Annotated in this window: 42 protein-coding genes, 6 tRNA genes, 1 pseudogene and 1 riboswitch (1 of these 50 running past the window's edge); of the genes and pseudogenes, 39 read left to right on the top strand and 10 right to left on the bottom strand. The window is 45.2% G+C overall.

What is annotated here, in order from left to right; translation table 11 throughout:
• Position 1: 1 nt before the first annotated feature.
• From ABCM67_RS08270 to ABCM67_RS08295, 6 genes are all read left to right on the top strand, one after another.
• Positions 2-77 (top strand) — tRNA-Tyr (locus ABCM67_RS08270).
• Positions 78-84: 7 nt separating this feature from the next.
• Positions 85-157, top strand: a tRNA-Thr gene (locus tag ABCM67_RS08275).
• A 15-nt stretch (positions 158-172) separates the two neighbouring features.
• Positions 173-246 (top strand) — tRNA-Met (locus tag ABCM67_RS08280).
• 5 nt (positions 247-251) lie between these two features.
• Positions 252-324, top strand: a tRNA-Phe gene (locus ABCM67_RS08285).
• A gap of 64 nt (positions 325-388) precedes the next feature.
• Positions 389-461 (top strand) — tRNA-Lys (locus ABCM67_RS08290).
• 866 nt (positions 462-1,327) lie between these two features.
• Positions 1,328-5,341: a carboxypeptidase regulatory-like domain-containing protein gene (locus ABCM67_RS08295; protein ID WP_342992734.1), complete on the top strand. Its 4,014-nt coding sequence runs from the start codon at positions 1,328-1,330 to the stop codon at positions 5,339-5,341.
• Here ABCM67_RS08295 and ABCM67_RS08300 read toward each other — a convergent pair.
• Positions 5,305-6,450, bottom strand: a complete 1,146-nt coding sequence (locus tag ABCM67_RS08300; RefSeq protein WP_342992735.1) for a metallophosphoesterase — start codon at positions 6,448-6,450, stop codon at positions 5,305-5,307. The two genes, ABCM67_RS08295 and ABCM67_RS08300, sit on opposite strands and share 37 nt — an antisense overlap.
• Before the next feature lie 246 nt (positions 6,451-6,696).
• Between ABCM67_RS08300 and ABCM67_RS08305 the strand changes: the two genes are divergently transcribed.
• The 8 genes from ABCM67_RS08305 (at position 6,697) to ABCM67_RS08340 (ending at position 23,375) form a co-directional block, all read left to right on the top strand.
• Entirely contained in the window at positions 6,697-7,566 is an 870-nt protein-coding gene (locus tag ABCM67_RS08305) for a SpoIID/LytB domain-containing protein (RefSeq protein WP_342992736.1), read from the top strand.
• Between the two features lie 165 nt (positions 7,567-7,731).
• Positions 7,732-8,700: a M23 family metallopeptidase gene (locus ABCM67_RS08310; RefSeq protein WP_342992738.1), complete on the top strand. Its 969-nt coding sequence runs from the start codon at positions 7,732-7,734 to the stop codon at positions 8,698-8,700.
• Between the two features lie 256 nt (positions 8,701-8,956).
• A complete protein-coding gene (locus ABCM67_RS08315; RefSeq protein ID WP_021652887.1) occupies positions 8,957-9,937 on the top strand; it encodes a LacI family DNA-binding transcriptional regulator in 981 nt (326 codons plus the stop codon).
• A 543-nt stretch (positions 9,938-10,480) separates the two neighbouring features.
• Entirely contained in the window at positions 10,481-12,400 is a 1,920-nt protein-coding gene (locus tag ABCM67_RS08320; protein WP_342992739.1) for a glucose PTS transporter subunit IIA, read from the top strand.
• Position 12,401: 1 nt separating this feature from the next.
• Positions 12,402-13,829, top strand: coding sequence for a glycoside hydrolase family 32 protein (locus ABCM67_RS08325; RefSeq protein WP_342992740.1), 1,428 nt, complete (start codon positions 12,402-12,404; stop codon positions 13,827-13,829).
• Positions 13,830-14,261: 432 nt separating this feature from the next.
• The gene (locus tag ABCM67_RS08330; protein WP_118626573.1) at positions 14,262-14,504 is read left to right on the top strand and encodes a GIY-YIG nuclease family protein; all 243 of its coding nucleotides are present in this window, start codon (positions 14,262-14,264) and stop codon (positions 14,502-14,504) included.
• 296 nt (positions 14,505-14,800) lie between these two features.
• Positions 14,801-22,603, top strand: coding sequence for a leucine-rich repeat protein (locus tag ABCM67_RS08335; protein ID WP_147603697.1), 7,803 nt, complete (start codon positions 14,801-14,803; stop codon positions 22,601-22,603).
• Positions 22,604-22,613: 10 nt separating this feature from the next.
• On the top strand, positions 22,614-23,375 hold the full coding sequence (locus ABCM67_RS08340; RefSeq protein WP_178015889.1) for a leucine-rich repeat domain-containing protein: 762 nt from the start codon (positions 22,614-22,616) through the stop codon (positions 23,373-23,375).
• 168 nt (positions 23,376-23,543) lie between these two features.
• On the opposite strand, the gene ABCM67_RS08345 is transcribed toward ABCM67_RS08340, so the two are convergent.
• Positions 23,544-24,209, bottom strand: coding sequence for a hemolysin III family protein (locus ABCM67_RS08345; protein WP_110103161.1), 666 nt, complete (start codon positions 24,207-24,209; stop codon positions 23,544-23,546).
• A gap of 398 nt (positions 24,210-24,607) precedes the next feature.
• On the opposite strand from ABCM67_RS08345, the gene ppk1 reads away from it, so the two are divergent.
• Positions 24,608-26,671, top strand: coding sequence for a polyphosphate kinase 1 (gene ppk1 / locus ABCM67_RS08350; RefSeq protein WP_147603695.1), 2,064 nt, complete (start codon positions 24,608-24,610; stop codon positions 26,669-26,671).
• Between the two features lie 113 nt (positions 26,672-26,784).
• Positions 26,785-27,333, top strand: a complete 549-nt coding sequence (locus tag ABCM67_RS08355) for a stage V sporulation T C-terminal domain-containing protein (protein WP_147603694.1) — start codon at positions 26,785-26,787, stop codon at positions 27,331-27,333.
• A 76-nt stretch (positions 27,334-27,409) separates the two neighbouring features.
• Here ABCM67_RS08355 and ABCM67_RS08360 read toward each other — a convergent pair whose 3' ends face one another.
• Positions 27,410-27,973: a M15 family metallopeptidase gene (locus ABCM67_RS08360; protein WP_147603693.1), complete on the bottom strand. Its 564-nt coding sequence runs from the start codon at positions 27,971-27,973 to the stop codon at positions 27,410-27,412.
• 72 nt (positions 27,974-28,045) lie between these two features.
• Positions 28,046-29,506, bottom strand: a complete 1,461-nt coding sequence (locus tag ABCM67_RS08365) for a nicotinate phosphoribosyltransferase (protein ID WP_015526739.1) — start codon at positions 29,504-29,506, stop codon at positions 28,046-28,048.
• A gap of 275 nt (positions 29,507-29,781) precedes the next feature.
• Between ABCM67_RS08365 and ABCM67_RS08370 the strand changes: the two genes are divergently transcribed.
• The 22 genes and pseudogenes from ABCM67_RS08370 to ABCM67_RS08475 all read left to right on the top strand — a co-directional run bounded on the left by ABCM67_RS08370 (position 29,782) and on the right by ABCM67_RS08475 (position 53,146).
• Positions 29,782-29,853 (top strand) — tRNA-Gln (locus tag ABCM67_RS08370).
• Between the two features lie 146 nt (positions 29,854-29,999).
• The gene (locus ABCM67_RS08375) at positions 30,000-30,707 is read left to right on the top strand and encodes an acyl-ACP thioesterase domain-containing protein (protein WP_147603692.1); all 708 of its coding nucleotides are present in this window, start codon (positions 30,000-30,002) and stop codon (positions 30,705-30,707) included.
• Positions 30,708-30,771: 64 nt separating this feature from the next.
• Positions 30,772-31,473 (top strand): L-ribulose-5-phosphate 4-epimerase, encoded by a 702-nt coding sequence (locus tag ABCM67_RS08380; RefSeq protein ID WP_059086456.1) that lies wholly within the window; start codon positions 30,772-30,774, stop codon positions 31,471-31,473.
• A gap of 204 nt (positions 31,474-31,677) precedes the next feature.
• Complete coding sequence (locus ABCM67_RS08385) at positions 31,678-31,920, top strand: helix-turn-helix transcriptional regulator (protein ID WP_015526736.1); 243 nt, start codon at positions 31,678-31,680, stop codon at positions 31,918-31,920.
• 193 nt (positions 31,921-32,113) lie between these two features.
• Positions 32,114-32,284, top strand: a riboswitch (Lysine riboswitch).
• 137 nt (positions 32,285-32,421) lie between these two features.
• Entirely contained in the window at positions 32,422-34,056 is a 1,635-nt protein-coding gene (locus ABCM67_RS08390) for a Na+/H+ antiporter NhaC family protein (RefSeq protein ID WP_118753302.1), read from the top strand.
• Between the two features lie 178 nt (positions 34,057-34,234).
• A complete protein-coding gene (locus tag ABCM67_RS08395) occupies positions 34,235-35,077 on the top strand; it encodes a S1-like domain-containing RNA-binding protein (RefSeq protein WP_021652585.1) in 843 nt (280 codons plus the stop codon).
• Positions 35,078-35,182: 105 nt separating this feature from the next.
• On the top strand, positions 35,183-38,650 hold the full coding sequence (locus ABCM67_RS08400; protein WP_021652587.1) for a DNA polymerase III subunit alpha: 3,468 nt from the start codon (positions 35,183-35,185) through the stop codon (positions 38,648-38,650).
• Between the two features lie 68 nt (positions 38,651-38,718).
• A complete protein-coding gene (pfkA, locus tag ABCM67_RS08405; protein ID WP_059086454.1) occupies positions 38,719-39,708 on the top strand; it encodes a 6-phosphofructokinase in 990 nt (329 codons plus the stop codon).
• A gap of 8 nt (positions 39,709-39,716) precedes the next feature.
• Complete coding sequence (locus ABCM67_RS08410; RefSeq protein ID WP_021652589.1) at positions 39,717-41,111, top strand: potassium transporter TrkG; 1,395 nt, start codon at positions 39,717-39,719, stop codon at positions 41,109-41,111.
• A gap of 13 nt (positions 41,112-41,124) precedes the next feature.
• The gene (locus tag ABCM67_RS08415) at positions 41,125-41,784 is read left to right on the top strand and encodes a TrkA family potassium uptake protein (RefSeq protein WP_147603691.1); all 660 of its coding nucleotides are present in this window, start codon (positions 41,125-41,127) and stop codon (positions 41,782-41,784) included.
• A gap of 36 nt (positions 41,785-41,820) precedes the next feature.
• On the top strand, positions 41,821-42,597 hold the full coding sequence (locus tag ABCM67_RS08420; RefSeq protein ID WP_021652590.1) for an RNA methyltransferase: 777 nt from the start codon (positions 41,821-41,823) through the stop codon (positions 42,595-42,597).
• A 15-nt stretch (positions 42,598-42,612) separates the two neighbouring features.
• Entirely contained in the window at positions 42,613-43,053 is a 441-nt protein-coding gene (locus ABCM67_RS08425) for an NfeD family protein (RefSeq protein WP_021652591.1), read from the top strand.
• Between the two features lie 3 nt (positions 43,054-43,056).
• Entirely contained in the window at positions 43,057-43,998 is a 942-nt protein-coding gene (locus ABCM67_RS08430; protein ID WP_015526727.1) for an SPFH domain-containing protein, read from the top strand.
• Positions 43,999-44,024: 26 nt separating this feature from the next.
• Positions 44,025-45,023 carry an ornithine carbamoyltransferase gene (gene argF, locus ABCM67_RS08435; RefSeq protein ID WP_015526726.1) on the top strand — a complete coding sequence of 333 codons (999 nt, stop codon included), beginning with the start codon at positions 44,025-44,027 and terminating at the stop codon, positions 45,021-45,023.
• Positions 45,023-45,829 carry a biotin--[acetyl-CoA-carboxylase] ligase gene (locus ABCM67_RS08440; protein WP_059086451.1) on the top strand — a complete coding sequence of 269 codons (807 nt, stop codon included), beginning with the start codon at positions 45,023-45,025 and terminating at the stop codon, positions 45,827-45,829. Before argF ends, ABCM67_RS08440 begins: the two co-directional genes overlap by 1 nt.
• A 131-nt stretch (positions 45,830-45,960) precedes the next feature.
• Positions 45,961-46,329: a DUF6145 family protein gene (locus tag ABCM67_RS08445; RefSeq protein ID WP_015526724.1), complete on the top strand. Its 369-nt coding sequence runs from the start codon at positions 45,961-45,963 to the stop codon at positions 46,327-46,329.
• A 3-nt stretch (positions 46,330-46,332) separates the two neighbouring features.
• On the top strand, positions 46,333-47,307 hold the full coding sequence (gene dusB, locus ABCM67_RS08450; RefSeq protein WP_192925840.1) for a tRNA dihydrouridine synthase DusB: 975 nt from the start codon (positions 46,333-46,335) through the stop codon (positions 47,305-47,307).
• Between the two features lie 114 nt (positions 47,308-47,421).
• Complete coding sequence (locus tag ABCM67_RS08455) at positions 47,422-48,372, top strand: glycosyltransferase family 2 protein (RefSeq protein ID WP_015526721.1); 951 nt, start codon at positions 47,422-47,424, stop codon at positions 48,370-48,372.
• A gap of 269 nt (positions 48,373-48,641) precedes the next feature.
• Entirely contained in the window at positions 48,642-49,127 is a 486-nt protein-coding gene (gene greA, locus ABCM67_RS08460) for a transcription elongation factor GreA (RefSeq protein WP_015526720.1), read from the top strand.
• Positions 49,128-49,191: 64 nt separating this feature from the next.
• Positions 49,192-51,231 (top strand): lysine--tRNA ligase, encoded by a 2,040-nt coding sequence (gene lysS, locus ABCM67_RS08465; protein ID WP_118609127.1) that lies wholly within the window; start codon positions 49,192-49,194, stop codon positions 51,229-51,231.
• 224 nt (positions 51,232-51,455) lie between these two features.
• Positions 51,456-51,908 carry a VOC family protein gene (locus ABCM67_RS08470; RefSeq protein ID WP_015517515.1) on the top strand — a complete coding sequence of 151 codons (453 nt, stop codon included), beginning with the start codon at positions 51,456-51,458 and terminating at the stop codon, positions 51,906-51,908.
• Positions 51,909-52,156: 248 nt separating this feature from the next.
• A pseudogene (locus tag ABCM67_RS08475) lies at positions 52,157-53,146 on the top strand (site-specific integrase).
• Between the two features lie 124 nt (positions 53,147-53,270).
• On the opposite strand, the gene ABCM67_RS08480 reads toward ABCM67_RS08475, so the two are convergent.
• From ABCM67_RS08480 to ABCM67_RS08495, 4 genes are all read right to left on the bottom strand, one after another.
• The gene (locus tag ABCM67_RS08480; protein WP_147603690.1) at positions 53,271-53,909 is read right to left on the bottom strand and encodes a DUF1847 domain-containing protein; all 639 of its coding nucleotides are present in this window, start codon (positions 53,907-53,909) and stop codon (positions 53,271-53,273) included.
• A gap of 542 nt (positions 53,910-54,451) precedes the next feature.
• The gene (locus tag ABCM67_RS08485; protein WP_147603689.1) at positions 54,452-55,297 is read right to left on the bottom strand and encodes a MerR family transcriptional regulator; all 846 of its coding nucleotides are present in this window, start codon (positions 55,295-55,297) and stop codon (positions 54,452-54,454) included.
• A 149-nt stretch (positions 55,298-55,446) separates the two neighbouring features.
• Complete coding sequence (locus tag ABCM67_RS08490) at positions 55,447-55,647, bottom strand: helix-turn-helix transcriptional regulator (protein ID WP_004611564.1); 201 nt, start codon at positions 55,645-55,647, stop codon at positions 55,447-55,449.
• 98 nt (positions 55,648-55,745) lie between these two features.
• Positions 55,746-56,348 carry a S24 family peptidase gene (locus ABCM67_RS08495; protein ID WP_342992744.1) on the bottom strand — a complete coding sequence of 201 codons (603 nt, stop codon included), beginning with the start codon at positions 56,346-56,348 and terminating at the stop codon, positions 55,746-55,748.
• 255 nt (positions 56,349-56,603) lie between these two features.
• Between ABCM67_RS08495 and ABCM67_RS08500 the strand changes: the two genes are divergently transcribed.
• Positions 56,604-56,873 carry a DUF6462 family protein gene (locus ABCM67_RS08500; RefSeq protein WP_147603687.1) on the top strand — a complete coding sequence of 90 codons (270 nt, stop codon included), beginning with the start codon at positions 56,604-56,606 and terminating at the stop codon, positions 56,871-56,873.
• An 88-nt stretch (positions 56,874-56,961) separates the two neighbouring features.
• Here the strand turns inward: ABCM67_RS08500 and ABCM67_RS08505 are convergent, their stop codons facing one another.
• Complete coding sequence (locus tag ABCM67_RS08505) at positions 56,962-57,543, bottom strand: TetR/AcrR family transcriptional regulator (protein ID WP_021650919.1); 582 nt, start codon at positions 57,541-57,543, stop codon at positions 56,962-56,964.
• A protein-coding gene (locus ABCM67_RS08510; protein ID WP_147603686.1) for a DUF3786 domain-containing protein crosses the window boundary here: on the bottom strand, positions 57,530-57,671 show its final stretch. The gene runs 509 nt beyond the window's last position; 142 of the gene's 651 nt are visible here — the last part of the coding sequence; its start codon lies off the right edge, out of view; it ends in the stop codon at positions 57,530-57,532. The genes ABCM67_RS08505 and ABCM67_RS08510 overlap by 14 nt, the downstream gene beginning before the upstream one ends.

Consider the following 57,671-nt stretch of genomic DNA (forward strand, 5'->3'; position numbering starts at 1 on the left):
GATTCCCGAGTGGCCAAAGGGGGCAGACTGTAAATCTGTTGGCACCGCCTTCGAAGGTTCGAATCCTTCTCCATCCACTTAAATGCCGATGTGGCTCAATTGGCAGAGCAGCTGATTTGTAATCAGCAGGTTATCGGTTCGAGTCCGATCATCGGCTTTTAACATTTAATAACGCGGGGTGGAGCAGTCTGGAAGCTCGTCGGGCTCATAACCCGAAGGTCATAGGTTCAAATCCTGTCCCCGCTACTTATGCCCAGATAGCTCAGTTGGTAGAGCAGAGGACTGAAAATCCTCGTGTCGCTGGTTCGATTCCGGCTCTGGGCATGTTTTAATGTAAAACATACAAACGGCTGGTTAGAAAAAGCCTGAGTATTAATTAATTTAATATGGGGTATTAGCTCAGTCGGTAGAGCACTTGACTTTTAATCAAGTTGTCCGGGGTTCGAATCCCCGATGCCTCACTTTTTAAGTGGATCAGATAAATTCCCATTTATTGCTCAAGGCAGTAGGTGGGAATTTTGTTTTATATCTGTGCGAGTATAGTATAAAGGAAGACGGTTACGTTGTGATTCAGCGTAACCGTTTTTTTTATATCATAGAAAATTACGTACTGACGAACGAATCAGCAGAGCCATCGAGTAGGATTTCAATGGTAGGAGTATGTCAATGCGATAAAAAATATTATGGACATTTTTGACAAAAAATGTCCATTTTGCGACAAATTTGACAAAGTTCAAGAGATAAAAATGTTATATAATTAGAGCATAGCTGTACAGTATTAAGACTTTATCATAAGAATGAGCAGGAAATCTGTTATGATCAGGATTACCAGGAAGACAATACAGATGGTCATAGAATAGATATTCTGGATCTGGTTTGGATTCTGCGGATCACATTTAATCTGAACATGCTTTCCGGGGGCTTTGCCGAGGCGTAAAAACTCGATTCGGTCAGCTGTGTAGTTTTGTTCCTTGTAGGTGTAAGAGTACTTCACATAGTTATGATAATTGGAACTATGAGGCTTGTTAGGATTATTTGAGCGGCTGACAGATGATATAACAGCATCTACAGGTACGTAATCATGATATTTTATGGCGGAACAGATAGTTATTGCCAGAAAAAAAACAGTTCCGATTACGCAGCAGCCCAGAATAACCGGTAAAATTTGGCGTGCTTTTGGATTTACGGTGACACTCATGATTTTTCTCCTTTCTTGGTTGATAGTCTGATAATTTACGGGGGATTAATTATAAATGATTTCGAATGATCTCGAAAATTTATAATTGATGAACATTATAGCATAGTACAGCAGAAGGGAAAAGTGCTTATGAAGAGAAAAAGTGCATCAAAAAAATTGCTGCCGCTGATGCTGATCCTGATGTTGATCTTAGGAATCAGCATGCCAGCAAATGCAGCTGCAAATCCCAGACTGAACAGTACAAAAAAGGTTTTGTACGTGGGAAAAACATCACAGTTAAAGGTTGTAAACTGGAAGAAAGCCGTGAAATGGTCTTCTTCCAATAATAAAGTTGTAAAGGTTTCGTCAAAGGGAAAGATAACGGCTGTGAAGACCGGAACCGCAACAGTAAAGGCCAGAATTGCCAAAAAGACATTAACCTGTAAGGTTACAGTAAAAAGCCCGGGAATGTCAGTGAAAAAAGCCGTATTGTATGTAAAGGGAAAAAGTCTGCAGTTAAAAGTAAACGGTGTTTCGGGAAAGACAGTATGGAGTTCTGCCAATAAAAAAATCGTTAAAGTCAGCTCTAAGGGAAAAATAACAGCAGTAAAAACCGGAACAACAGTGGTTAAGGCTAAAATAGGAAAAAAAGTGTATACCTGTAAGGTTACGGTAAAAAATCCTTATCTGTCTGCAAAGAGCTTAAAATTTGTATGGGGAACAGTGAATACGTCCAGGAAGCTTTCGATAAAGGGTGATGTGATCAAAGCTGCCTCAAGTTCAAATACAAAGGTTGCCAAGGTAAAAAAAGATGGTACGGTTTCTGTAACAGGAACAGGAAAATGTACAGTAACCTTTAAAGATTCCAAGAAGAGAACATATCGATGTAAGATAACAGTTGTGAAACCAACACTGAAAAATCAAAAAGCTACTCTGGAAGAAGGGGAAAGTATCCAGCTTGGTTTTAAGGAAAAAGGTGTTAAAGTAAGCTGGTTATCTGCTGATCAGAAAATTGCAACAGTAACAAAAACAGGTGTTGTCCAGGCGGTCGGAGAGGGAAATACATCGATTGTTGCCAAAGTAAAAGGAATAAAAATCTTTGCAAGGATTTTTGTTACGAAAAAATACGTGCAGGATTCCGGACATGAATACACCAGAGGTGAATGGGTAAAACTTCTTCTGGATAAAGTTGGCTGCAAGTATGAAGAGCAGTTTGACAGCAAAAATTATTATTATGCTGATACCAGAGAAAATGAAAATGGAATCGCAGCAGAAATTGCAAAAACTATGGGAATCATTCCCGATGAAACCGATGAGCAGGATGTTCCATATTTTTATCCTGACGAATATGCAACAAGAGAGTTTGCCGCATATACAGCAGTAATGCTTATGGGATATGAAACTACGGATGAAGAACCGACATGTGCAGATGCGGCTCAGATCAGGTATAAAAATGTTGTAGCTATTGCACTGAAAAAGAATATGCTGTCTCTGAATGGAGATACCTTTGAACCGGAGAAGGCAATTAACGGAAATGATGCAGCTCAGATCTTAAAAGCTATCGACCAGATCACTGAGGACTCAGTAATCGATGAGAATTATGACAGCAAGGTTACCTATGCAACAAATGTAGTTGAAGTCAAAGATACTTCCAAAAATATATACAATGTTGTCCAGAACAGTGACGGAACTTATACGATCACAGTAAAAGATGGAAATGCTTATAAAAATCTGGAAACCGGAAAGGTTGTACTGTTTTCTGCAAAGGAAATGGGAACAGATACAGATATTGCATTAAAAGTCCAGAATATCACAAAGGACGGACAGGGACGTCTGATCATTAAGGCCGGCAAACCGGATGATATTTCAGAGGTTTACAAATCAATTGATTTTGAAGGTGCAGGAATTGCAGATCCGGAAAATATGCAGGTAACTGCAGAGGGCGTTCAATATGAGTATATTCCGGAAAATTCAAGTGAGGTGCCGGCAGGAGGACTTACTCTCGGCGGAAGTATTCCGGTTCCAGGTAAATTGAAATTTGATCTTAATCATAAATTTAATGATAAGGTGAAGTTGTCCGGTTCTGTTGCTGTTACGATTCCGGATGTAAGCTGTAAGCTGGATGCCGGATTCAGCTGGGGAAAGATAGAGGTAAGGCATTTTATTGCGTCAGTTACAGGAAAAGCTGATTTCGAAGGTGGACTTTATATAAGTGGCGTGAATTCAGAGCAGCAGATCAAACATGCAAGTGGAACTATGGAAACAGTCAGCGATGTACTTGAACTGGGACGAGTTCCTATAAAGCTTGGTACAACTGGTCTTTCTGCAGATCTGGTGGTTTCTCTGTTTTATGATGTGTCCGGGCAGTTTGTTGTGAAATATTCCGTTGAAGCAACTGGCGGATATGAATTCAAAGATGGAAATGGAAGATTTATCCATGATTTCAGTCAGACTTTGACACCGGTCACAATAGAAGGATCTGCGAAATGCGGTCTTCAGTTTGGATTAAATCTGACTGCATTGGAGACATGGGATCTGGCGGGAATTGATATTAAGGTAGGACCTGCGGCAAAGGCAAGCGTATCCTATACAGTTCGTGATGCCGGAAATGTGCTTTGTTCTGATGTAAGAACCTATATTTACGCAGCGGGTGAGTTGAATCCGGATACGGTGGTCGGAAAGTTCCTGAAAACGGTATGGCATTATACGTTGTCCAAGGATTTTCTGTCTGATGATGACGATAATCCACTAAAATTGAAGGTTCATTTTGAAAATGGAACACTGGTAGATAAATGTACAGTCGGAGCCGGAAGCATTGAGGGAAGCGTTTTGGATTCAAACAGTAAAGCTCCTGTAAAAAATGCCAGCGTGGAAGCATATTCCGGAACAGTCAAGGTTGAAAAAACTTTCACGAAAGAAGATGGAACTTATTCATTTAATGATCTTGATGAAGGAATCTACAAAATTGTTGTCACAGCAACCGGTTACCAGAAATATGAAAGCAGTTCCATGGGAGTATCAGCGAACCAGATCACATACGCAGAATCTTTCCTGATGGTATCCAGAGCAGAAGCCGGAGATGGTGAGCTGAGTGGAAGATTTATTCATTCCATGACCGGTGGAAATATAGAAAATGTAACTTATGAATTACGTAAGGGCTGGGATAATGTGATCGGAGAGACTGTGAAAGAAGGCGTATCAGCAGATGGAACCTATACGTTGACCGTGCCAGCCGGAAACTATACGCTGAATGCAAGCAATGAAGATTTTGTTTCTGCTCATATCAATGTTGTAGTTCAGGCAAATGCATGCAGTGAACGTGATGTAACAATGTCACCGACCAATATCAGTGCAGGAGATGAGGGACTTCTTCAGATCGTGCTTACATGGGGAGAAACTCCGCGAGACCTGGATTCTCATCTGCTGGGACCTGCTGATGAAAACGGAGATGACTACTTCCATGTATACTACAGGGATAAAAATGCATATTCAGAGGATGGAGATGTAATAGCAAATCTGGATCTGGATGATACAAGCAGCTATGGACCGGAAACAACAACCATATACAAAGGCTTCACCGGAAGAAAATATAGCTTTTATGTATACGATTATACAAACGGTGAAGATGATGCGAGTACAGAATTATCTGCTTCGTCAGCCAAAGTAACCGTTTACCGGGGTGGAAAACAGATCTACCAGGCAAATGTACCGGTTAACAGGGAAGGATACCTGTGGCATGTATTTGACTATGATGTGCAGTCAAACAAGCTTATGCCAGTCAATACCTTTGTATATGATTATGAAGTGCCGGAAGCAAATGCAATGGAAGATAATTCAGGCATTATTTCAGAAACAGAAGCCCTTGAGATCATCCGAAACAGTGAAAAGAAAGCTGAAGAAGAGAGCAGCGAGGAACTCAATATGAGTTCTGAAGAAGGAAAGACGGACGATAATACTGAGGAAGAGATATTTGATGATTCCAGTGAAGAGCCGGAGATATCAGAAAGTGGTGATACGGCTGAAGTAATTGAGTTTCCGAAGGACTCTGAAACGGAAGAAGAAAATGACGGAACAGAAATAACAGAAGAGGATAGTGAGAGTGGGGAGGAGCTGCCGGTGGAAGATATTTATGAGGGATCAGAGGAGTTAGGTCTGGCAGGATAAAAATGTACTGTGATCGAACAGATCTCGCTGTTTGTGGCAGTACGCATATTCGGGCCCCATATGCCGGCACCGGAGGTAACGATGTTGTGCATAGTCCCCTTTTTCAGGTAGCCGCAGGAATTTTCCCAGACCAGGCCGGTGATGATGTTCAGAGGGAACAGCTGGCCGTCATGAGTATGGCCGCAGAGATCAAGGTCTGCGCCTGCGGCTGCCACTTCATCCAGCTGACCGGGCTGATGATCCATAAAAATAATCGGGAGTGTTTTGTCAAGGTAGGCTGTAAGCTGGTCAGGATCCTTACGGGTGTCGGACATTTTTCGGCAGCGTGAAGGATCCTTACGGCCTGTCAGATAAAATCGTTTATCTATGAGGACGGTTTCGTCATCGAGAAGCCGGATGTTGGTAGATTCCAGAAAATTTCGCATTCTGGGATCATCATAATCTTTTTTTGCATTGCGGAAGGTAAAACCGGCCAGAATCGGTTCGCTGAGATCATGGTTGCCCCAACAGGCATAAACGCCGTATCTGGATTTCAGCGAACGGAGAATGGCCGCTGTTTTTTTCGGGTTTTTGATCCCTTCATATTCGTTATCAAAAATATCGCCGGCAATACAGATCAGATCCGGATCTTCGGCGTTGATCTTTTTTACAAGAAGCCCGGCATGTTTTTCTCCGATACTGTAACCGAAATGAATGTCTGCGAGCAGGACAATCTTCAGGGAGTCCATTCCCTTCACCTGCTTGTCTATTTTCACATCATAAGTTTTTGTCTTAATATTCCACTGATTAAAAATCCCATAGAGACTGACACCAATGATCAGAAGGGTGCAGACAGCGCCTGTGACTACGAAGGCTTTCCGGGAATACATCCAGGCCGGATGAAGCGTATGCTTCAGGATCAGTCTGCAGAGATCTGTAGTTACGATTACGATCAGGATGTAAAGAAATGTTCCCTGAAAATAATTTGCCGTATTTTTCAGGAAGCGATGGAGCGCAGGGGGCTTCCGGATAAGAAAACAGGTCAGAAGAGAAGTGGCCAAAAAAATATAAACACCTGCAAAGCATGCCCGGAACGCAAAGGTCTGGAAAAAATGAGTGCAGGCACCCATCCACAAAATCATCCAACGGACGATATAAATATTAATGAGAATATATAATGGTGCGAGAAAGATGGCAAGCATGGTGTGTGATACCTCCATTCGTGGCAAGCAATAAGCGGTGAGCAGGACTGATCGCTGCAGATACTTTTTGGATTGATACATAGCATTTCCATAAATTACTGCAGCATGTTCGGAATAACTTTTTTTGATGCATTGATTCATAGAACTGCTATAGTATACAGCAAATAATAATTTTTGGCAAAAGAACATATATTAGGAAAAAGAACGCTTATGGTGCTTTTTATGAAAAAATATGCGCTTCTTCGATATTGTCTGGTGTTTTTAGCAATTGTTCTTCCTTATTTTTCGGCGGCAACCATTAATGGACCGGAGAGGGTCCTGGCAGAGAGAGTGCCGGATATGGAAGAATATCTCCCGGTCATTGTTTTTTCGCAGATTTCCCCGAATATGAAAAAAGAAACCATAAAAGCGCAGACTGTGATTGCACGGTCGAATATTCAAAGGTGGCTGGGCGAGGGGAAAAATCTGGCAGAGATCCTGAGGGAAAACGGAAGTACAGAGGAAGTCTGGAGATATTTTTTTGCAGAAAAAAGGCAGATCTATGAACAGGCAGCAAAAGAGACGGATGGACAGGTACTTATATATGAAGGAAAAGTGAGGCTGACTCCCTGGCATAAGAGAAGCGCAGGGAAAACCCGCAGCGGGGAAGAAGCTTTTCATGATGAGGCGTATACATATCTGAAATCGGCAGATAGCAGTGAGGATAAAAAATCTCCGGATCATATAAAAATCGTGGAAATTCCTGCGGGGCAGCTTTCCGGGGAGCTGAAGATCAAAAAACGGGACAGTGCCGGTTATGTGACAGAGCTTACGATTGGGGAAACACTTCTGGAGGGAGAAAGCTTTGCAGCGGGAATGGGACTGGAATCCGCGAATTTCAGTTTGAAGAAAAAGGATGATATTTATTATCTGCGAGTGCGTGGCAGCGGTCATGGTGTGGGATTTTCCCAGTTTGGTGGAAATGAGATGGCAAAAAACGGAAGCAGTGCGGAGGAGATCCTGAAAAAATATTTTCCGGAGATGGAGCTGAAAGCTGAGGATTAAAGAAAGTCAGGCATCCGAAGCAACGTCTGATAAAAAAATATTCAAAAAATGAATAGACAGCCATATTCTGGACACTCTATAGATATAGAAATGGTGACCGAAACGGCAGCTTTACTGTTTTTTCTGTTACTGAAAATGAACATATCAGACAGAGGTGGAAAGAATATGAAAAGTAAAATTGTGAGAGGTATTATCAACGGAGGTGTTCTGGCAGCAGTGGCGGCACTTGGGATTACTGTTTATCAGCTTGGAACAAAGCCCATCGCAGAAAATCCCCAGGAGGAAAATTCTGTACAGGTAGAAGAGACCGGGCTGGAAGAGGAGCTTTCGGACGGGGAAAACGCAGAGGATGCGGCAGCTGCCGGAGATGGCTGGCAGCATGTAGCACAGGATGAGATCTCTGATGGAGAAACCGGAGATGAAGCAGGTCTGTCAGGAGCTTCAGAAGCCGGAGCAGATGGAGTGACAGGAAGCATCCGTGAGACTGCAGGAAGTGGTACAGCCGAAAATGCAGCGGCAGATGCAGATAATGGAAGTGGTACGGAGGATAAGAGCGTGTCTGCGGCAGCAGGTGCAGGCAGAAGCCGCACAGATGGCACTGGAAATACAGCAGATAATGCCGGAAATACATCGGCAGAGGGAGCGGTGAATAACGGAGCTGGAGCTTCCACAGATACCGCAGAGACCTCAGCTGTCGGAATTGCAGCACAGGCTTTGGATTTTACGGAGGATTCCATTATGGAATGGCCGGTCAGAGGAACGGTTCTTGTGGATTACAATATGGATGAAACCGTATATTATCCGACTTTGGATCAGTATCGTGTAAGCTCTGCCATTGCTTTGCAGGCAGTGGAGGATGCGCCGGTGTATGCGGCGGCAGATGGCCAGGTGCTTTCTGTTGTACAGGATGCCTGTACGGGAACGACTGTGACTATGGAGTTGGGAAATGGTTATCAGGCAGTATACGGGCAGCTGAAGGACCTTACTGTGGCAGAAGGCGACACAGTAAAGGAGGGTGAAGTGATCGGAAATATCAGTGCACCTACAAAATATTATTCTGTAGAAGGCCCGAATCTTTATTTTGCAATGAAAAAGGATGGCATGCCGGTAGATCCGTTTGAATATCTGGAATGACAGGGAAAACCGAAAAACAGATATGCTGGGGAGATTTTTGGAAACAGAGTATGGAGGATACGGGATGGGAGGTATATGCATCCCGTATCCTCTGCCTTGTGAAGCATGCTACTGAGAACGGAGTGAACATTAACCCCAAATTTCCACTTATATAGGAAAAGAAGCTTTTTTACCGGAAAGAAACCGTGTATAATCTATATTATAAATATGCATACAAGGACAGATATAACAGGACAAAAGAAGAGGTACATAAGTTATGAACATTAATGAAATAGCCAGGCTTGCCGGAGTTTCCAGAGCTACGGTATCCAGATATTTGAATAATGGATATGTCAGCAGTGAAAAAAAGGAAGTCATCCGCAGGGTGATCCAGGAGACAGGATATCAGCCATCCTCCCAGGCACAGACACTGCGGACCAAAAAAACCAGTCTCATCGGTGTCATCCTTCCAAAGATCAATTCAGATACCATAAGCCGTGAGGTGACAGGGATCAGTGATATTCTTACACGGAGAGGATATCAGCTTATTCTGGCCAATACCAATAATGATGTGGAAGAAGAGCTGAAATACCTTTCTCTGTTTAAAGAACGTCAGGTGGACGGAGTGGTTTTTATTGCTACCATGTTTACCAGAAAGCATAAACAGATGCTGAAGGATTATAAGGTACCGATCGTGATCCTGGGACAGCATCTGGACGGATATCCATGTATTTATCAGGATGATCATAAAGCAGCTTTTCAGGTCACGGAGAAGCTGGCGGAGAAGGGGAAAAAGTTTGCCTATATCGGCGTTACAGATAAGGACGAGGCAGTTGGTGCCTGCAGGAAAAAGGGTTTTATGGATGCTATCCATAAAGCTAAGCTGGAGGTCGTGCCGGAGAGGATGAAGATCGGAAGCTTTACCATGGATTCCGGGTATGAGATGGCGAAGGAGCTTTTTGAGGAGGAGCCTTCCATAGATTCTCTTGTGTGTGCTACGGATACTATGGCGGTGGGAGCCATGACTTATTTGAAGGAGATCGGGCTTCGCATTCCCGAGGATGTTCAGATCGCAGGGATTGGGGATGGAGTTCCGGGTAAGATCGTGGAACCGAAGCTGACAACGGTACATTTTTATTATAAGACCAGCGGAATGGAGGCAGCAGCCATGCTGGCTGATCTTATTGAGAACGATACCGGGATCAGCAAGGAAATAAAAATGGGATGTGAGCTTGTGGAACGGGAATCTCACAGGTAACAGAGAATATCCTCGCAGACAGAGGAAGAAATTATAAGTTATTGTGGAACAGGAGCAGATCTTTTGGGAGAAAAAGACCTGCTTCTTTTTTGTGTGGTGCTGTGTTATGGCTGAGCAAACACAGAAAAATGCCAGATTTTTTCTGCGATGTCCTGACTGGTTTGTCTGTCTTGCATCTGTTCTTATGGAATATGTACAATTTTGACCGAAGAAATTTGTGAGATGTTGCGGATTTACAAATAATAATGCAGTAGTTATAATACAAGTAAGATATGAGAACGATTCCACATAAGAACGCAAGCAACAACATAAAACAAACCATTGAAAAGTGTTAAAATCATCAAAAAACTTAAAAAAATGGAAAGATTACCGTTCCTTGTATGAATAGATATATGAAATCAATCTCATAAATAAATGAAAAACAATGGATCAGAGATAATAAATCCCGGGAAGCTGAAGAAAGAACAGACAGATCTGATCCGAAGAAAGGGAAAGCAGAAAGAGATGACTGTCCGGGAACAGTAGCAGAAAAGGAGGAAGGACATGGATTACAGAAAGACAGCACAGGAAATCTATGATCATGTAGGAAAGAAAGAAAACATCATTTCCGCGGCGCACTGTGCAACAAGGCTTCGTCTGGTCATTGCGGATAATGACAAGGCGGATAAGGAATATATAGAGAACATCGACGGTGTGAAGGGCGTGTTTTTCGCACAGGGACAGATGCAGATCATCCTGGGAACAGGAGTTGTAAACAAGGTTTATGATGAATTTATCCAGATCGCCGGAATATCAGAGAGTAGTAAGGATGAGCTTAAGAAGGTGGCAGCATCCAAGGCTAATCCGATACAGAGACTGATCAAGACACTGGGAGATATTTTTGTCCCGATCATCCCAGCTATCGTAGCAAGCGGATTTTTGATGGGAATCATGGAAGCCCTGAACTTTATGGTAAACAACGGCTTCCTGAATATTAACACCAATGGTTCCATTTATGTATTTGCACAGCTTTTCAGCAACACAGCGTATACATTCCTGCCGATCCTTATCGCTTACAGTGGTGCGAAGGTATTCGGTGCCAACCCTTATCTGGGTGCGGTTATCGGTATGATCATGATCCATCCAAATCTGCAGAATGCCTGGACTGTTGCAACAGAGGGTGTGCAGGCAACGCAGAAGGTATGGTTTGGACTTTACTCCATTGACATGGTGGGATATCAGGGACATGTGATCCCGGTTATCATTGCAGTATGGGTACTGGCACAGATCGAGAAAAGACTTCATAAGATCGTACCTGCAATGTTCGATCTTTTTGTAACACCACTTGTCAGTGTTTTTGTAACCGGTTATCTTACACTTTCCATTATCGGACCGATCTTCGTAGCTGTTGAGAACGGACTTCTGGATGGGATCCAGTGGCTGATCGCACTGCCATTTGGAATCGGAAGCTTTATCATGGGTGCCTTTTATGCACCGACTGTTGTTGCCGGTGTTCATCACATGTACACTATCATTGACCTTGGACAGCTGGCCAAATTCGGCGTTACCTACTGGCTGCCACTTGCATCTGCAGCTAACATTGCACAGGGTGGTGCAGCTCTTGCTGTAGGCCTGAAATCCAGAAATCAGAAGATCAAATCCATGGCTGTTCCTTCTGCCTTAAGCGCATGCATGGGAATCACAGAGCCGGCAATCTTCGGTGTAAACCTCCGCTTCGGAAAGCCGTTTATCATGGGCTGCCTGGGTGGTGCATGCGGAGCACTTTTTGCCTCCATTAGCAGTCTTGGTGCCACAGGAACAGGTGTTACCGGTATCTTCGGAATCCTGCTGTGCCTGAATAATCCAGTTGGTTATATCCTGATGTTTGCCATCGCATTTGGTGTGGCTTTTGTGCTTACCTGGATGTTCGGATATAAGGATGAGGTACAGGAAACAGCTGAAAAAAATATTGAAGCAGAGAAAAAATCAGATGCTCCGGCAGAAATTGCCCAGGAGAAAACTTCAGAGACAGGTGCACAGACCCTCTACAGCCCGCTTGAGGGAACTGCGATCCAGCTTTCAGAAGTAAAGGATGCAACCTTTGCATCTGAAGTCCTTGGAAGGGGCATGGCAGTGATTCCGTCCAAAGGTGAAGTAAAAGCACCCTGTGATGCTACGGTTTCTACAATTTTTGACACAAAGCATGCCATCGGGCTTGCAACAGAAAGTGGTCTGGAGCTGCTGATCCATATCGGCGTTGACACCGTTGAGCTTGGCGGTAAATTCTACACCGCTCATGTAAAGGACGGTGACGTGGTCAAAAAAGGCCAGACACTGATCACCTTTGATATGGATGCTATTAAGGCAGCCGGCTATGATGTGACCACACCGCTGATCGTAACCAATACCGATGATTATGAAGAAGTAAAAATGCTTGCAGAAGGAACAGTAAATAATGGTTCTGAAGTACTGGAGGTAAAATAAAATGAGTTCTCTGACCAAGGTCCTTGCAGAGGAAGTGCGAAAAATCGAGGAAACGGCAGCAGTTGCCAGGACGATGCAGACAAACCGTCTGACCCATCATCTGATGCCGCCTGTGGGATGGCTCAATGACCCGAACGGATTATGCTGGTACAAGGGAAGATATCATGTGTTTTTCCAGTATTCTCCGTTTGAGGCCAACGGTGGACTGAAATTCTGGGGACATTACTCCAGTGAAGATATGATCAGCTGGAGATATGAAGGGGTTCCGCTTCTGCCGGACAGCATTTATGACTGTCATGGTGTTTACTCAGGCTCTGCCATTGCGGAGAAAGATAAGCTTCATCTTTTCTACACAGGAAACATCAAGATGGATGGAGATTATGATTATATCAATAACGGAAGACAGTCCAGCACTCTTCATGTGGAGAGTGCGGACGGCCTTCATTTCGGAACAAAGGAGGTTGCAGTTTCCTGTGAGGATTATCCGGAGAATTACACCTGCCACATCCGTGACCCGAAGGTCTGGAAGGAGGGGGAAGAGTACCGGATGATCCTTGGCGGCCGTCAGAAAAGCGACCAGGGCGCCGTACTTTTTTACAGATCCGAAGATCTGAAGAACTGGAAATTTGACGGTGAGCTTACTACGGAGAAGGCATTCGGATACATGTGGGAGTGCCCGGATTTTTTCACTCTTGAGGGACAGGAGGTGCTTTCTGTATCTCCCCAGGGACTGACCAGAGAAGAGTTCCGTTTTCAGAACATCTATCAGTCCGGATACTTTATCCTGAAGGATGGAAAGCCGGAGGAAAAAGCTTTCCGGGAATGGGATCACGGCTTTGATTTCTATGCACCCCAGACATTCCAGGATGGAAAGGGCAGGCGGATCCTGATCGGCTGGATGGGAATGCCGGATGCAGATGAGGAGTATGTGAATCCTACAGCAGAGAGCGAAGGCTGGCAGCATTGCCTGACTGTTCCAAGGGAAGTTACGTATAAAAACGGAATGCTTTATCAGTATCCGGTGGAAGAACTGAACGGGCTGAGAAAGACTGGCGTTTCTGTCAGCGGTTCCAGTGCGGAGATTCCGGTGAATGGACCGTTTGATCTGGATGTTCAGGTAAAAGGTGAGCAGGGTAAAGTGAGCCTTGGGGAAAATCTCTTCCTGGAATATCAGGACGGAGATGTGATCTTAACTCTCTCCGAGAAGGCCGGTGCCGGACGTAAAGTACGTAAGGCGCATGTTCCGTCCGGTAAGGTTGAAGCTTTCAGAATCCTTGCAGATACCACAGCAGTGGAAATCTATGTGAATGGTGGAGAAATTGTTTTTTCTACCAGGTATTATCCGGAAACGGATGAGCAGACTGTGAAGGTGGAGGCTGTGGAGTGTGATGGGAAGATTTATGTGCTGAAGAATTATGTGATGGAGTAGGCAGAGCTTATTGATCGTGAAATACAGCAAGATCAGAATACGAATACCTATAGAGCAGCTATGCAGTGAATTCCATATTCACAGAAATAAGAAATGACCGTATAATAAAGCAGGTGGGAAAATCCGCAGCCGGAATCCCGACCTGCTTTTATTTTTTTGATGTAAGTGAAATACATGAATTGTGCCGGCTGCTTGAGGATAGAAGGACGGCTGCTGAAGAAATGCTGGTGGCTGTCTTTACATAGAAAGAATGCGGCCGACTGGATGCTTGTTTTACAGGAGAGGAAATATCACGGAAGACAGATCACACTATCCAGAAAAGTGTTCAGATATTTGTTTTACAGGAAGGCAAATATCAGGGTTGATGTTACTGAAGATGTACTGGCATTTGGCATTGTATTGCATAAATTTTTTACAGAAGAGGAGACTGCTATGAACTATACATACATCGTGCAGTGTGCAGACGGCACGCTCTACACCGGCTGGACAAACTGCCTTGCCAGGCGGATGAAAGCGCATAATGAAGGCAAAGCAGGCGCCAAATATACCCGGGCCAAAAGGCCGGTGAAGCTGGTGTATTATGAAGGCTTTGCCACAAAGGAGGAGGCCATGAGCCGGGAGTACCGGATCAAGCAATTGACCAGGGAGAAGAAGCTGGAGTTGATGAGGTTTTGAAACTGTCGGAAATCTTTTCAATTCCGGATGCAGACCCGTCACTGGAGCTGAAGGCAGTCATGCTGAATATCAATAAGAGTAGTTCAATAAGAGCGAAAAGTTCTGTACGATACCAATACCAGAGCTTTTCGCTTTTTTTTGTATACACGGCAGGCGAACAGCTGCAACGGAGGCAGAAAAAGACGCTTTATGATAATAAAAATCAAATATTTGGAATTGTGCGAATATTGCGAACATGGTAGAATAAACACAAAAATCAAAGAACTCAGTCAGCTGAGAAGAGGAAAGGAAAGAGGATGAAAAAGACAAAAGATTTTTGTCTCCGGCTTATGTGCTGTTTTCTGTTTCTGGGGTTATTTTGTGGAACAGAGGTTTTTGCAGCAGTTCAGGAGGGTAAGCCAGGAGAAACATTTTCCGGGAAATATGCAGTTATCATTAACACAGATACCACAAATCCCGGAAATACGGGAACCTTGCAGTTTGACGGGACATCGGCACAGGCGGCGGACTCTGAAGCAGAAGATTATGCAGTCGTGCAGGGTGGAAGCAATGCATCGGCGCAGGCGGCAACAGAGGGAACTGCGGGAGAGGCAGCAGATGTGGGGCAGGTACAGAGTCTGGAGGATGATCAGCTGCAGGCATACATGCAGGATGACCAACCGATGCTGACTGCTGTACAGGCTGCGGCAACCACCTATCAGGTAGGTGAAAAAAAGTACATCTATAGAACTAACGGCCATGATACATATGGAAAAACATATGTCTGCATCGGAGTTGGGGAACACTGCTATGTGTGGATGGATGAGACCCTGAAGGCAGATTACGATACCGCAGGGAAAACATCTCTGATCGCTGCGGATATGGCAGCTGTCTACGATGGTCAGCCTTACCGTATCCTTAACCAGCTTTGTGCAGGTGATTTTCCGGCACAGGATGGCTCAGGCAAGCTGTCGATCCTGCTGGAGTCTTTAAGCAGCGCCAGCGGTATGTATATGTATGATGAAGGGATCACAGCGATCCATATCAACACACCGTCAGCATCTTCTTATGTTTCGGGGGAGATGTCAAAGCGAAATGGCCTTCTTGTTCATGAGGGACAGCATGCAATCCTCTGGCTGAAAACCGGATTTATGAGTACCGGCAGATATTCGTGGCTGAATGAGGGTCTTGCAGTGGCTGTCATGGACTATCTTTGGGGAGGAACGGACAGCAGCGGCTGGCTGAATGGTATTGGAAGTAATACGGCCATCCGTTCAGGGGCTTCGCTGATCTACGAGAATTACCGGGATGACAATGCACAGGACTATGGAATGCCGTATCTTTTTGTAAGATATGTTATCGACCGGATGGCAGGAAGCTATCAGCCTATGGAAGTGCTTCCAAAGTTTTATACGATCGATGCTTCTTCTCTCAGCTGTGAGCAATATCTGGAGAAAGTAACCGGAGTTTCTTTTAAGGAGCTTATGGCAGATTTTTATACGGCAGTTGCAACTGGTGAGAGCTCCGGTAAATACAGCTTTTACGGAGATACCATTGCTGCGGCAAAGGCAGCGACATTCCCGGTTTATGCAGGGGACAGCAATGAAAATCATACATTGCCGGCAGCATCGGCAATCCTGGTGAAGCTGTCGAACGGTGAGTTTACCGTTCCGACGGATGGCTCCGCAGGGATTGTTTATCGTATCATCGGAAGCAGAAGCTCTTCCCTTGCACCGGCAGAGGGAGATGGTACGTCTGCAAATCCATATAAGATATCTTCGATCGATGATCTTAATCTGATTCAGGCAAACCAGGGAGCATACTATCGTCTGACAAAAAATATCAGTACAGACGGAAGGACAAATTTTTCGGCATCGTATTTCAGTGGAACGCTGGACGGAGCCGGTTTCACAATAACCGGTCTCCAAAAACCTCTGATCCAGCAGAATGCAGGAACGATAAAGGATCTGAATATTGTTGCGGATTTTGATTATGACAGTCATGATATCCATGGTGTTGTGGCACAGTATAATACCGGTAAGATCCAGGATTGCAGGGTAACCGGAACGGTAACAGGACATATGGGCTCTACCAGTTCCATGAGCCATCCGGCTTTTGGCGGGATTGTCGGAGAGAATGAGGTGGCCGGTACTATCAGCGGCTGTTCGTCCGGAGTAAATATTTCCATATCCATGACAGCTACAGACAGCTATGTTGGTGGTATCGCAGGAGTAAACATTGGTATTATTGAAAAATGTGTTGCAGGAGGAAATCTTTCTGTCACACAGGCTAACGGAAATTCTTATCAGGTTTACCTTGGAGGCATTGCCGGCCGGATCGAACAGTTTGGAAACATGGGCGGATATGTGAAACAGTGTGCTTTTACAGGTACGCTTCGCGTGACTGGCGGAACAGCAGTTACAGGTCAGATCTGTGCACAGGTAAATGCAAATGTACTCAATTCTGCTATCGGTCTGAATGGACATGTTTCGGATTGTTATGGTAAAAACGGCCAGGGAGCGCTCATCGGGACAAACACGGAACAGACGCTTACAACAGGCGGTGTTCTTACAGCAGAGCAGATGAAGGATCCGAACTCATATAAAGGCTGGAGCTTTGACGGAGACTGGCAGATTTCCAAGGATGGACTGCCGGAACGTGCAGATGCATCGGCGATCAGATCGCTGTCTGTTTCCGGTGTACCGAAAGAATGTTACGTGGGAGAAGTTCCGGCGTATTGGGGAAGGCTTATTGTTAATAATTCTACATCAGTAACGATCACGAAGGATATGATCGCCGGATTTGAAAATTCGGAAACGGGGACAAGGGAACTGACGATCAATTATAAGGGAAAACAGATCAGCTGGTCGATGACAGTCGAAAAACCATCTGCCAGTGATATTACAAGTATTGTGCTTTCCGGGCGTCCGAAGACGACATACAGTGAAAATCAGAAGTTTGATCCTTCAGGCGCCAGCTTTTTTGCCACAATAGGTGGACGTTATGTATATATTTACAGTGGCTTTTCCTATGATAAAACAGGTCCGCTGAAGTCTGCGGATACCTCCGTGATATTTAATTATTTTGGAAAAGAAATTTCGGTAAGTATTACGGTAACAGCCAGAAAAGCAACGAAGCTTTCCGTGCTTGCAGCACCGGCAAAAACTCAGTTTACAGTTGGGAATACGCTGGATCTGTCCGGTGTGAAACTGCAGATCACATATAATGATGGGACGCAGACCCCGATATTTAAAGCGGATGAGCTGGAGAAATATGGTGTTCATGTTGCTTTTGGAAAGAATGGATCTTTTACAACGGTTGCAGCAGATAAGGTTCTGGAAAGTGCTGACAGCGGAAGTACGATCGTATTTTATGCGACGGATAAACTGCCGTCAGAGTATGGCTCGGTAGTTGTGGCGTCATCGACGATCACGGTGCGGAGTCCGCTGACTGTACCGGCACTGGATTTGTATGTCAGTGCAGGAAAAAGTGCGGCGCAGTATCCGTGCACAGATAATGTGACTGGTGGAAGTGGAACGTATGCGACTACAGTAATTGAGGAAAAGCTGCCGACAGGATTGAATCGCACGAATCTGCCCGGAGGAAAATATAATGCTTTTAGCTATACAGGTGTTGTTACGGCGTCAGCCGGAGATTACAGTTCACAGTATAAGATCAGCGATACAGAGACACAGGAGAGTATTCAGGTGACTGTGACGATCCATGTGGTTCCTTCTGATCAGGCTGCATTTTACAGTTTTGTGCTTAAGAAGGTGGAAAATCCTGGACTGAAGCAGGATGTTATCGGTGCGATCGGGGAGGATACGATCGTTCTTCGGGTGCCGAGTGGGACGAATGTTACAGAATTGAAGCCTTCGATTGATTATGGCTCAGGCATGGGAACTGAACTTCCTTCAGGATTCTGGAATGGTTCGAAGCATGATTTTACCAGTCCGGTTGTATATACGCTTACAGCACCGGATGGGGTTACAAAGAAGTCTTATACGGTAAGTGTGGAATTTTATGATGATACTTCGGAGGAAGTACAGTCTGGTGACGAGATCCTTTCACCGGCTGATAATACGAAGATCAGCTGTAAGGACAGTGAGGAGGTTATCCTTAAAGGATGGGCCGGAGACAGTTCAAAAGAGATTTCACTTTTCAAATATGTGGTAAATGGAATCAGTTATACTACATCCGCGAATGCCACTACACAGACAATCCCGAATGCCAGGGCATATGAAGTGAAGATTTCTGGAAGTAGCTTGAAGGAAGGAAATAATACTCTGGAAATCTGGGTGATGTATGCTGATAATTCAGGCACCGGAAGCGGTGGCACTTTAAAGAAACTCGGAACAAGAACTGTTGTTAAGGAAGGCCACAAAGCAGTGAAAGACGCAGCGGTAGCAGCCACCTGTGAGACAACCGGAAAAACAGAAGGAAGTCACTGTAGCGTCTGCAATACGGTGATCAAAGCCCAGATCACAACAGCGGCATTAGGCCACAACTGGGACAGCGGAAAGGTAACAAAAGCAGCGACCTGCACCGCAGCCGGAACAAAGACCTACACCTGTACCCGCTGCAAAAAGACACGCACAGAAACGATCGCAGCCACAGGTCACAAGGTAGTGAAAGACGCAGCGGTAGCAGCCACCTGTGAGACCGCAGGAAAAACCGAAGGAAGTCACTGCAGTGTCTGCGGAACCATACTCAAAGCCCAGACCACAACAGCAGCATTAGGCCACAGCTGGGACAGCGGAAAAGTGACAAAAGCAGCAACCTGCACCGCAGCCGGAACAAAGACCTACACCTGTACCCACTGCAAAAAGACACGCACAGAAACGATCGCAGCAACAGGTCACAAAGTAGTGAAAGACGCAGCGGTAGCAGCCACCTGTGAGACCGCAGGAAAAACCGAAGGAAGTCACTGCAGTGTTTGCGGAACCATACTCAAAGCGCAGACCACAACAGCAGCATTAGGCCACAGCTGGGACGGCGGAAGAGTGACAAAAGTAGCAACCTGCACCACAGCCGGAGCGAAGACCTACACCTGTACCCGCTGCAAGAAGATACGAACAGAAACAATCGCAGCAACAGGTCACAAAGCAGTGAAAGACGCAGCAGTAGCAGCTACCTGTGAAACAACCGGAAAGACAGAAGGAAGCCATTGCAGCGTCTGCAACACAGTGATTAAAGCCCAGACCACAGTGGCAGCGTTAGGCCACAGCTGGGACGGTGGAAAGATAACAAAGGCAGCAACCTGTACCACAGCTGGAACGAAGACCTACACCTGTACCCGCTGCAAAAAGACACGAACAGAAACGATCGCAGCCACAGGTCACAAGGCAGTAAAGGATGCAGCAGTAGCAGCCACCTGTGAGACAACTGGAAAAACCGAAGGAAGTCACTGCAGCGTCTGCGGAACCGTACTCAAAGCCCAGACCACAACAGTAGCGCTTGGCCACAACTGGGACGGCGGAAAGGTAACAAAAGCAGCAACCTGCACCACAGCCGGAACGAAGACCTACACCTGTACCCGCTGCAAGAAAACACGCACAGAAACGATCGCAGCCACAGGCCACAAGGCAGTAAAAGACGCGGCGGTAGCAGCCACCTGTGAGACAACCGGAAAGACAGAAGGAAGCCACTGCAGTGTCTGCAACACAGTGATCAAAGCCCAGACTACTACAGCAGCACTCGGCCATAGCTGGGACAGCGGAAAAGTAACCAAGGCAGCAACCTGCACCGCAGCCGGAACGAAGACTTACACCTGCAGCCGCTGCAAGAAGACCCGAACAGAAACAATCGCAGCGACAGGCCACAAAGCGGTAAAAGATGCAGCCGTAGCGGCCACCTGTGAAACAACCGGAAAGACAGAAGGAAGCCACTGCAGTGTCTGCAACACAGTGATCAAAGCCCAGACCACTACAGCAGCACTCGGCCACAGCTGGGACAGCGGAAAAGTAACAAAAGCAGCAACCTGCACCACAGCCGGAACAAAGACCTACACCTGTACCCGCTGCAAGAAAACACGAACAGAAACGATCGCAGCCGCAGGCCACAAGGCAGTGAAAGACGCGGCGGTAGCAGCCACCTGCGAGACAACCGGAAAGACAGAAGGAAGCCACTGCAGCGTCTGCAACACAGTAATCAAAGCTCAGACCACTACAGCAGCACTCGGCCATAGCTGGGACGGAGGAAAGGTAACAAAAGCAGCAACCTGCACCGCAGCCGGAACAAAGACCTACACCTGCACCCGCTGCAAAAAGACACGAACAGAAACGATCGCAGCTACAGGTCACAAGGCGGTAAAAGACGCGGCGGTAGCAGCCACCTGTGAGACAACCGGAAAAACAGAAGGAAGTCACTGCAGCGTCTGCGGAACCGTGATCAAAGCCCAGACCACAACAGCAGCGTTAGGCCATGATTACGGAGAGTGGAAAACAATAAAGGCTGCAACTTATACAGAACCAGGACAGGCAGAAAGAGTTTGCAGAAGAAATGCATCACACAAAGAATACCGTCAGCTCCCGATACTGGAAAAAGCGAAGATCGCTCTGTCAGCCTGCAGTATTCAGCTGTCAGAACAGACCTATGTATACGATGGAATCGAAAAAACACCAACAGTAACCATCACTTACAATGAAAAAACACTGACAGAAGGAAAAGACTACCAGGTATATCTCGCAGATAATGTAAATCCGGGAACAGCAAAGATCACCGTGATCGCCAAAACCGACAGCGATTATACAGGAACAGCCACAATAACCTTTGAGATCCGAAAAGCGCTTCCGGAAAATGCAACCGTGATCGAACCGGGCGCATTCAGCAACTGTACAAACCTGGTGAATCTGAATATCAAAGAAAACGTAACAGAAATAGGCGACAACGCATTTGCAGACAGCAAAAATCTGCAGAATATCTATTTTTATGGCAACAGTCCGAAACTCGGAAATAACATCTTCAAAAATGTAACTGCAACCGTATACTATCCATACACAGACAAAACATGGTCTTTGGATATCCTCCGGGATTACGGCGGAAATATTACCTGGGTACCATGGAATCCAAAAACAGGCAGCCCGGCAAAACGAAGCCTTGCACTGTGCGATATCAGGATCGCAGAGCAGAAATACACCTATGACGGAACCGAAAAAACTCCGGAAATGATCATCATGGATGGAAACTATACACTGCAGAAAAATACAGATTACACCGTAAAATGCAGCAATAACGTCAATGCGGGAAATGCAGAGCTGGAGATCACAGGAGCCGGAAATTACAGCGGAACCTACAAAGCAGGATTCCTTATCGAACAGACAGAGCCGAGCTTGAAATTTGACAAAAAAACAATAACTGTAAAATACGGCACAAAACCATTCCTCTGTGCACTGTCTGAAAAAACAACAGACGGAACCATAACCTACAGCTCCAGCAACCCCAAAGCTGCTGTCGTAGATCCGGCCTCCGGTAAAGTAACCATCAAAGGCGGAGGAACCGCGGCGATCATGGCATACGCTGCAAAGGGAACCAATTATACCGCCGGCTCCACCTTCTGCACCATCAAAGTAACAAAACGCAGCAATACCATCAAAGCCTCCAATATCCGGCGGACCTGGTATGCAAAAGCCCGGAAGATCAGCATCAATGCAAAAGTTTATGGGAAAGCTCCGCTGAAATATTCTTCCAGCAGTAAATCTGTAAAGGTAGACAAAAAAGGAAGGATTACCATTGCGGCGAAATTCACCGGCAGTGCAAGGATCACGATCCGTTCTTCCGCCACAGCAGGATACAATGCCGCCACAAAGAGTATTACAGTCACAGTCAATCCGGCAGGAACTACCCTGATGACGGCAAAGAACCTGTCCGGCAGAAAAGCGCAGATCACATGGAAGAAAAACCGATATGTGACCGGATATGAGATCCAGTATTCCGTAAACAAAAATTTCAGATCCGGAAGCAAAAAAACAGTGTCCGGAGTATCCAAAACGAAATACACGCTGACAAAGCTTCAGAAAAACAAAACGTATTACGTAAGGATCCGCACATACAAAAAATCAGGAACAAAGAAATATTATTCTTCCTGGAGCAAGGTAAAAGCAGTAAGGATCAGAAAGTAGAGGCATGGAAATGAGGATAAATAAAAAAATACTTGCAGGGATTACAGCTGTCAGTATGCTGACTTGCGGGATATGGATGGAAAGTGTTTTTGCAGCGGATACATTCAGTGCGAAGGAGTCAGCAGAAGCTGTATCGGATACTGTGACGGATCCGTCGGCAGAATCTATTACAGGGACTGAAATAAAAGAAGTCCCAACAATAAATGCAGCAGAAATTTCCGAAGCAGAACCGGAAAATAAATCTGAGATTTCAAAGGCACCAGACATGTCAGATGAGCTGGCAGCACCGGATGATCCGGAAACACAAGATACATCAGAAATACCGGAAGAAACAGAGCTTCCGGAAAATGAAGAAGCGGACATTCCGCAGGAAATGCTCCCGGATGATCAGGAAGACCAGCCGGAAGCAGCATTTGAGGAGAACGCAGCATCGGAAGATATGGAAACAGAAACCGATCCGGCAGAAGAAAAGAGCGGTTTTTGTGGAGCGGAGGAGAATACTGTATCCTGGAGCCTTGATGAAAACGGAGTTCTCGAGATCGCAGGACAGGGAGCCATGAATGAATGGCAAAATGAGGAAGAAGTCCCCTGGAACGGATACCGTGACCAGATAACAGAGGTCCGGATCAAGGAGGGCGTTACCAGCATCGGAGCCTATGCATTTGCAGACTGCGAAAATCTTGTAAAGCTTGACATTGCGGACAGTGTTCAAACTATAGGTGCATTTGCATATTTTAACTGCAGTGGTCTTTCCACACTGACCATCGGCTGAGATCATCGGGATCACAGGCTGGATCGGGCATAATAAGAAGCCCCGGAACACGAGGCAGCTTCAGAGAAGTTATAACTTCGACTTCCTGAGGTCTGTCCGTGTTCCGGGGCTTTAAGTTTTTAAGGTATCCGAAAGGTGAGATTGTTATCTAGCTGATCACAGAGTAACTCAGTGGATCGCCATACCGGCTACAAAGAAATACATTACAACAAAATGGCACACACTTCCCAGCATCACAAAGACATGAAATACTTCGTGGGAGCCGAAATTCTTATGCTTCGCATTGAAGATCGGAAGCTTCAGCGCATAGATCACACCGCCGATGGTATAGATGATGCCGCCGGCAAGGAGCCATCCGAAGCCTGCACGGGGCAGATTGTGGAAGATCGGAACAAAAGCAAGTACACACAGCCAGCCCATTCCAATGTAGATCACAGAGGAAAGCCATTTCGGGCAGTTGATCCAGCAGCCCTTGAGGATCATTCCGATGATGGCAACGGTCCATACGAGGGCACAGAGGATATAGCCGGTGCGTCCGTGGAGAACAATCAGGCATACAGGAGTGTAGCTGCCGGCGATCATCACGAAGATCATCATGTGATCCATTTTTTTCAGACGGCGGTTCACCTTGGCTGTGGAGCTTACGGAATGGTAAAGTGTGCTTGCTAGGTAAAGAAGGATCATGGTAAGGATAAAAACACTTACTGCAAAAACATGGAGAACATCTGCACTTCTAGCCGCCTTCACGATCAGCGGAGTGGCTCCGGCCACGGCAAGAAGCATGCCGATTCCGTGGGTTATGGCGCTTCCCGGATCTTTTAATTTAAATTTCATATAAAAACACCTCCTGCAAAAAAATCTGCTGTTTATATCATATGGACAACTTCAAGATCGGTTCATCAATGACGGATCATTGCGACAGTTTACGATGTAATAATGTAGAAACTGATAAAATAACATGTAGTATTCAAAACTACATATCAAGTATACGAATACTATACCACTATTATTCAAAAATGCAACCCCTATTTTCGAAAAAAAATTTTATCAGGATTTAACAAAGCCTTGTTATGGAATAAACATCCGATCAGTATAATTGTATGCAAATCGTGAAGAGAGGGCATTCATAAACATGCAGTCAGGCAAAATCTGAATGCCCGCTTGATACGATACGGATAATTACAGATAAAGTCGGCCGAAAAAGAAAAATATATGGCGGCGCAGGAGGAAAAATGGCAGATACAATATACATGAACAGGGAATTATCCTGGCTGAAGTTTAATGAAAGAGTACTCGAGGAGGCTGAGAATCCGGAAAATCCGCTGTGTGAACGTCTCACATTTGCATCCATCTATCAGAGCAACCTGGATGAATTTTATATGGTACGGGTGGGATCTCTGGTGGATCAGATGCTTCTGGCAAAGGATATCCGTGAAAATAAAACCAATATGACACCGGAAGAACAGCTGGATGCGATCCTTGCCAGAACAAAAAAACTGAATCGGAAAAGAGATGCAGTTTATGAAGAAATCATGGAAAAGCTGGAACAATACGGCATACATATGCTGAATTTCCATAAGATCGAAAAAGAGGATCGCAATTATCTGGACCGCTATTTTGAAGCAGAGGTGGCTCCGGTTATTTCTCCGTCTATCGTCGGAAAAAGACAGCCGTTTCCATTTCTCCGGAATAAGGAGATCTATGCGGTAGTAGTTCTGGAAACAAAAAAAGGAAAAGAAAAGCTGGGTATCATTCCGTGCAGCAGTGCAGGTATCCAGCGTCTGATCCCGGTTCCGGGAAAAACCGGCACCTACATGTTGTCTGAAGAGCTGATCCTTCACTTTGTTTCAAAAATCTTCAAGGGCTATCACATCAAGGCAAAGTCCCTGCTTCGTATTACCAGAAATGCGGATATTGACGCAGATGCTCTTTATGATGAAGATCTGGATTACCGTGAGTTTATGGTAGAACTGATCAAGGCAAGAAAGAAACTGGCACCGATCCGTCTGGAGCTGTCAAGAGAAATGGACGGAGATGTTGTTGAAACACTTTGCGAGTATCTGGAAGTGGACAAGAATTATGTATTCCGGGGAGATATACCACTGGATCTTTCTTTTGTATTCCAGATCCAGGATGGCCTGAGAAAAAGAACAGAGCTTTTTTATGAAAAAAGAATTCCTCAGAAGTCTCCTCTGTTTAACAATCACGAACCGATCCTTGACCAGATCGCGAAAAAGGACCGTTTTCTTTCCTACCCATATGAAAGCATCAAGCCGTTTCTTACAATGCTTCATGAGGCTGCCAATGATGAGGCTGTAGTTTCCATTAAGATGACACTCTACCGTGTGGCAAAACAGAGTAAGGTTGTGGAGGCTCTGATCGAAGCAGCAGAAAACGGAAAGGAAGTTTTCGTTCTGGTGGAGCTGAAGGCGCGTTTTGATGAGGAAAACAATATTGGATGGTCCCGGCTCCTGGAGGATGCGGGCTGTCACGTGATCTACGGTCTGGATGGTTATAAGGTACATTCCAAGCTTTGCCAGATCATGAAGAAAAAAGATGGAAATGTGGAATATTATACACAGATCGGAACAGGAAACTATAATGAAAAAACAGCCCGTCTGTATACAGACCTTTCTCTTATGACTGCGGATCCGAAGATCGGAACGGAAGCGGCCAGAGTATTCCAGGCACTGGCAATGGGAGAAACCGTTGAAGATATGGAGCATCTTCTTGTGGCACCAAGATGTCTTCAGAACAAAGTGCTTGCCATGATCGATGAGGAGATCAAGCATGCGAAGGCCGGAGAACAGGCATATATCGGTCTGAAAATGAATTCTCTGACAGATAAACGTATTATGAACAAGCTTGTAGAAGCATCCTGTGCAGGAGTACACATTGATATGGTGATCCGTGGTATCTGCTGTCTGATCCCGGGAGTGAAGGGGCAGACAGAAAATATCCACATTATCAGTATTGTAGGACGTTTTCTGGAGCATTCCCGTATTTATATTTTCGGAACACAGGAGAGAGCAAGGATCTATATTTCCTCTGCAGACTTTATGACAAGAAATACTCTTCGTCGTGTAGAAGTTGCGGCGCCTATCGAGGATCCGGATATCCGTATGCAGATCCAGGAAATGTTTGTGACAATGCTCAGTGATAATCGAAAAGCAAGGATCATGAACAATAAGGGAAATTATAAGATCGAACCATCCGATAATGCTCCGCTTAATTCTCAGGAAGTATTTCTGCAGCAGGCATACGACAATGCGGCTCCTGCAGCGACAGATAAATAAGAGATTTTTATGCATATTTCTCCCAGTTTTTCGCATAATAACCATATGAAAAACAAATGGTTGACATAACATTGACGTACAATGAACAGAAAATACAGGAGGAATTCAGGAAGATGAAAGCAACGGGAATTGTTCGCAGGATCGATGATCTGGGCAGGGTTGTGATTCCAAAAGAGATACGAAAGACACTGCGGATCAAGGAAGGAACGCCACTGGAGATTTTTACAGACAGAGAAGGACAGATCATCCTGAAAAAATATTCGCCTATTGGAGAATTGAATTCGTTTGCTGTGGAATATGCGGAAGCGCTGGTACAGACCACCGGACTGACGGCATGTATCACGGATCGTGATCAGGTGGTGGCGGCATGTGGCAGCGGAAGCCGGGAACTGGAAGGAAAAGAGATCAGTTCTGAGCTGGATGCAGTCATTGCCGGCAGAGAATGCAGACTGATCAGTCGGAGCAGCAGGGAAAATATCCCGATCATTGTCGATGACAGTGATTCTTTTGAACGAAAAATGATACAGCCTGTTCTGTGTGCCAGCGATGCGATCGGGGCCGTGATCCTTCTGTCCAGAAGCGAAAAAGCGGAAATGGGTGACACGGAGCGTGCACTTGTCCGCACAGCAGCCGGTTTTCTTGGCAGACAGATGGAGCAGTAAACGTGCATCAGATGTACAGAAAAATGTGTGAAGATCAAGATATAAACATCAGATGCAGATGCCAGGAGGCAGCAGATCAGGGAGGGTGCGGGCACCGGGAAGGAAAACTGTGGTATTCTTCCAGAGTCAGATTTGTGATGGTGAGCCAGGAAGCCAGAGGTTTGGTCACATAGCGGATGTGCCAGGGCTCGTAAGGGAAGCCGGTGATCTCCTCTCTGTTTTTGGGATACCGGAGGATGAAACCATAGAGCGGAGCGTTCTTTTTCAGCCAGCGGCCTTCTCCTGTTGCGGAAAACCTTTCGGAGAGCTCCATATGGATGGAAGGACAGGAGACATCCAGAGCAAGTCCGCTCTGATGCTCGCTCGTACCTGGCCTGGCAACAAAAGGGCTTTCCGTAAAGAGCTCCTTCTGTCGCTGGTAGGAACGATATCCGGAAACTGCCCACAGGTTCAGACCACATCTGTGACAGGCATGAAAAAGCTGAGAAGCCGCTTTTGCAGCCTGGTATTCCAGAAGCCGCTTCGGATCTCCCGGTGCTGCTTCAAATGGAAGTCCGATATCGATAAGATGTTCCGGCACAAAGGCTTCCGGCAGAGGATGCTCCCTGCTGATCAGCCGGGTATAAAATTCTCTGTGCAATAAAAACCCTCCTTTCCTTATCCATAAGCTTATGATAAGAAAGGAGGGTTTATGAATGCTTATTTCTGTTTATCAGAGCTCTTTTTCACTCATTTCTTCCAGGAGAGCCTTCTTCATGTCATAGAGTGACTGGGAGAGATCTACATAAACCTTCTGCGGATTAACGAAACGTCTGGATTCATCCCACAGTGTGTTCTGCTCCTGTTTGCAGTAGTCGCGGAGTTCCATGACAGATGGAGACTTGTAAACGCTCTTACCATCTTTAATTACAGGAACAAGGAGCTCACGGAGTTCGTAGGTTCCGCCAAGAACCTTGGTCTTTTTCCAGGTGTCAACCGGGTCGAAGATCACCATAGTTTCTTCCGGATCGAATTTCTCATCTGCAAGGCAGATCAGATCGGCCTTGATCTTGCCGGTCTTCTTGCTGTAGATACGGTATACAGTCTTGTTGCCCGGGTTGGTAACCTTTTCTGTGTTTTCGGAAAGCTTGATCTTTGGCTGGAAGGCATCGCTGTCAGCGTCCTTTACAGCGGCAAGCTTGTATACGCCGCCGAATGCCGGATTGTTATCGGCTGTGATCAGCTTGGTTCCGACGCCCCAGGAATTGATCTTGGCATCCTGGGCCTTCAGGCTTTCGATAAGATATTCATCAAGATCGCTGGATGCGGAAATGGTAGCATCATCGAAACCGGCAGCAGCCAGCATCTTGTAAGCTTTTTTGGAAAGATATGCAAGATCACCGCTGTCGATACGGATTCCATAGTTCTTCAGCTGGATACCTTCCTCACGCATCTCCTCAAATACACGGATCGCATTGGGAACACCGGATTTCAGGACATCGTAGGTGTCAACCAGAAGAGTACAGGAATTCGGGTAAAGTCTCGCATAGGTCTTAAAGGCAGTGTACTCATCCGGGAAACTCATGATCCAGGAATGAGCATGTGTTCCGAGAACCGGAACGTTAAACATTTGGCCGGTCAGTACGTTGGAAGTACCGGCACATCCGCCGATCACTGCAGCTCTGGCACCGAAGATCCCGGCGTCCGGACCCTGGGCACGGCGAAGACCGAATTCCATGATGGGATCGCCCTTGGCTGCGTGGCATACACGTGCTGCCTTAGTGGCAATAAGACTCTGATGGTTCATAATGTTCAGGATGGCCGTCTCTACAAGCTGAGCTTCCATGATCGGTGCGATAACCTTGACCATCGGCTCTCTCGGGAAGATCACGGTTCCCTCCGGAATTGCGTAGATATCACCGGTGAATCTGAAGTTGCTCAAATACTCAAGGAAATCATCCTCAAAGATGCCAAGACTTCTCAGATAGGTAATGTCTTCTTCTGAGAAACGGAGATTTTCGATGTATTCGATCATCTGCTCCAGTCCTGCACAGATGGCAAAACCGCCATCGCACGGATTGTTTCGGTAGAACATGTCAAAGACAACGGTCTGGTTGGTAGGGTTTTTGAAATATCCCTGCATCATGGTAAGCTCATAGAGGTCCGTGAGCAGAGTAAGGTTATTTGCTCGCATAGCGTTCTCCTTTGGATGCCTCCGGATATTGTGACCGGAGGGAAATACACGGTTGTTTCCGTTCTTTTTATTATACGGCTTATTATAACACAAAGGAGTGGATTGTAAATTTTTTTTTACTGCGTCAACCCGCATATAATAAGGAGTTTTAACAGCAGTTTAAGAAATTTTGAAAAAAAATAAAAAAAATTAAAAAAAGGGGTTGCAATTTCAAAAAAGCTGTTATATAATAACATCCGTCGCAAGCGATAAGGCAAGCGAAAAACAAAACACATAGGGCTATCGCCAAACGGTAAGGCAACGGACTCTGACTCCGTCAGTTCAAGGTTCGAATCCTTGTAGCCCTGCTTCTTAAGTACCTCAGTTACGAGGTACTTTTTTGGTACTCAAAAATAAGAAGATATTCGCAATCCGCTGCGCCCCAAAAAAAACAAGTGCGTTTCTTCCTGCCAAGTGTTACAATAAAGTATAGACAGTATGACAGGAGGCATGAATGAGTTACAGTTTTGAGAGTCGAGTAAGATTCAGTGAGATCGGAGAAGATGGCTGTCTGACGCTGCCGGGAGTTCTGGATTATTTTCAGGATTGCTGTACCTTTGAATCCGAGCAGACAGGAGTCGGTATGGAAGTATTAAAGGAACAGAAAAGAGCCTGGGTACTTTCTGCATGGCAGGTGATCATGAAGCGGTATCCAAAGCTTGGTGAAAATATAAAAGTAACAACAATTCCTTATGGATTTCGTGGATTTATCGGAATGCGTAATTTTATTCTTGAGACAATGGATGGTGAGAAGCTGGCATGGGCCAATTCCTACTGGTCCTTTATCAATACAGAAACCGGTCTTCCGGAAAAGCTGACACCGGTAGATACAGATCCCTATGATCTGGGCGAAAAAATAGAGATGGATTATGCACCAAGAAAGATCGCGCTTCCGAAGGAACGGGAAGTGCAGAATGCTTTTTCCGTACAGAAGCATCATCTGGACACCAATCATCATGTGAACAACTGTCAGTATATCCGGATGGCAGCGGATCATCTGCCTGAGGATTTTAAAGTTGGTCAGCTTCGTGCTGAATATAAACGTCAGGCAGTACTGGATAATGTTATCATTCCGGAAGTATATATGACAGAAAATAAAGAAGCTGTAGTTCTCAACGCGGAGGATAAAGAACCTTACGCAGTAGTTGAGTTTACAAAATAAATACAGGCGGTAGAGATTAGTACATCGTTTTTGAAACAACTATACCGTAAAAGGAGGGCGCGCTATGCTTGAAAAATTAAAAGAAGAAGTTTACAGAGCAAATATGGATCTGCCAAAATATGGTCTTGTTACCTTTACATGGGGAAATGTCAGCGGGATCGACAGGGAGCAGGGACTTTTTGTGATCAAGCCAAGTGGTGTGGATTATGACAAGCTGACACCGGAAGACATGGTAGTGGTAGATCTTGATGGAAATAAAGTAGAAGGAAGATACAATCCATCCTCTGATACACCGACACATGCAGTTCTTTACAGAGCGTTTTCGAATATCGGCGGCATCGTACATACCCACTCATCCTGGGCAACAAGCTGGGCGCAGGCAGGCAGATCGATCCCGTGTTATGGAACCACACATGCAGATTACATTTACGGAGAAGTACCATGTGTGCGTAATCTGACCAAAAGAGAGATCGAAGAGGCATATGAGAAGAACACGGGAGTTCTTATTGCTGATTATTTCAAAAACAAAGATTATGAAGCAGTACCGGCCGTGCTGTGCAAGAACCACGGACCTTTTACCTGGGGTAAGGATGCTCATGAGGCAGTTCATAACGCAGTTGTTCTTGAGGAGGTTGCCAAGATGGCATCTCGCTGCGAGCTGATCAATCCGGATGTAAAACCGGCACCGCAGGAGCTTCAGGATAAGCATTACTACAGAAAACATGGTGCAAATGCATATTATGGTCAGGTAGGACAGGAAGACTGATCAGAAGAAAAAACAGTTTGACCCGATGGTGGATCGTCAATATCCGCTTGAGTGGAAATGCCGCGGAACAGTACCGCGGCATTTTTTGTCGAAAAATGCAGAAAATGTCAGATTTGCTGACCTTTAACACAGGTGCCGCCGAAATATATGCTAATGTCAAGAAAAATGCAGAACATTAACACATTTATTAAAATAGGTGGCAGGATGAAAATATACACTTATCAGGGAAAAAAGAACGTTTCCGGAGAAAAAATACGCCAGATGAGGAATATGAAACGGATGTCGCAATCTGCGCTGGCAGCAAAAATGCAGGTGGAAGGAGTGATGCTGGAGCGTGACAGTATCAGCCGGATCGAAGGAGGAGAACGTTTTGTGGCAGATTATGAACTGCGGGTGTTTGCAAAGGTGCTGGGAGTGGATGTGAAGTGGCTGCTGAATGAGCAGTAAATAAGGCAATATTGGATTACAGTTCGCTGGTAATATTCCGCGAAGCGTGTTACTGAAAACGGAGTGAAAAGTAACAATATTGGTCTGAATGGCAGGAATCTGTGTAAACTACTTGATATTTATGTCGGAAACTGCTACAGTATAAAGAAAAAAAGATGGCCGGGAAGTCCTGCGGAGGGCAAACGGTCACGGATAAGAAGATAGAGGCGCGGATTTTATCAGTATTTATGGATGCAAGGCCCTGGCAGGCTGTTCATAAAGAAAGGAAAATTTGCCGAAGTGCTCTGGAAGGCCAGATGACAGGGTGCTGGGATAACGCAGAATATGCGTTGTACTGTCACGGATGTGGAGCGCTATCGGTAGCACTTCGGGAGATCTGCATTTAATATGCTGAATGGAGATTTTCTGACAGGCTATTAGTTAAATAAGGATTATTTAACCGGAGGTGTTCTTAAGAAGAGACAGCCTCCGTTTTTTTGTCCCCGAAAAGGGAGGAGAAAAATGAGTAAAAAAGCAGGAACAGCATTGTCTGTTATGGCAATGGTATTCATGGGCGCACTGGCAAGTCCCCTGACTGTGCTGGCTGCGGATGCGGAGGAGACTTACCAGCCTGCTCTGTATGCAACGATCTGGGCACTGCTTCCACCTCTTGTTGCGATCGTCCTTGCACTGATCACAAAAGAAGTATACAGTTCTCTGTTTGTGGGAATTGTAGTAGGAGCACTGATCTATTCCGGATTTAAATTTGAAGGAACGGTAACACAGATTTTTGAGGGAGGAATCATCAAGGTTCTTTCTGACAGCTATAACGTAGGTATCCTGATCTTCCTGGTAATCCTGGGATCTGTGGTATGTATGATGAACAAGGCCGGCGGCTCCGCCGCATTCGGACGATGGGCCAGCAAAAAGATCCACACGCGTGTGGGTGCAGAGCTTGCAGCGATCATCCTTGGAATCCTGATCTTCATTGACGATTATTTTAACTGCCTGACAGTAGGAAGCGTTATGCGTCCGGTAACTGACAGACATCACGTATCCAGAGCGAAATTTGCATACCTGATCGATGCGACAGCCGCTCCGGTATGTATCATCGCACCGATCTCATCCTGGGCTGCTGCAGTCAGCGGATTCGTAGAGGGACAGGATGGACTTGCGATTTTTGTAAGAACCATCCCGTATAACTTTTACGCGATCCTTACGATTGTAATGATGGTTGGCATGGTACTGATGAAAACCGAGTTTGGTGCCATGAGAACACATGAGATCAATGCTCTGAACGGAGATCTTTATACAACATCTGCAAGACCGTATGAGAATGCAACGGATGATGAGACACCGAATCCGAGAGGAAAGGTGATCGATCTTGTGATCCCGATCGTTATGCTTGTTATCTGCTGTGTCATCAGTATGATCTATACAGGAGGATTTTTCAGCGGAACAGATTTTGTTACCGCATTTTCACAGAGTGATGCCTCTACAGGCCTTGCAATGGGAAGTGCTTTTGGTCTGGTGTTTGCCATTATTTTCTATATGATCCGCCGTGTGGTCAATTTCAGAGACTGTATGGGATGCATCCCGGAAGGATTCAAGGCTATGGTACCGGCGATCATGATCCTGACCTTTGCATGGACACTGAAGGCTATGACAGACTCACTTGGTGCAGCGGTATTCGTAGAAGAAGCCATGCGTTCTGTTGCCGGTGGTATTGAAGTTATCCTTCCGGCCATTATTTTCCTGGTTGGATGTGGACTTGCATTTGCTACAGGTACTTCCTGGGGAACCTTTGGTATCCTGATCCCGATCGTTGTTGCGGTATTTGAGAAATCCAGTCCTGAGATGATGATCATTTCCATGTCCGCCTGCATGGCAGGTGCAGTTTGCGGAGACCACTGCTCACCGATCTCCGATACAACGATCATGGCTTCCGCAGGAGCACAGTGTGATCATGTGACTCACGTTTCCACACAGCTTCCGTATGCGATCCTGGCTGCGGCAGTATCCTTTGTAACTTATATTGTTGCAGGCTTTGTAAAAACAGCATGGATCGCTCTTCCGGTGGGAATCGTGCTGATGCTGATCGTACTTTTTGTCATTAAAATGATGAACCCGATGCCGGTTGAGAAACCAACAGAATAACAGACTGACCCAATGTGGGGGCAGATTCCCCCATGAATGGCAAATAAAAGGCAGTGACGGAAAGAAATTTCCGAAGCTGCCTTTTTTGTGCTTTCTATAATAATTCTCTTATGTTATAATGCAGGACAGACAGCAAATAGTAAATGATCATATATAGTTTTAAGGAACAGGAGTAAGAATGATAGAATTAGGTAAAAAACAGAAATTACTGGTTGTAAAAACCGTGGATTTCGGAATATATCTTGGAGAGGACCGAAACGCACCTCAGAATGAGCGAGTGCTTCTTCCGTCCAAACAGGTACCGGAAGGAACCAAAGCAGGTGATGAGATCGAAGTATTCATCTATAAGGATTCCCAGGACAGACTGATCGCAACTACCCGTGAGCCGATGCTTCAGGTAGGACAGACAGCAGTCCTTAAGGTAAAACAGGTTACCAGGATTGGTGCTTTTCTTGACTGGGGACTGGAGAAGGATCTTCTTCTTCCGTATCATGAGCAGACCAACCGGGTCCGTGAAGGCGAGGAGTGTCTGGTAGCTCTTTATGTAGATAAGAGCAGCAGACTCTGTGCAACCATGAAGGTGTATCATTATCTTTCCACCAGAACTCCTTATGTACCGGGAGATTCGGTAAAGGGGCGTGTCTATGAGATCAGTGGGAATTTCGGCGTTTTTGTTGCGGTAGATGATAAATATTCCGCTCTGATCCCGGCACGGGAGGCAACAGGCAAGTACAGACCGGGAGCTATTCTTGATCTTCGTGTCACAGAGGTGAAAGAGGATGGCAAGATGAACGTCAGTGACCGCCAGAAGGCTTACATCCAGATCAATGAGGATGCAGAGAGCGTATTCAGTGTGATCGAGGAATTTGCAGGGGTGCTGCCATTTGATGATCATGCCTCACCGGAAGTCATCAAGAGAGAGTTTGGCCTCAGTAAGAACGCATTCAAGCGTGCAGTCGGTCATCTGATGAAGGAAGGAAAAGTAGAGATCCGTGACAAAAGGATCTACATTAAAAAATAACAAGGTGTTGACCGGCTCCGGATCAGACACGCTCCGGCACGTTCAGAGAAAAGTGCAGAGCGGGGAGGATCCGGAGCCCTGTTTTTTACGATAAGGAGAATAAATTTGGAGTTTACACATTTACATGTCCATACAGAATACAGCCTTCTGGATGGCTCCAATAAGATCAAAGAATATGTAGCCAGAGTAAAAGAGCTGGGTATGGACAGTGCGGCGATCACCGATCATGGCGTTATGTATGGTGTGATCGATTTTTACAGGGCTGCAAGAGAAGCCGGGATCAATCCGATCCTCGGATGTGAGGTTTATGTGGCTCCGGGCTCCCGTTTTGACAGAGAAGTGGGAAGTGGGGATGACCGTTATTATCATCTGGTCCTGCTGGCTGAGAATAATCAGGGATACAGCAACCTGATGAAAATTGTATCTAAGGCATTCGTGGAAGGGTTTTATTACAAGCCACGTGTGGATCTGGAGCTTCTGGAAAAATATCACGAGGGTATCATTGCCTTAAGTGCCTGCCTGGCGGGAGAGGTCGCCAGATATCTTGCACGTGGAATGTATGAGGATGCCAAGATCGCGGCATTACGTTACCAGGATATTTTCGGAAAAGGAAATTTCTTTCTGGAGCTTCAGGACCATGGGATCCCGGAGCAGCAGACCGTAAACCAGCAGCTTCTCCGTATGCACAGAGAGACGGGGATCGATCTGGTTGCCACCAATGATGTGCATTACACTATGGCAGAGGATGCGGAACCACATGATGTTCTTCTTTGTCTGCAGACTCAGAAAAAGCTCAGCGATGAGAACAGAATGCGCTATGAGGGCGGCCAGTATTATGTGAAATCGCCGGAGGAGATGGCGAGGCTTTTTCCATATGCGCTGGAAGCGCTGGAAAACACGCACAGGATCGCGGAGAGATGTCATGTGGAGATTGAATTTGGTGTGACCAAGCTGCCGAAATATGATGTGCCGGACGGACTTACCTCCTGGGAATATCTGAACAAGCTTTGCCATGAGGGACTTGAGCAGCGTTATCATCCGGTAACAGAGGAGCTGAAAAAGCGCCTGGATTATGAGCTGTCTACGATCAAAAACATGGGATATGTAGATTACTTTCTCATTGTATGGGATTTTATCAAATATGCCAGGGACAACGATATCATGGTCGGTCCGGGACGAGGCTCTGCCGCAGGAAGCCTGGTTGCCTATACACTTGGGATCACCCAGCTGGACCCGATCCGGTATGATCTGCTCTTTGAACGTTTCCTGAATCCGGAGCGAGTATCCATGCCGGATATCGATGTGGATTTCTGCTTCGAACGGAGACAGGAGGTTATTGATTATGTAAGAAGAAAATATGGTGATGACTGCGTGGTTCAGATCGTTACCTTCGGTACACTGGCAGCCCGCGGTGTCATTCGTGATGTAGGCCGTGTTCTGGATATGCCTTATGCCCAGGTGGACACCATCGCCAAGATGATCCCACAGGAGCTGAATATCACCATTGACAAGGCACTGGGAATGAATCCGGAGTTTCGCAAGGCTTACGAGGAACAGGACGATATCCATCGTCTGATCGATCTGGCAAAACGTCTGGAGGGGCTTCCGAGGCATACCTCCATGCATGCGGCAGGTGTTGTGATCAGCCAGAAGGATGTATCGGAATACGTACCCCTTTCCAGAGCACAGGATGGTTCCATTGTCACGCAGTTTACCATGACAACACTGGAAGAGCTGGGACTTCTGAAAATGGATTTCCTGGGTCTCCGTACCCTGACGGTTATCCAGAATGCTGTGAAAATGGTGGAAAAAAGTACCGGTATGCTTCTGGATATGCAAAAGATCGACTACAACGACAAAAAGGTACTGGATTCTCTCGGAACAGGACGTACTGACGGCGTGTTCCAGCTGGAGAGTGCCGGAATGAAAAGCTTCATGAAGGAGCTGAAGCCTCAGAGCCTTGAGGACGTGATCGCGGGAATTTCGCTTTACCGTCCGGGTCCCATGGATTTCATTCCGCAGTACATCCGCGGAAAAAACCGTCCGGATACCATCCGTTATGACTGTCCGCAGATGGAGCCGATCCTGAAGCCAACCTATGGCTGTATCGTATACCAGGAGCAGGTTATGCAGATCGTCCGTGAGCTTGCAGGCTACACCCTTGGACGAAGTGACCTGGTGCGCCGTGCCATGTCCAAGAAAAAAGCTTCTGTTATGGCAAAAGAACGCCAGAATTTCGTTTACGGAAACGTGGAAGAGGGAGTACCGGGATGTATTGCCAACGGTATTTCCGAGGAGATCGCAAACAAGATCTACGATGAGATGACAGATTTTGCAAAGTATGCCTTCAATAAGTCTCACGCTGCCGCTTATGCAGTGGTTTCCTACCAGACGGCATATCTCAAATATTACTATCCGGTAGAATTTATGGCTGCACTGATGACATCCGTTGTGGAAATGCCGAACAAGGTTGCCGAGTATATTTCGGTATGCCGCCAGATGGGGATCCGGATCCTTCCTCCGGATATCAATCATGGTGTTTATGGCTTTTCTGTTGACAATGGTTCCATTCGTTATGCACTTTCTGCCATCAAGAGTATCGGCCGTCCGGTAATCGAGGGGATTGTGCGGGAGCGTGAGGAGCACGGAGAATATACCTCCCTGAAAACATTTATTGAGCGAAATATCGACCAGATCAACAAGAGAGTTGTGGAAAATCTGATCAAGGCCGGAGCGCTGGATTGCCTGGAGGGAAACCGGAATCAGAAAATGACGGTTTATACGCAGATCATAGACAGTATCAACCAGGATAAGAAACATACCATGGCGGGACAGCTGAGTCTTTTTGATATTGCGCCTGAAGAAGATAAAAAGGAATTTGAGATCCGTATGCCGCAGGCAGCAGAATATCCGAAGGAGACGATACTGACCTTTGAGAAGGAAGTTCTCGGCATCTATCTCAGCGGTCATCCGCTGGAGCGTTACCGGAACATGATGGAAAAAATGATCTCTGCAAAAACTTCTGATTTTCAGCCGGATGATGAAACAGGGATACCGGAGGTTTACGATAACCAGAAAGTGATCGTGGGTGGAATGATCACGGATAAAACCATAAAATATACAAAGAATAATAAGGTAATGGCGTTCCTTACAGTGGAAGATCTGGTAGGCACCGTGGAGGTTGTGGTATTTCCACGTGATTACGAAAAATGCCAGATGTTCCTGAATGAAGATGCCCGGCTCTTTATTCAGGGAAGAGTATCCGCAGAAGACGACAAAGCCAGCAAGCTGATCCTGGAAAAGGTCCGTCTTTTTGATGATATGCCAAGAGAACTGTGGCTCCAGTTTGAAAGCCGGGAAGAGTACGCAAAAGCCGAGACCGGTCTGGTAGACGATCTGATGGAATCCAGAGGAAACAGCACGGTGGTTATTTATCTCAAAGATGTCAAGGCAATGAAGAAACTTCCCCCTGCTTATCAGGTCCATATCGAGGATTCCTGGTTGGAGCGCATGTGTAAAAAATATGGAAGTTCCAATGTTAAAATTGTGGAGAGAGTATTGAAAAACTTATAAAAATGCTATAAACTATACCCGAATATGTGTATTACAATAGGTTGTTTCATAAGATGGAGGATAACAATATGGCAGAGAACAAAATCAAAACGATCGGCGTTTTGACCAGTGGCGGTGACGCACCTGGAATGAATGCTGCAATCCGTGCTGTTGTCAGAAGAGGATTAAGCAGCGGACTGAACGTAAAGGGAATCTATAAAGGATACAGCGGTCTCTTAAATGAAGAGATCAGAGATATGACAGCAAAGGACGTTTCCGATACGATTGAGCGAGGCGGAACAATTCTTTATACTGCCAGATGTGCAGAGATGAGAACAGAGGAAGGACAGCAGCAGGCTGCAGAGATCTGCAGAAAGCATGGAATCGACGGTCTTGTTGTTATCGGTGGAGACGGATCCTTCGCAGGTGCTCAGAAGCTTGCGAACCTTGGAATCAATACCATTGGCCTGCCGGGAACTATTGACCTTGATATCGCATGTACCGAGTACACCATCGGTTTCGATACTGCTGTAAATACAGCTATGGAAGCTATTGACAAGGTACGTGATACATCCACATCCCATGAGAGATGCAGTATCATCGAGGTTATGGGACGTAACGCCGGATACCTTGCAGTATGGTGCGGTATCGCAAACGGTGCTGAGGATATCCTGATCCCGGAGAAATATGATTACGATGAGCAGAAGCTTATTGACAATATCGTAGAGAGCCGTAAGAAAGGCAAGAAACACCATATCATCGTAAATGCTGAGGGTATCGGCCATTCAGAGGCTATGGCGAAGCGTATCGAGGCTGCAACAGGTATCGAGACACGTGCAACGATCCTTGGTCACATGCAGCGTGGTGGAAGCCCTACATGTAAGGACCGTGTATATGCGTCCATGATGGGTGCTCTTGCAGTAGATCTTCTTGTTGCCGGAAAACGCAGCCGTGTGGTTGGATACCGTCATGGTGAGTTTGTTGATTTCGACATCAATGAGGCTCTTGCAATGCAGAAGAATGTAGATTCCTACATGTGGGAGGTCTGCAATTCTCTTTCTCATAATTACAGAAAATAAAGATATTTATGAACTTAAAAAAAGTTTCAGACGGATTGCATAAACTGAATACGTCACAAATAATTGCCCTCGGCTTTGCGGGGGTGATTTTTGTAGGTGGACTTATTTTGTGGATGCCGTTCTGCAGTGCACCCGGGCAGGCTGTTACCTTCCCGGATGCTGTTTTTACAGCGGCGACCAGCGTATGTGTGACAGGACTTTCCACAGTTGTTATGGCAGTCCAGTGGAGCCCCATTGGAAAAGCGGTTATCCTGTGCCTGATACAGATCGGCGGAATCGGACTGATCGCACTGGCGAATATGATATTTATCAGCCTCCGGCGGAAAATTTCCCTGAAAAACCGGCGGATCATCAAGGAATCCTATAACCTGGATGAAATGGGTGGAGTCGTGGCTGTAGTCCGCAGTGTGGTGAAATGCGTGTTTCTTGCAGAAGGAATCGGTGCGGTCCTGTATGCGTTTTGCTTTGTACCGGAATTTGGAATAAAAAAAGGTCTGGTGCATGCCATATTTCTGGCGGTATCTGCATTCTGCAACGCTGGGATCGATCTTTTCGGGGAAACAAGCCTTTCGGTATATGTGAGCAATCCGCTGGTCAATATCACTACGATTGGCCTGATCATTGTGTCAGGTCTTGGATTTATCGTCTGGTGGGATCTGTGGGATAAATTCCGCAAGGTTCTGAGAAAAGAGCTCTCCCCATCCAGAGTTTTTCGTGTACTGCGGCTTCAGAGCAAGCTGGTCCTTACGATGACCGGGATCCTGGTATTTTCAGGAGCATTTCTGGTATTTATCTTTGAATCCGGAAACCCTTCCACGCTGAAGGGGGCACCACTGGGAACAAAGCTCATGGCATCCTTTTTCCAGTCAGTGACAACACGTACGGCGGGATTTTATACCATGGATCAGTCACTTTTGTCCACACCTACCGTGATCATTTCCCTGCTGTGGATGTTTATCGGAGGATCACCCATGGGCACTGCCGGTGGTGTGAAGACTACTACCATTGCGGTTCTGATCCTTTCCATTGCAGCATATCTTCAGGGAAAAAAGGATGTAGAGGTATACGGCCGCAGGATCCGTGAGAGCTATCTCCGTTCTGCCATGGTTGTTGCAGGAACCAGTGTGCTGATCCTTTTTACCATGACGGTGCTTTTGTCCGCAGTAATGCCGGGAGTGGATCTGGCAGATGTTTTATATGAGATCACTTCTGCGGGGGCTACAGTAGGACTTTCAAGAGGACTGACACCTCAGCTGAATGTGGCAGGCAAGTGGATCGTGATCCTTACCATGTATCTGGGACGTATCGGACCGCTGACACTTGGAACAGCAGTTGTGATGCGTGTACGCAACAGGCCGGGAAGCACAACTCATCTCGGTGAAGAAGATATCATGATCGGTTAAACAGGAGAATAGAATGAAAAATAAATCTTTTGCCGTGATCGGGCTTGGACAGTTTGGAATGACTCTGGCGGTGACGTTGGCAGAGTCAGACTGTGATGTCCTTGCCATTGATGACAAAGAAGAAAATATCGAAGAGATTTCCGAAAAAGTAACCTATGCGGTAAAAGCAGATGTCCGTGAACCGGGAATCCTGAAGGCTCTGGGAGTTCAGAATGTGGATGTAGCCATTATCGCAGTTGCCGAAAATCTGGAAGCCAGTATTTCCGCAACCATGCAGGCCAAAGATCTGGGAGTGCCCTTTGTAGTTGCAAAAAGTATGAATTCTCTTCATGGACGTATACTTGACAAAATCGGTGCAGATAAGATCATTTATCCGGAACAGTCCATGGGACTGCGGGTTGCCAGAAATCTTATGTCCGGCGGGTATCTGGATGTGTTTGAGCTTTCAGCGGAGTTCAGTATGGCGGAGTTTTCCATGCCGGTATCCTGGATCGGAAAAAATCTGTTAGATCTGAATGTACGGGAGCGTTTTCACATTAATATCATTGGCATCAAGCAGGGTGAAAATGTCACGGTAGATCTGGATCCTTCCGAACCGCTTCCGGACAACTGTTCCATAATCGCCATAGGAAAAAACAAGGATCTGAATGCAAGTCGTGAGGAATTACGTTAACCGAATACGGATTGCCGGAAGGAGAGAAATAAAAGTATGATAACCAGTGTATCAAATGCAAAAATAAAAAATGTCATGCAGCTGAACCAGAAGGCAAAAGCCAGAAGAGAGCAGGGACTTTTTGTGGCAGAGGGCCGGAAAATGTTTCTGGAAGCACCGGAAAGCTGGGTTTCCCAGGTGTTTGTTTCCGAGGCCGTTTCCCGGGATGAAGAGCTGATGTCCCAGGCAGAAAAATATCCCTGTGAGATCGTGAAGGATTCCGTATTCCGTCAGATGTGTGATACCAAGACTCCCCAGGGGATCCTGACAGTTCTGAAGCTGCCTTCCTGGAGCGAGGAAGAGGTACTGGCGGGAAAAAATCCTCTGGTCATGGTTCTGGAGGATCTTCAGGATCCGGGAAATGCGGGAACCATTCTCAGGACCGGTGAGGGCGCCGGCGTAAGCGGAGTTTTCCTCACAAAAACCTGCGTGGATATCACAAATCCCAAGGTGATCCGTTCTACCATGGGCTCCATTTACAGAATGCCTTTTCTATACGTGGAAGATGTGGTATCATTAGAAAAGAAGCTGAAAGAAAAGGGAATCCGCAGTTTTGCAGCTCATCTGAAGGGTGAGAATTCCTATGATCAGGAATCCTATAAGGGCGGTACCGCATTTTTCATCGGAAACGAGGGAAAGGGCCTGACTGATCAGGCGGCGGAGGCAGCAGATTGCCTGATCCGCATTCCCATGTGCGGAAAGGTAGAATCACTGAATGCTGCCATGGCATCGGGAATTCTGATGTACGAAGCTGCAAGACAGAGAAGAGAATAAGAGAGGAGGGGTTTTATGACACCTTTGGCCTGGCTTGGAATACTGGCAATTTTACTGGTAATTGAAGCAATCACGGTAGGACTTACCACTGTCTGGTTTGCAGGCGGTGCTCTTGTGGCGTGCATTGCCTCGTGGCTTGGTGGGGGAATTGTTGTACAGCTCCTTTTATTTTTCGGAGTTTCCGTGGTGCTTCTGATCTTTACCAGACCTCTGGCGGTCCGCTACATGAACAAGGGCGTGGAAAAGACCAATGCAGAGAGCCTTCTGGGAAAAAGAGCCGTAGTGATACAGCCGGTCAACAACCTGGCCCAGACCGGGCAGGTGAGGATCAATGACATCGAGTGGACTGCACGGACCGCAGATGACGGGGAAGAAATTCCAACAGGTGCAGTGGTTGAGATTGAAGAGATCCGCGGAGTGAAGCTGATCGTAAAAGAAATTAGCAAGGAGGGCTAAATTATGGGTGGAGTTGTTGTTTTGCTTGTAGTCATCGTTCTTGTGCTGTGGGTACTTGCATCCTGTATCCGCATTGTACCGCAGGCCTATGCAGTGGTACTGGAACGTCTTGGCGCTTACAAGGCTACCTGGAGTACAGGAATCCATTTCAAGGTTCCGTTCATTGAGCGTGTTGCAAGAAGAGTAAACCTGAAAGAACAGGTTGTGGATTTTCCACCGCAGCCGGTAATTACCAAAGATAATGTAACCATGCAGATCGATACGGTTGTATTTTTCCAGATCACAGATCCGAAGCTTTACGCATATGGCGTTGAGAATCCGATCATGGCGATCGAGAATCTTTCTGCTACAACACTTCGTAACATCATCGGTGATATGGAGCTGGATGAGACACTGACATCCCGAGAGGTTATCAATACCAAGATGCGTGCTTCCCTTGATGTGGCTACAGATCCATGGGGAATCAAGGTTAACCGTGTGGAGCTTAAGAACATCATTCCTCCGGCAGCCATCCAGGATGCCATGGAGAAACAGATGAAGGCTGAGCGTGAGAGACGAGAAGCCATTCTGAAAGCAGAAGGAGAGAAACGTTCCACCATCCTTGTTGCAGAGGGTAAAAAACAGTCCGCGATCCTGGATGCTGAGGCTGAGAAGCAGGCGGCGATCCTTCATGCGGAGGCTCAGAAGGAGCGTATGATCAAAGAGGCTGAAGGACAGGCACAGGCAGTCCTTAAAGTACAGCAGGCAACTGCAGAAGGACTTCGTATGATCAAGGAAGCAGGAGCAGATGAATCTGTTCTTACTCTGAAGAGCCTGGAGGCTCTTACAAAAGTTGCTGACGGCAAGGCAACGAAGATCATCATTCCGTCCGAGATACAGGGCATCGCAGGGCTGGCAACATCCCTGAAGGAAATCATGACAGATAAACCGGCAGAGCAGAAATAAATCTGCAGCCGTGAGGAGGACATATTATGAATCTTAAAGGAAGAAATTTCCTGACACTGAAAGACTTTACGCCGGAAGAGATCACTTACATGATCGACCTTGCAGCAGATCTGAAGGCAAAGAAAAAAGCAGGAGAGCTTCATGAGTATTACAGAGGTAAGAATATTGCCCTGATCTTTGAAAAAACAAGCACAAGAACACGCTGTTCCTTCGAAGTGGCAGCTCATGATCTGGGAATGGGTTCTACCTATCTTGATCCCACAGGCTCCCAGATTGGAAAGAAGGAGAGCATCGCAGATACTGCAAGAGTTCTCGGAAGAATGTATGAGGGAATCGAGTACCGTGGCTTCGGTCAGGATATTGTTGAGGAGCTTGCGAAGCATGCAGGTGTACCGGTATGGAATGGCCTGACAAACGAGTATCATCCGACACAGATGCTTGCAGATATGCTGACAGTACGTGAACATTTCGGCAAACTGAAAGGCCTGAAGCTTGTATACATGGGCGATGCCCGTTACAACATGGGTAACTCCCTGATGGTTGTATGCTCCAAGCTTGGTCTTGATTTCGTAGCCTGCACCAATAAGAAATATTTCCCGAATGATGAGCTTGTAGCACAGTGTCAGCAGTGGGCAGAAGAGGCAGGTTCCACCATCACTCTCACAGAGGATGTGGAGGCAGGAACAAAAGATGCGGACATCATCTACACAGATGTATGGGTATCCATGGGCGAGCCTGATGAAGTATGGACAGAGCGTATCCACGACCTGACACCATACAAGGTTACCAGACATGTAATGGAGAACGCCGGTGAAAAGGCGATCTTCCTTCACTGTCTGCCGGCATTCCATGATCTTAAGACAAAGATCGGAAAAGAGATGGGCGAGCGTTTCAACCTTACAGATATGGAGGTTACAGACGAAGTATTCGAGTCTCCGCAGTCCAAGGTATTCGACGAAGCTGAGAACCGTATGCACACCATTAAGGCTGTGATCGTTGCAACATTAGGAGAGCCGGAGAAATAATGTCAGATTTATTTAATGAAGAAATAATTTCACAGGCAACACATACAAAATGGGCGGGCAAAACCGTCCATTTTGCAAGAGAAACAGATTCCACCAACCTCTGGGGAAAACGTGCCTGGAGGGAAGAAGGCGCAGGACACGGAGAGCTGTTTGTGGCAGAATATCAGTCCGCAGGACGCGGACGTTTTACAAGACGATGGAGTGCGCCGCCGGACAGTGCCATTACTATGAGTATCCTTATCTGCCCGGAATTTTCTCCGCAGAAGGCGCCGATGCTGACACTTGTTATGGGACTTTCAGTTGCACAGGCAGTAGCAGAGCTCGGTCTTGAGGTAGGGATCAAATGGCCTAACGATGTAGTTGTTTCCCGCAAAAAGATCTGCGGTATCTTAACCGAAATGACCATGAAGCAGGATAAGATCGGCTGTGCAGTTATCGGAGTCGGGATTAACGTAAATATGGAAAGCTTCCCGGAAGAAATGGCAGATAAGGCTACCTCTCTGTATCTGGAAAGCGGACATCCCTTTGACCGGGCACAGGTAGTCGGACTTGTGATGAAGCATTTTGAGGAAAATTATGAGAGATTTGTACAGACAGAGGATCTCAGCGGCCTGAAACCGGATTATGAGAAAATGCTGGCCAATCTGAACCAGCCGGTACGTGTACTGGATCAGAATGATCCATATGAGGGGATCGCAAGAGGGATCAATGCCGGCGGAGAGCTTCTGGTAGAGCGTGCAGACGGTACAGTCGAGGAAGTAAATTCCGGAGAGGTTTCTGTACGTGGTTTATACAGCTATGTGTAAAACATGCAGCACAGATCGGATAAAATTTCCGGCAGCGATTTTCCGTTGATGTTTTATTGCAGTAGTGGAAAAAACAAGAATCTCCCTGCTTTAGCTGTGGGGAGTGTCAAGTTATAAATAAAGGAGATTTTATGTATCAGGATAACATTGTGCTCTGCGGAGCAAGCTCTTATGAGCAGAAATATTATTTTAACCAGGATTTTGCGTCTCTTCCTGAGACGGTAAAGCAGGAGCTGCAGATCATGTGTGTGCTTTTCACAGAGGATGTAGGCGGGATCCTGACACTGGAATTTGATGAGGACGGCAGTCTGCAGTTTAAGACTGAGGCCCTGGAGGCAGATGCCCGTTTTGACGAGATCGGAAGTGCACTGAAGATCAAGGAACTCCAGCGGGACAAAAGAGAGCTTCTGGAATCTCTGGAAATGTATTACAAGGTATTTTTCCTGGGAGATATCCCGGATGAGGAACTGCAGAAAAAAGCAGATGCCGTTGAGGAATGATCCATGAAGATGCAGTGGAAGATCGGAAATGTGGAGATACCGAACCCCTTTGTGCTTGCACCGATGGCAGGGGTTACGGATCTGGCATTTCGAAGACTTTGCAAGGAGCAGGGTGCAGGCCTGATCTGTATGGAAATGGTCAGTGCCAAGGCAATCTCTTTTCATAATAAGAACACAGAGGCGCTGATGGAGATCAATCCCGGGGAGCATCCGGTATCCATGCAGCTTTTCGGCAGCGAGCCGGACCTTATGGCAGAGGTGGCAAAAAGCATTGAGGAGCGTCCCTTTGACATTCTCGATATCAATATGGGATGTCCGGTTCCCAAGGTGGTAAATAATGGCGAGGGCTCAGCTCTTCTGAAGGATCCTCAGCTGATCGAAGAGATCGTCCGCAGTGTTTCCGGAGCAGTTTCCAAGCCGGTAACGGTGAAGGTCCGCATTGGCTTTGATGAAAATACGCCGGTGGATGTGGTGGAGATCGCAAAACGGGTGGAGGATGCCGGTGCAGCAGCCATCGCAGTTCATGGAAGGACCAGACAGCAGTATTATTCTGGTCAGGCGGACTGGGATGCTATCCGCAGGGTGAAGGAAGCGGTGACTATTCCGGTGATAGGAAACGGAGATATCGTTTCACCGGAAACTGCAGAAGCCATGTTTAAAGAGACTGGCTGCGATGCGGTGATGATCGGCCGTGCAGTACGTGGGAACCCGTGGATCTTCCGAGAGCTGAACCACTATTTCCACACCGGGGAAAAGCTTCCCAGACCAACCGCAGAGGAAGTCTGCGAGATGATCCTGCGCCATGCCGAAGATCAGATCGCGATAAAGGGTGAGTATATCGGGATCCGCGAAATGCGGAAGCATGTAGCCTGGTATACAGCCGGTATGCGCCACAGTGCGGGAATCCGGAGAGAATCTAATAATATTTCAAGCTATGAAGAGCTGAAAAAGCTTACAGACATGGTACTGGAGCGATAAAAGAGAAAAGTATGCCGGAGAAAACGAAACGTTCTATTGACAAGGAACGGGGCGCGTGCTACAGTCAGTTAGCGGGAATCCGCAGAAAGTTTTTTGTTTTACAGGAGAAAAATAATGGCAGATAAAATAGCAGTTTTAATTCCTTGCTACAACGAAAGCAAGACGGTAGCAAAGGTTATCCGCGATATGAAAAAAGCACTTCCGGAAGCTGTGATCTACGTATATGATAATAACTCTACAGATGGAACAGACGAGATCGCCAGAAAAGAAGGGGCAGTTGTCCGTTATGAGTATCAGCAGGGAAAAGGAAACGTGATCCGCAGTATGTTTCGGGATATCGATGCGCAGTGTTACCTTATGGTAGATGGTGACGATACTTATCCGGCAGAGTTTGCAGCTGAAATGTGCAGCAAGGTTCTGGAGAAAGGCACAGACATGGTAGTTGGTGACCGCCTTTCTTCTACATATTTTACAGAGAACAAGAGACCTTTCCACAACTTTGGAAACAGCATCGTAAGAGGTTCCATTAACCGTCTTTTCAAAAGCAACATCAAGGATATCATGACAGGTTACCGTGCCATGAGTTACCGCTTTGTAAAAACATTCCCGGTACTTTCCAGGAATTTTGAGATCGAGACAGAGATGACGATCCACGCCATCGATAAGAACATGCAGGTTGAGAATGTAGTCATTGAATATCGTGACAGGCCGGAGGGAAGTGAGTCCAAGCTGAATACTTATGCAGATGGATTTAAGGTCCTGAAGACTATTGTGAAAATGTTCAAGAATTACAAGCCGCTGGAGTTCTTCTCCCTTATCGCAGCAGTGCTGTTTGTGGTGGGAATGGTATTCTTTATTCCGGTGTTGGTACATTTTCTGGAGGTTGGGACAGTGGAAAAGATCCCGACACTGATCGTCAGCGGGTTTGTGATCCTGACAGCTATCATCTGTTGGTTTTCCGGGATCATCCTTTCTACACTGGTCAATCAGCATAAACAGGATTTTGAGTATCAGACACAGATGGTGACTAATCGTTATAAAGATCTTTTTCCAGAGAAGAAATAAGGAATCAGACCGGGCAGGATAATACAGAAAAGCCGTGTTGAAATCTGAGATTTCGCGCGGCTTTTTTTGCATATTTCAGGGCCCCTTTTTCGACGTGGAATGCTTGACAATACTGGGGCTTTTCGGTATAATACAGAAATTGTGAATATCCTGAGATTTTTACGCCCTTTTTTAGAAAAAAGAGCTCTTGGGAATGGTAGCAACAGAAATATCCGAAGCTGTATTTTTTTCAGAAAAAACAGCACGGTTTTGAAAGGAAGTAAGGCAAAATGGAAGAAGCAAAGAAGAACTTACTCACATACGCAGGACTTAGAAAACTGGAAGACGAGCTGCACGATCTGAAAGTTGTTAAGAGAAAAGAAGTAGCAGGAAAGATCAAAGAGGCCAGAGAGCAGGGAGACCTTTCTGAGAACGCAGAGTACGATGCAGCAAAGGATGAGCAGAGAGATATCGAGGCACGTATCGAGGAGATCGAGAAGATCCTCAAGAACGCTGAGGTTGTAGTAGAGGACGAAGTCGATCTTGACAGAATCAGCGTAGGCTGCAAGGTTAAGGTTCATGATTATGAATTTGAGGAAGATATGGAGCTGAAGATCGTAGGTTCCACAGAGGCTAACAGCCTTGAGGGAAAGATCTCCAATGAGTCTCCGGTAGGTAAAGCACTGATCGGTGCACACACCAACGATATCGTTGAGGTTGAGATGCCGTCCGGAATCATGAAATACAAGGTTCTTGAGATCCAGAGAAACGTATAAAGCAGACAACGGAGCGGATCGCACAGATCCGCTTGAACGACAGATAGATTAAGGAGGCCAACAAGTGGCAGAGCAGAAGAAGCAGGATGTAAACCAGCTGCTTAAGGTACGTCGTGACAAACTGGCAGACCTTCAGGCAAATGGCAGGGACCCGTTTCAGATCACAAAATTTGATCAGACACATCATTCCCTTGAGGTAAAGAATCTCTATGAAGCACATGAGGCAGAGCTTCTCAAAGATCGCAAGGAGCTTGATGTAACAGGTCTTGATGAAGAGCAGGCAAAAGAGGCTCAGAAGAAGGATTATGAAGAAAGAAGAAGCATCATGGACGCAAGCCCGATCCATGTATCAATCGCAGGACGTATGATGTTCAAGCGTGTAATGGGAAAAGCTTCTTTCTGCAATATCCAGGATTTACAGGGTAACATTCAGGTTTATGTGGCAAGAGATGCCATTGGAACCGATTCCTATGCAGATTTTAAGAAATCTGATATCGGCGATATTTTTGGTCTGGAGGGATTTGCTTTCAGAACAAGAACAGGTGAGATCTCCATTCATGCAGAGAAGATGACTCTTCTTTCCAAGAGCTTACAGATCCTTCCTGAGAAATTCCACGGACTGACAGATACAGATACCCGTTATCGTCAGAGATATGTGGATCTTATCATGAACCAGGACAGCAAGAATGTATTCATCAAACGTTCCCAGATCCTTAAGGAGATCCGCAACTTCCTTGCAGGACGTGACTTCATGGAAGTGGAGACGCCGATGCTGGTTTCCAACGCCGGTGGTGCAGCTGCAAGACCGTTTGAGACACATTACAATGCACTGAACGAAGATGTTAAGCTTCGTATTTCTCTGGAGCTTTATCTTAAGAGACTGATCGTTGGTGGACTTGAGAGAGTTTACGAGATCGGCCGTGTATTCCGTAACGAGGGTGTTGATACCCGTCACAATCCGGAGTTTACTCTGATGGAGCTTTATCAGGCATATACTGATTATGAGGGAATGATGGAGCTGACAGAGTCCATGTTCCGTTACCTTGCAGAGAAGGTCTGCGGTTCCACAAAGATTTCCTACAATGGTATCGAGATCGATCTTGGAAAGCCTTTCGCACGTCTGACCATGAACGATGCCATCAAGAAATATGCAGGAATTGACTTTGACGAAGTAGCAGATGATGAGGCAGCCAAGAAGCTTGCTGACGAGCATCATATCGAGTATGAGGATCGCCATAAGAAGGGTGATATCATCAACCTCTTCTTCGAGGAGTACTGTGAGAAAGAGCTGATCCAGCCGACATTTATCATGGATCATCCGATCGAGATCTCTCCGCTGACCAAGAAGAAACCTTCCGATCCGAACAAGGTAGAGCGTTTCGAGCTCTTTATCAATACATGGGAAATGTGTAACGCATATTCCGAGCTCAACGACCCGATCGATCAGAGAGAGCGTTTCAAAGCACAGGATGCTCTTGCAGACGCAGGTGATGAGGAAGCCAACCACACAGATGAAGACTTCCTGAATGCACTGGAGATCGGTATGCCGCCAACAGGTGGTATCGGATACGGAATCGACCGTCTCGTTATGCTCCTGACAGACAGTCAGGCAATTCGTGACGTACTTCTGTTCCCGACAATGAAGTCCCTGGACGCTGATAAGAAAGCTTCCAAGACTTCCGAAGCAGCTCCGGCAGCTGCAGAAGTGAAAGCTGAGCCTGAAAAGATTGATTTTTCTAAGGTAAAGATTGAGCCTTTGTTTGAGGAAGCAGTTGATTTTGACACATTCAGCAAGTCAGATTTCCGTGCAGTAAAGGTTAAAGAGTGTGTTGCAGTACCGAAGTCAAAGAAACTCTTACAGTTCACTCTTGATGACGGAACAGGCACAGACAGAACTATTTTAAGTGGTATTCATAGCTTTTATGAGCCTGAAGAACTGGTTGGAAAAACTCTTATCGCTATCACAAATCTTCCACCGAGAGCTATGATGGGCATTGACTCTTGTGGTATGCTCCTCAGTGCCATCCACGAAGAAGAAGGCGAAGAAAAGCTCCATCTTCTGATGGTTGATGACCATATTCCAGCAGGTGCAAAGCTCTATTAAGATGATGTAAAGATGTACCGTTTTACCGAATAGACGGGACGTACTTCATTTGATAAAAAACTAAAAAAACAGCGATTTACATCAAACTTACATCATTTGATGCAGAAATCGGTGCAAGCAAGAAAAAATCGCATAATTAGTACAATGAGTGGGCAATTCCAATCGGGATTGCCCATTTTTTAAACAAACAAAAATACATATCGAAATTTACAGGAGAAATATATATGGTTGGAAGAATTTATCATGTAGGACTAACGGTTTCTGATTTGGAACGCTCAATTGCATTCTACAGAGATGTCCTTGGGCTTGAGTTTCAAGGAGAGATTTTTATGGAAGGCGAAGAAACAGATAAAATGTTTCGTAGAGTAAATTGCAAAGCAAGGGTCGCTTATTTGAATGGCTCCAAGGCTGTTGAAGCACCGCCAGTTGAGCTGATTCAGTTTGTAAACAACGAAGTAAAGAAAGTTCCCTCTGATTTGTTTACAACATCTATCTCGGAAGTATGTTTCTACACAGATGATATTGATTCTGCTTACAAACATCTCGTAGATAATAATGTGGAGTGCTTGTCTGAACCGCAGTATTTCGATTTTAGAGCAGATGGATTTGGGGAAAGTAGAGCTTTTTATTTTAGAGACCCGGATGGAATCATTCTTGAGATGATGCAGCCGCTTTAATGAAAAATGGTAAGTACAGGAAAGCGGCAACTTTCAGTTTGTCTGGTTGTCCTTTGAGAGGGGAGAAATCCTTTTCTCAAAGGGCTTTTTCTATTTATACGGATATTCGCAAACTACAAGACAAAGCTAAAACTTCATATACTCTAAGCACAAGGAGGTTGAGGTTTGGCTATGAATAACAGTTTAGCAGAAGTACATCCGGAACTTGTTTCGGAGTGGTCGGAGAAAAACTTACCGCTTGGGCAAATATGAAAAGAGGGCTGAAGAATAATACCTTTGAAAATTACAAATATATGTACAATACTTTTGTGCGACCAGTGATTGGAAGTAAAAGAATATCAACGCTGAAGAAATCGGATATTAAGAAATACTACAATTATCTTGTTGATGAAAGAAATTTGAAGCCTTCAACGATTGATAATATACATACGGTTCTTCATCAGGTTTTACAGATTGCTGTCGATGATGACTTTATCAGAAATAACCCGTCAGATAATGTGTTGAGAGAATTGAAAAAAGCACATTGTTTTCAGTCGGAAAAGCGTAGAGCGTTGACGAAACCGGAGCAGGAGCTATTTCTGAATTTCCTGAAAACCCACCCTGTATATGAACACTGGTATCCGGTCTTTGCAGTAATGATAGGAACTGGACTTCGTGTGGGGGAAGTAACTGGATTGAGATGGTGTGATATTGATATGGAAAGTGGAATGATTGATGTTAATCATACTCTTGTATATTATGACCACAGAACAGAGGGAAGTAAAAGTGGCTGTTATTTCAATGTAAATACAACGAAGACTCCGGCGAGTATGAGGTAGGTTCCAATGCTCGGTTTTGTGAAAGAAGCATTGGAACATGAGAAACAGAAGCAGGAAGATTTAGGACTTCATTGCGAGGTCACGATTGACGGATATACAGATTTTATTTTCATCAATCGTTTTGGTCAGGCACAGCACCAAGCCACACTCAACAAAGCAATCCGAAGAATTATCCGTGATTGCAATGATGAGCAGTTTTTGCACAGTGATGAACCTGATGTGTTACTTCCTCATTTTAGCTGCCACTCGCTTAGACATACATTTACAACAAGAATGTGTGAAGCTGGAGTAAATATAAAGGTCATTCAAGACGCACTCGGACATTCAGATATTTCAACTACACTGAACATCTATGCTGATGTTACAAAAGAAATGAAAGCGGAAGAGTTCAAAGGATTGGATAGCTACTTCAAAGTATAATATTGGACTTCACATACAGAAAGAGAACATACAGAGTGTTGTGTGTTCTTTTTTTCGTTGGATAAAAAGAGAAATGCTTGAATGGGATATCTTTATGTATCTTTAAACGCCCAAATTAGAAATATTACTCTTCTTCACTCTTCTTCAACTTCGAATAATAACTATCCGCAGTATAAAGCGCCGCCACCGGATTATGCCCCAATACACGGTCTTTCGTCACTGCTGTCGTAGTCAGTGCCTCGGAATATTTGTAAAACAGACTGTCATGCCCCACACAAAGTCCGACCACAACATTCAGGTCCGTCTTCGCCTTGTTCAGAAGCTTTGCCTGCAGGATCGGATTACACATATTCACACCGACACCTTCGCAGCATTCCGGGATGCCGACCGATGTTTTCTTCTGTGTTCCGGCTTTACAGCCGACACCATACACCTCAAAGCCATGTCTGCGCAGGATATCTGCCAGGATACGGCTTTCTTTCAACAATCCGACACAGGTTGCGATCCCGATCTTTTTCGCATTAATTTTCTTTGCAAAATCCATGATTTCTTCGACACGGGTATGTTTGCAGTAATTCTCATACTCTACTTCAGCTGCAGCGATTGTTACTTTGCGGTTCTCGTCTTCATTGTAGCATTCCATAGCTTCATTTAGAACTTCTTCATCCATGTGTGTTGTCAGACAGAAATCCGGATAGGTTTTATCCATTTTGCTGCAGCTTTTTACTGCGCAGTCGATACAGGACATGGCTTCTTTTTTCATTTTTTCACTCTCCTTTTGTATACCTTGGTATCTACAGAGGCCTGCCACTGGCAGATTCTCTAGATTAAGCTTTACTTTGTAAAATATCCTCTATTTACTTCATAATAACAAATACTTATACTACAGACAATGGTTTTCCGTTTTTATTTTCTTATTTTTTGTAGTTCTTTTCTATGAGAAACGTTCCCCGATTCAGGGTTGATTTGTCATGAATTGTCGATTCTGATTTTTGAAAAATTATTGAAAATTATCTTTTTAAACTTGAAGATATATAACAGTCTCTCTGATAGACCATCATCTTTGGATTTATACTATCATGTATAGGTTATTTCGTCAATCAAAACATTTATCCACTTCCCTCATTTCAATCCTAGCTCTTTCAATACCTCAGCCGAATCCTAGCTACATGGAAGCCAATAAACCATGCAACAGCGGTTCTTTTATTCGCCAGTATATGCAATTTCTATCTCATAGCCGCCGTTCTCATAGTAGGCGTGGGAAAAATAGTATCTTATTGTTATTTCTGAAATATAAAATTTGAATCATAAAACTTCTTTCCCTCTCAAATCCATTTTTACCAAACCAACTACTAACAATCCAATAAAAATTGCCGTGTCCACAAATAACAGTACAACAACACTTTTTACCACTCCGAAAGTAAAAAGTATGGAGAAGATTTCCACTGACAACACAATAAAACACATATAATTTGTCAAATACTCTGTTATAATTTCTCCATAATAATTGTTCATCTGCAATTTCGCATAGATAAAAGGTTTTAATAAATAACGGATTATGATACATATAACAGGACAAATAAAAATCCAGTTTTTATTAACTAGGGATGTTGCCACTCCTTTACTCCATTGTACTGGAATTTCTGTCGGCAACTTAGAATAAGACAAAGCCCCAATAATCAAGCATAGTGCGGTAATCATAGTCCAGGTAAGCATACTTCCCCATATATACAAAAAGCTGACGGAATCCAGTTTGAAAACAGTTCGATTATCTTTCCAATAGTTATGCAAATCTGTTACATATTGTTCTACCTGTAATTTTTCATAACTAATACTTTCTTCATCCAGCATTTTTTCGCACATGAGTTTCGCCTTATTCAAATCAGTAATCTGATTTTTTAATACTTCCTTTTGCTTCTCAAGCATTTCCTGCAATGTTACTTTTTCGGATATAATACTTCGTATATCTTCAATAGAAATTCCCAATGTACGTAGATATGCAATCTTCTTTATATTTTCCACATCATTTTCAGAATAATCTCTATAACCATTACTTTCATTTCTCGAAGGCTCAATAAGTTTTTCCTTTTCATAAAAACGGATATTAGAACGGGATAAACCTGTTCGCTCTTCTACGTCTTTTATAGTCATATTATGCCCTCCTTTCGAGCAACTCTATTTTACTTAATAATAAGCTATAAACAAGGTTTACAGTCAAGCATTTATCAAAAAACTATAGTTGTTGATAAGGACATGAAAAGCTGTCCAAAATAGAAGGTGAACCGGATTGCTGCTCCGACTCAATCTTCCACGTGGAATACATCTTCCACCAGCATATTAAAGTATTTTGATATCCGCAGCATAAATTCGGCAGATGGGGTGCTGTCCCCACGTTCTATCCTGCCAACAGTTTTTGTGCTGTATCCGATAGCAGCGGCAAGGTCATCCTGGTAAATGCCACGCTGTTCCCGGATTTCTCTGATATTATTGGTAACCGCCATAAAAATCCCTTCTTTCAGTTCTATAGATATTTTCTTATTGTCAATTATGCAAAATAATGTGTCCAATAAAAAGGACTTGCAATTTTATCGGCAATGCTTTATCGGCAATGTCCTGTAATAGCAGAAGCATCAGATTTTCCAAGAACTTTTCCAAATATGTCTAAGCGGTCATTTTCACTAACCTTGATAGGTGCATACTTTTCATTAAGAGAGATAAGGAAAATTCTGTCTTTATCGTTTTGTAATTTCTTAATATAGGCTTCTCCGTTAAGAGCGAAGATGCCGATTTCTCCATTAGCAACAGATTCCTGTTGTAATACCCATGCAATCTGACCATCATGGAATTCAGGTTCCATACTGTCACCACTAATACGGACACCGAAAGTAGTATCTTCCGGCAGGATAGATTCATCTATGCGTACAGTCTCTTTCGGTCCGTCTACAAGGAAGTTACCGGTTCCGGCTGATACGGCATTTTCAAAAATATCAATGCTACGGAATGGAATTATCTTAGCAGTCTGCTTTTCATACATTCCGGATGCGTGGAGCAGATTGATATAATCCATAGCTTTTGCGGTATGCTCCTCAGTGCTATTCATGAAGAAGAAGGCGAAGAAAAGCTCCATCTTCTGATGGTTGATGACCACATTCCGGCAGGTGCAAAGCTGTACTAAAATTAAATATAAAATCTCTAAAACCATGATGTCAGACCACAGTTGACAACAATTTGACAACAAAATTTGGGAGAATGATGAATCGTTATGAAGCATGACGAATTTCAGGTGAAAGGGCACAGGTTTGAGAATGAAATCAAAATTGATTCACTGGATCAATGATTGATATGCATGACAACAAGAGCACTTCTTAGAGTTAATCTGAGAGGTGCTTTTTTTTCGCACTAAAAAATATATCCCGGCAGTCAACTTCTGTAAAACAGTGAATTACGCGAAAATATCATGGATAAAAATTATAAACCAATCACAAGTATGAAGGAAGTATCGGAGCAGCTTAGAAAATTGCGCCGACAGTATCTGCGTTATCAACAGGCAGAGATTATTTACAGTATTTCTCATAAGAAATTATTTGAACTTGCCAGTGATGCAGGTGCGATTTACAGAATAGATGGAACCGTATGGATCAACCGGGATATTTTTGATGCCTATCTGGAACAATTCCATGAACTGGCGACAGGAAAGGATAAGGTGGTGTATGGGATATGCACGTAAAGATGTAGAGAAAACAAAGAAAATGGCAAAGAAATTTGTACGCTATCAGGAAGGGGCAGAGCTTTACAGCATTGGACTGAAGTTCCTCTCAGATTCCATGAAATGCCCGGTATTCCCGGTACATTTCAATCATATTTTTTTTGGCATTTTTCAAATAAGAAGTATCGGCGCTGATTCGCCCAAGAAGAAAATATCCCTGATAGATAGAAAGCATGCGCTGCGAAAGAATTTTTGCATGATCTGGAGACAATCCGGAGCATAACAATACTTCCTGAAAAATCTGCTCAAATTTTTTCAGTCCTTCCATAAATACAGATGCAACTGCAGGCTTGCTAAGTGCTGTTTCCATGCCCATCACCGCATACGGGCAGCCTGCAAATGTTTGTCCATTTGTCCTTTCAGATAAAAAATCAAAGATTTCTTCAATAAAACTTTCCCAGTCATTTCCCTGAGAACTATTTTGAAATTGTTCCAGTAAGATTTTTTGATAGTATTCCGTTACCGCTGTTGCCAGGTCATCCTTGCTTTTGAAATAAAAATAAAAAGATCCTTTTGGAAGGTCTGTTTGTTTGAGGATTTCGCTGATTCCAGTAGCAGAATACCCATTTTTCCAAAATAATTCAGCAGCACACTCGATCAGGCGTTGTCTGGATTCTTCACCCTTTTTCAATTCGCATTTCCTCCTTCAGTCTGGAAAACAGATGTGTAAGTGCAAACATAAGCGTTTCATAATGCATGTAATCTAAAGTATTCCTATCTGCAAGAATTTGAAGACTTGCCGGGAACTCGTCATCAGCT

This window comes from Blautia sp. 2227st1_G12_2227SCRN_220401 (assembly GCF_039062885.1).
In the GTDB taxonomy this organism is placed as follows: domain Bacteria; phylum Bacillota; class Clostridia; order Lachnospirales; family Lachnospiraceae; genus Blautia_A; species Blautia_A fusiformis.

Bases quoted from the DNA above. Each gene is read 5' to 3' on its own strand.
- ABCM67_RS08295 (WP_342992734.1), top strand. From the start codon at position 1,328: ATGAAGAGAAAAAGTGCATCAAAAAAATTGCTGCCGCTGATGCTGATC.
- ABCM67_RS08300 (WP_342992735.1), bottom strand. From the start codon at position 6,450: ATGGGTGCCTGCACTCATTTTTTCCAGACCTTTGCGTTCCGGGCATGC.
- ABCM67_RS08310 (WP_342992738.1), top strand. From the start codon at position 7,732: ATGAAAAGTAAAATTGTGAGAGGTATTATCAACGGAGGTGTTCTGGCA.
- ABCM67_RS08315 (WP_021652887.1), top strand. From the start codon at position 8,957: ATGAACATTAATGAAATAGCCAGGCTTGCCGGAGTTTCCAGAGCTACG.
- ABCM67_RS08320 (WP_342992739.1), top strand. From the start codon at position 10,481: ATGGATTACAGAAAGACAGCACAGGAAATCTATGATCATGTAGGAAAG.
- ABCM67_RS08325 (WP_342992740.1), top strand. From the start codon at position 12,402: ATGAGTTCTCTGACCAAGGTCCTTGCAGAGGAAGTGCGAAAAATCGAG.
- ABCM67_RS08330 (WP_118626573.1), top strand. From the start codon at position 14,262: ATGAACTATACATACATCGTGCAGTGTGCAGACGGCACGCTCTACACC.
- ABCM67_RS08335 (WP_147603697.1), top strand. From the start codon at position 14,801: ATGAAAAAGACAAAAGATTTTTGTCTCCGGCTTATGTGCTGTTTTCTG.
- ABCM67_RS08340 (WP_178015889.1), top strand. From the start codon at position 22,614: ATGAGGATAAATAAAAAAATACTTGCAGGGATTACAGCTGTCAGTATG.
- ABCM67_RS08345 (WP_110103161.1), bottom strand. From the start codon at position 24,209: ATGAAATTTAAATTAAAAGATCCGGGAAGCGCCATAACCCACGGAATC.
- ppk1 (WP_147603695.1), top strand. From the start codon at position 24,608: ATGGCAGATACAATATACATGAACAGGGAATTATCCTGGCTGAAGTTT.
- ABCM67_RS08355 (WP_147603694.1), top strand. From the start codon at position 26,785: ATGAAAGCAACGGGAATTGTTCGCAGGATCGATGATCTGGGCAGGGTT.
- ABCM67_RS08365 (WP_015526739.1), bottom strand. From the start codon at position 29,506: ATGCGAGCAAATAACCTTACTCTGCTCACGGACCTCTATGAGCTTACC.
- ABCM67_RS08375 (WP_147603692.1), top strand. From the start codon at position 30,000: ATGAGTTACAGTTTTGAGAGTCGAGTAAGATTCAGTGAGATCGGAGAA.
- ABCM67_RS08380 (WP_059086456.1), top strand. From the start codon at position 30,772: ATGCTTGAAAAATTAAAAGAAGAAGTTTACAGAGCAAATATGGATCTG.
- ABCM67_RS08385 (WP_015526736.1), top strand. From the start codon at position 31,678: ATGAAAATATACACTTATCAGGGAAAAAAGAACGTTTCCGGAGAAAAA.
- ABCM67_RS08390 (WP_118753302.1), top strand. From the start codon at position 32,422: ATGAGTAAAAAAGCAGGAACAGCATTGTCTGTTATGGCAATGGTATTC.
- ABCM67_RS08395 (WP_021652585.1), top strand. From the start codon at position 34,235: ATGATAGAATTAGGTAAAAAACAGAAATTACTGGTTGTAAAAACCGTG.
- pfkA (WP_059086454.1), top strand. From the start codon at position 38,719: ATGGCAGAGAACAAAATCAAAACGATCGGCGTTTTGACCAGTGGCGGT.
- ABCM67_RS08410 (WP_021652589.1), top strand. From the start codon at position 39,717: ATGAACTTAAAAAAAGTTTCAGACGGATTGCATAAACTGAATACGTCA.
- ABCM67_RS08415 (WP_147603691.1), top strand. From the start codon at position 41,125: ATGAAAAATAAATCTTTTGCCGTGATCGGGCTTGGACAGTTTGGAATG.
- ABCM67_RS08420 (WP_021652590.1), top strand. From the start codon at position 41,821: ATGATAACCAGTGTATCAAATGCAAAAATAAAAAATGTCATGCAGCTG.
- ABCM67_RS08425 (WP_021652591.1), top strand. From the start codon at position 42,613: ATGACACCTTTGGCCTGGCTTGGAATACTGGCAATTTTACTGGTAATT.
- ABCM67_RS08430 (WP_015526727.1), top strand. From the start codon at position 43,057: ATGGGTGGAGTTGTTGTTTTGCTTGTAGTCATCGTTCTTGTGCTGTGG.
- argF (WP_015526726.1), top strand. From the start codon at position 44,025: ATGAATCTTAAAGGAAGAAATTTCCTGACACTGAAAGACTTTACGCCG.
- ABCM67_RS08440 (WP_059086451.1), top strand. From the start codon at position 45,023: ATGTCAGATTTATTTAATGAAGAAATAATTTCACAGGCAACACATACA.
- ABCM67_RS08445 (WP_015526724.1), top strand. From the start codon at position 45,961: ATGTATCAGGATAACATTGTGCTCTGCGGAGCAAGCTCTTATGAGCAG.
- dusB (WP_192925840.1), top strand. From the start codon at position 46,333: ATGAAGATGCAGTGGAAGATCGGAAATGTGGAGATACCGAACCCCTTT.
- ABCM67_RS08455 (WP_015526721.1), top strand. From the start codon at position 47,422: ATGGCAGATAAAATAGCAGTTTTAATTCCTTGCTACAACGAAAGCAAG.
- greA (WP_015526720.1), top strand. From the start codon at position 48,642: ATGGAAGAAGCAAAGAAGAACTTACTCACATACGCAGGACTTAGAAAA.
- ABCM67_RS08470 (WP_015517515.1), top strand. From the start codon at position 51,456: ATGGTTGGAAGAATTTATCATGTAGGACTAACGGTTTCTGATTTGGAA.
- ABCM67_RS08480 (WP_147603690.1), bottom strand. From the start codon at position 53,909: ATGAAAAAAGAAGCCATGTCCTGTATCGACTGCGCAGTAAAAAGCTGC.
- ABCM67_RS08485 (WP_147603689.1), bottom strand. From the start codon at position 55,297: ATGACTATAAAAGACGTAGAAGAGCGAACAGGTTTATCCCGTTCTAAT.
- ABCM67_RS08490 (WP_004611564.1), bottom strand. From the start codon at position 55,647: ATGGCGGTTACCAATAATATCAGAGAAATCCGGGAACAGCGTGGCATT.
- ABCM67_RS08495 (WP_342992744.1), bottom strand. From the start codon at position 56,348: ATGGTTTTAGAGATTTTATATTTAATTTTAGTACAGCTTTGCACCTGC.
- ABCM67_RS08500 (WP_147603687.1), top strand. From the start codon at position 56,604: ATGGATAAAAATTATAAACCAATCACAAGTATGAAGGAAGTATCGGAG.